The sequence below is a fragment of the Streptomyces sp. NPDC091682 genome (assembly GCF_044756625.1).
In the GTDB taxonomy this organism is placed as follows: domain Bacteria; phylum Actinomycetota; class Actinomycetes; order Streptomycetales; family Streptomycetaceae; genus Streptomyces.
The window spans coordinates 42034-93881 of the sequence record NZ_JBIVTH010000028.1; the positions used below are offsets into that span (position 1 = coordinate 42034).

Consider the following 51848-nt stretch of genomic DNA (forward strand, 5'->3'; position numbering starts at 1 on the left):
CGGCCCGCGGCGGGGTGGGGGGGGGGGGGGGGGGGGGGGGGGGGGGGGCGCGGCGGCCCCCCCCCCCCCCCCCCCCCCCCCCCCCCCCCGCTCCGGCCTTGGTGTTGGACACCGTGGTCAGCAGCCGCCGGAGGAGGCGGGGGCGCCAATGATGAGGGTGGCCGGGGCGGCGCAGCAGCCGCCGCCGGTCTCTTCGGCGGCCTCGGGCTGGTCGAACAGGCCCGCGCCGCCGCACACTCCGGTCTCGGGAAGGGTGAGTTCGACGCGCTCGGCGGCCTCGCGGTCGCCGGCAAGGGCTGCGGCGACGGAGCGGACCTGTTCGTAGCCGGTCATGGCCAGGAACGTCGGGGCCCGACCGTAGGACTTCATGCCCACCAGGTAGACGTCCTTCTCCGGGTGAGAGAGCTCGCCCGCCCCGTGCGGGTAGACGGTGCCGCAGGAGTGCTGGTTGGGGTCGATCAGCGGCGCGAGCTCGACCGGGGCCTGGAGGCGCTCGTCGAGACCGAGACGGAGCTCGTCGAGGAACGTGAGGTCGGGGCGGAAGCCGGTGAGGACGATGACCTCGTCGACCGGGTCCAGGCGGCGGCCATCCTCACCGACCAGGACCAGGCGGCCCTCCCCGGTCTTCTCGATGGCGTCGGTGCGGAAACCGGTGACCGCGTCGGCGTAGCCGCCGTCGACGGCGGCCTTGGCGGCGAGGCCGAGGGCGCCGCGGGCGGGCAGTTGGTCGGCGGTGCCGCCGCCGAAGGTGGAGCCGCTGATCCCACGTCGGAGGATCCAGGTGGCGTGCGTCCCGGCGCCGTCCTCCGCCTTGGCGAGGTCGGCGAGGTAGGCCAGGGCAGTGAAGGCGGAGGCGCCCGAGCCGATGACGGCGGTGCGCTTGCCGGCGTAGCGGGTGCGGACGGCGGGGTCCTTCAGGTCGGGGACGCGGTACGTGACGTGGTCGACCGCGCTCTTCTCGCCGAGTGCGTGCAGGCCGCTACCGCCGGCCGGGCTGGGCGTGGACCAGGTGCCGGAGGCGTCGATGACGGCGCGGGCGAAGATCCGCTCCTCACGGCCCTCGGCGCTGGTGATGTGAACGGCGAATGGCTGATTCTCTCGGTCGGCGTCGACGATGCGGTCACGGCCGGTGCGCGAGACACCGGTGACGGTGGCGTTGTAGCGGACGCGGTCGCCGAGGACGTCGGCCAGGGGCTGAAGGTAGAGCTCGGCCCAGTCGCCACCGGAGGGGTACGTGGCACCGTCCGGCTTCACCCAGCCAGTGGGGGCTAGGAGCTTCTCGGCCTCGGGGTCGACGACCTCGGACCAGGTGGAGAAGAGGCGTACGTGAGACCAGTCGCGCACGGCGGACGCGGCGACCGGACCGGCCTCCAGGACCAGGGGCTCGATGTCCCGCTCGATGAGGCGGGCGGCCGCGGCGAGTCCGATCGGGCCGGCGCCGATCACGACGACAGGCAGGGCTTCGGTGGTTGCGTTCACGGCAGGCTCCCCGGTTGATTTGACGTTTGTCGATGTCCTGACGCCTCTAGAGTGGACCTTGAATCGACGTTCGTCAACATAGACATCTATCGAAATTTCTCGGATGATGGAGGCATGACTACGAAGGTGTTGCCGCTGCTGGAGCCGGAGGCCGTGGCAGCGTGCTGCCCGCCCCTGTCGGAGCGCCCGCTGACGGCCGAAGAGGCCGAGCGGACCGCCGTCATGTTCAAGGCCCTGGGCGACCCGGTCCGCCTGAGGCTGTTCTCGCTGGTCGCCTCCCACGAGGGCGGCGAGGCCTGCGTGTGCGACATCTCTGATGTCGGCGTCTCCCAGCCGACGGTCTCCCACCACCTGAAGAAGCTCCGGGAAGCCGGGCTGCTGTCCTCCGAGCGGCGCGGCACGTGGGTGTACTACCGGGTAGAGCCTGCGGTGCTCGCCGCCATGGGGCAGCTCCTGACCCGCGCGGCCGCCGCATGAGCATCACCATCGCCCCGCTGGCCGAAGCGCACGCGGATGAGGTCCTGGCGATCTACCAGGCGGGGATCGACGAGGGCAACGCCACCTTCGAGACCACCGCCCCGCCGTGGGAGGCGTTCGCGGCGGGCAAGCTGCCGGAGCACCGCTTCGCCGCTGTCGGCGAGGACGGCAAGGTACTGGGCTGGGTCGCGGCGAGCGCGGTCTCGGACCGGTGCGCGTACGCGGGTGTGGTCGAGCACTCCGTCTACGTCCACCCGGCCGCCCGTGGCCGAGGCGTCGCCATGCAGCTCCTTACCGCACTGATCGGCTCGACGGAGACCGCGGGGATCTGGACGATCCAGTCGGGCATCTTCCCCGAGAACCGCGCGAGCCTCGCCCTCCACCAGCGGGCCGGCTTCCGGGTCATCGGCACCCGCGAGCGCATCGGCCGCCAACACGGCGTGTGGCGTGACGTGGTGCTGTTGGAGCGCCGCAGCCCGCGGATCAGCTGACCTCAGGCTTCCCGCTGCGCCCGTCGCTGCTGTTCAGCGTGAGCTGGCGGTGGTGGAAGTCGAAGTGCTGCGTCGGGTAGCGGTAGACGTCCGCGAGTGTCATGAAGTCCTTGAAGAACGGGTCCCACCGCACGGGGTAGTGCATACCGCGGGCCAGGTCGGCATCGGACTCGGCGGCCAGCCGACGCTGGAGGGAGTCGAGGACACGGTCGAAGGCGGTGCCCATCCGGCGCGGTCCGTAGACCTTCACCGCCCCTCGTGGACCCTCGTAGTTGACCCAGTCGAACGGCACGGTTCCCGCGTCCAGAAGGCGAGCGAACGCCTTGCCGGCGCCGCGTGGAAGCCGCCCGAAGACATGGACCAGCACCAGCAGAGCCCGGACGACCATGTAGCCGATGAGCATGTGCCACAACAGCTGCTCGTTGGTCCACTTGGTACCGCGGCTGGGTCGTGCAAGGTCCGCCTCGGAGGCGGATTCCAGCAGCTGATGGAAGCCGCGGCGGGCCCGTTCGTAGTCCTCGTACACAGCCTGCCGGTCCATCGCGATCGCCTCCATCATGGCCTGCCAACTCTGGGTCGGTACTCGGGGACCGGCCGGAGGTTGCGATGATTCCCGCTCCTGAGCGGGAGTAACAGAAGCAGCGAGCTGTCAGTCCTCCTCGAGGAGCGGGCCGAAGGTCTGGTGCCCGATCTCAATGGCGCGGGCCTGGCTGACGATCTCCCCACGCACTTCGGGGTTCGCCGACTTCCATTGCTCGGCCGGGGTGAGGCCGGAGAAGAAGCTCAGGGCGTCGCAGCACACCGCGGCAGCTGGGCCCTCGCTCTCACGGCGCCCGACAAAGACGACCGCACCGGCAGGCTCCCATCGCGCCGCACCGTTGACGAAAGAGACGGTCACCGGCTGTCCGTCGATGGGGTCGCTGGAGGAGACCGTCACGTCCTGGCCGAGCATTGCGGAAATGCCGAGCGCGTCGATCGCACACATCGACCAGACCCGCACCTCGTTGGCCAGCTGTACCTGGTGCCGCGTCTCCACTGCCGAGAACGGGTACGCGGCCGCGATCCGTCCAGATGTGGCGAGGGTCAGAAAATCCTCGCGGTCCAGCTCGGCCAGAACCTCTCCGGCTGTCCGTCCGGCTTCGGCCGCCACGGGTTCGAGCAGGGTGGCCTCCGGCGCGCGCCCCGTAGTGGCGAAGTGCCGCAGGATCGCGTGCTGGACCAGCCGCAGGCCGCGCTCCGCAGGCGCCCGCCTCCCCCGCCCTGCCCGGCCGATCGGATCCAGGGGGTCGGTCTCGCAGCAGTCCTGCTCTTCGGCCGCCTGGGGCCTGCGTACTCCCGAAAACGCCTCCCGGAGAGCCTGGACGCTCGGTGCACCGTCGGTGCGGCCGCCAGCGTCACGGTAGAGGCGGCACGACACCGACGGCGGAGCACCAGGGATGGGGAACGGGTCGGTGCCGTTGAGGAGCACCGTGGGCGAACCAGTCATGCCCCACCGGGCCGCCTCGCCCTCTTCGAACACCTCGACCAGGTCGATCACGGCAGCACGGCCGTCGAGTGCCTCCGTGACCGCTCCTGCACGACCGGCACGTTCGGGCACTCCGGCACCGTGAGGATCGTGATCCGCATCCCGCTGTCCTTCCCGGTCGGTGAGCTTGCGAACCGAACATAGACCTTCCAGTGCACTGGAAGGTCAAGGCCGTAGCGTGGAGGCATGCGTATCGGTGACCTCGCGGCGGCCGGCCAGGTGACGGCCAAGACCATCCGCTTCTACGAGCAGGCCGGACTGCTGCCCGCCCCGCCGCGCACGGCAGGTGGGTACCGCGACTACGCACCGGAGTTCGTGAACCGGCTGGCGTTCATCCGAGACGCTCAAGCGGCCGGCCTGAGCCTCGCCGAGATCCGGTCGGTCCTGGACCTGCGTGACAGCGGGCAGGCTCCGTGCGGCCAAGTCACCACACTGATCGGCGAGCACCTCGCTGAGATCGAACGCATCCTGGTCGAACTCAGGCAGACCCGTACACTGCGCGACCTCGCCCGACGGGCCGCCTCGATGGATCCCGACACCTGCTCGGAAGGCGACATCTGCACCATCCTCACGCAGCCGCGATCGACACACTGAGGACGCGTTCTCACCCGCCGAGGAGTACGGCGATTTCGCGGGCGGCGTCCCTGGCGGGGCGGCCGACACCGATGAGGGTGGCGGAGGCCGGGCCCGTCCAGTCCCCGTAGCCGAGCAGGTGCAGGCGCGGCTCGTCCACGGCGCGGGTGCCTTCGGTGGCGATGTGGCCGCGGGTGCCGCGCAGGCGCAGGGACGCGAAGTGGGCGAGGGCGGGGCGGAAGCCGGTGCACCAGATGATCGCGTCGACCTCGGCCTGGGTGCCGTCGGCCCATTCGACACCCTTGGTGGTGAGGCGTGTGAACATCGGCTTCGCGGTGAGGAGTCCGGCGTCCCGGGCGGCGCGTACAGGCGGGACGGCGACGATGTCGCCGAGGGAGGCCACGCCCCCGGTGTCGGTGCGTCCGGCGTCCAGCGCTTGGCGGCGGGCGGTGGCGGCGTCGAAGAGGGCCCTGCCGTCGATGTCGTCGGCCAGGTAGCGGGGCGGACGCTGGGTGACCCAGGTCAGCTCGGCCACAGACACGAGGTCGGCGGCGATCTGCGCACCGGAGTTGCCACCGCCAACCACGATCATCCGCTGACCGGCGAACTCGGCCGGGCTCTTGTACTGCACCGTGTGGAGCTGGCGACCGGAGAACTCCCGGCGACCGGGGACGGTGGGGATGAACGGGCGGGTCCAGGTGCCGGTCGCGCTGATGACCGCGTGGGCCCGCCAGTCGCCCGAGTCGCTCTCCACCCGCAGACAGACGCCGTCGCGATGGACCGCATCGACCCATACGCCGCGCTGGACCGGCAGCTCGTATCGCTTCTCGTAGTCGGCGAGGTACTCCACGACATGCTGCGCGTCCGGGTACGTCTGGCCGGGCTGGGCGGGCATCAGCCGCCCGGGCAGCGAGGAGTACTGGGCCGGGGAGAACAGATGGAGGGAATCCCAGGTGTGCTGCCACGCCCCGCCGGGCGCGGCCTGGGCATCGAGGATGACGTGCTCGATGCCCAGGCGGCGCAGGTGGTAGCCGGCGGCGAGCCCTGCTTGGCCGCCGCCGATCACCACCACATCCGTGCTGCGCGTCATGCTGCGGGCTGCTCCGTGTCGCTCTTGCCGCGCATGAAGATGACCGCCACGAGTGCCAGACCCACGACCGCGCCGACCACCTGCATGGCGATGAAGCCGGGCACCGAGGCGGGGGCGATGCCCGCGAAGGTATCGGTGAAGGCGCGGCCGATGGTGACGGCCGGGTTGGCGAAAGAGGTGGAGGAGGTGAACCAGTACGCGGCGCCGATGTACGAGGCGACCGCGACAGGAGCGAAGCGGAGGCGGTCGGTGCGGGCGAGGCCAAAGATCAGCAGGATCAGGCCCGCGGTCGCCACGACCTCGCCGAGGAGGAGGTTCCCGGCGGAGCGGTCGTGCGTGGACCACTTCACCAGCGGTTCGCCGAACATCGCGTCCGCCAGGACCGCGCCCGCGATCGCACCTGCGATCTGCGAGGGAACGTAGACGGCGAGCTCGCGGGCGGTGACTCCGGCGCCGCCACGGCGGGCGGTCCACCACTCGGCGAGAGTGACGGCCGGGTTGAAGTGGGCGCCGGAGACCGGCCCGAGGAGGGCGATCAACACGCCGAGGCCGAAGACGGTGGCGGTGGAGTTGGCCAGCAGCTGAAGAGCCACGTCGTCGGTGAGCTTGGTGGCCTGGATGCCGGAGCCGACGACGATCGCCACCAGGGCGGCCGTGCCGACGATCTCGGCGGCGGCGCGGGCGATCAGCGGGGTGCGGGGCGGAGTCGCGCCGGGTGCGGGCTGCGGCGACGTGTCGGCGGCTATGTCGCTCTCCACAGCGGGGGCGGCGACGGGCTCGGTGGCGGTCAAGACGGGTTCTCCTCGGGCAGGTGAGGCAGAGCGGGCTATGGGCAGGACCGCTTGAGGTTCGCTTCGGCGGTGGCACGCGCGGTCGTGGCGAGGTCGGCGAACTGACCGGCGAGAGCTTCGATGACCTCCGGGCGCAGGCGGTAGTAGATGTACCGTCCGCATGGCTCCGTATCCACGACCCCGGCCTCGCGCAGCACCTTCAGGTGGTTGGAGAGGTTCGTCTGCTTGGCACCCGTCTCCTCCACGAGGTGGGTGGTGCAGAGCGTCTCGCGTGCGAGCAGGGTCACGATCTGGAGCCTGAGCGGGTCGGCCAGAACCCGGATCAGATCAGTGTCGACTGACGTCATCATGTGCTGATACTGTCACATCAGCTGGGGCTGACACCAGTCCGGGCTGACCTTATAGCCGACGCCTACGCCATGCCGCTGACCGAACAGGTTGCCCAGGCGCCGCCGACATCGTGATCACGATCGCAGTAGCCTCACCCCAAGGAAGAACAGATGTCCTCCGCTCCTGCCGCCTCCGTCCTGTTCGTCTGCATCCACAACGCGGGCCGCTCCCAGATGGCGGCCGGGTTCCTGCGCCACCTCGCCGGCGACCGCGTCGAGGTCCGCTCCGCCGGCTCCGTGCCCGGCGAGCAGATCAACCCCTCGGCCGTCGCCGCGATGGCCGAGCTGGGCATCGACATCTCCGACCAGAAGCCGAAGGCCCTCACCCCCGAGGCCGCCCAGGCGTCCGACTACATCATCACCATGGGTTGTGGCGACGCCTGCCCGTACTTCCCCGGCAAGACCTACCTTGACTGGCAGCTCGAGGACCCCGCCGGCCAGGGCGTCGAGGCCGTCCGCCCCATCCGCGACGAGATCAAGGGCCTCATCGAGGGCCTGATCGCCGAGATCGACGCCAAGAAGCAGGGCTGATCCCGTGGGCGAAGCAACCACCGCCGACGACGGCATACGCAACGTCATCGTCATCGGCTCCGGTCCCGCCGGATACACCGCCGCTCTCTACACCGCCCGCGCTCAGCTGAAGCCTCTGCTCTTCGGCAGCTCCATCTTCGTCGGTGGGTCGCTGACCACCACGACCGAGGTGGAGAACTTCCCCGGCTTCCCCGACGGGGTCGACGGCCCGGACCTCATGGCGAACATGCGGGCCCAGGCAGAGAAGTTCGGCGCCGAGATGATCGACGACGACATCGTCTCCGTGAACCTCACGGGGGAGATCAAGGAAGTCACCGACTCCGAGGGCACCGTCCACCGCGCCCGCGCGGTGATCATCGCCACCGGCTCGGGCTACCGGAAGCTCGGCATGCCCAGAGAAGAGGAACTGTCCGGGCGCGGCGTGTCCTGGTGCGCCACCTGTGACGGGTTCTTCTTCCGCGACCGCGACATCGTCGTGGTCGGCGGCGGCGACACCGCCATGGAGGAAGCCACCTTCCTCACCCGCTTCGCGAGGTCCGTGACCGTCGTCCACCGCCGCTCCACCCTGCGTGCCTCCAAGGTCATGCAGAACCGGGCCTTCACCGACGACAAGATCTCCTTCGCCTTCGACAGCGAGATCGCCGAGATCAAGGAAGCGAACGGCATGCTGTCCGGTGTCGTCCTGCGTGACACTTTCACCGGCAAGCTCCGCGACCTCGACGTCACCGGCCTCTTCATCGCGATCGGGCACGACCCGCGCACCGAGCTGTTCACAGGACAGCTCGACCTGGACGACGAGGGCTACATCCAGACCGCCTCGCCATCGACCCGTACGAACATCCCCGGCGTCTTCGCCGCCGGCGACGTGGTCGACCACACGTACCGCCAGGCGATCACCGCAGCGGGCACCGGCTGCGCCGCGGCCCTCGACGCCGAGCGCTACCTCACCGCGCTCAATGACGGAAACAGCGCAGAAGCTGAACTCGAGCCTGCCAAGGCCTAATTGGGTGGCCCCCGCCTCGCACGGGGGCCGCCCTTCAACATGTGCGCGCGTACGCCCTTCATGCGCCCCTGCTCCCCCACGTAGCTTGCGACGTTGGCCTGTAACACCCGTACGAACGTAGGGGGAAGCAGCTTGAAGCGTGCAGACGTACTGAGGGATCTCGCGCAGCCGTGGCACATATCCGTCCAGTCGACAGCGGAACTGGCGGGCAGCGTCGCGAAAGCGGCTGCCGCGGACGACAAGGCCAAACAGGAGAAGAACCAGGCGCCCCTGCGCCGCAAGCCGGAACTCCGCCCCTTACCGGTGAAGCCGCTCGGCCTGTCGCTCCAGCTCACCCCTTGGGACGTCCTCCACACCTTGGGCCGGGCCAACGTCCTCGCCCGGCAAGGCGCAGGACGAGGCCTCGCCGAGCACTGGGCAAGCCTGAAGTACTGCCAGGCCCTGACCGGTAACGACGGCCACTACATGGCTCTTTCATCAGAGGGCCGCAACCCTCGGCGCCACTACGCTGCCACCCAGTCGGGCGAGCTGAGCATCGGCTTCGCCCTCGCGCTCGCCCACCGCGTGCTCTCCGCGCAGTATCCGGCTCACTCGATATCCGTCATCGACGCCGAGATAGCCATGCGGGCCGGCTGGGAGCTGACCGGCAAGGAAGCCGGGCGCAGCAGCGCCCCAAGGCGACCAAACTTCTTCCTGGAGGTCTGGAAACCCGGTGAGCCGTCCCGGGTCATTCCGGTCACCTGCAAGGGGACCCACGGCAATGTGTCCCAGGCACACAAACAGCTCGCCACCGCCTCCGCCGACGTCGAGGGCATCCACATCGGCCCGTACAACGGAACTCCGTCCCTGGTCTTCGGCACGACGCTCCCCAAGAAGAGCGAGAACATCACCGTCTACCTGCTCCAAGCCCCCGGGGACGGCACCCTGCAGCTGCCGACGACAGTGACCCTCGACCCTCCCGTCGAGGACCGCGCCATCGTCCCCGGCATCCACGTTCCCACCGAGCCGGACGAGAAGCCGGTCATCCTGCCCGGATACCACCTCCAGCCGGAGGAGCACGGCTGGTTCGGCCGCGTTCTCGCCCAGGCCGATGCGGCAGGTCTGATGGCGTTCACCGGCGGTGGTGAGCCCACAGCGCGCTACCTCACCGAGCGTCAGGGCAAGCGGCACTTCGAGACCTTCACCCACGCCGGCACCGGCATCGTCCAAGACGTCACCCACACTATCCACGGCAAGAACTTCGTGGGCACCGATCACGTCTTCCGCCTCAACGGGATCCGCGTCGAGGCCTTCTCCGGCCTCGCCGAGGACCTGTTCGAGCACCTACGAGAAGGCAGGGTCGAGCAGTACCGCCAAGAGGCACACGCCCTCCGCGACTCCTGGGACGCCGACCCCTGGGACGCAAAGTGGCGCGGCCCCGTCTCCTTGCACCCCGACGGCACCGTGATGGCGCTGCGCCGCCTCCGTCTGCGCTGACGCCGCGCAGGCCTTCTGGGAGCCGGTCGACTCCCAGAAGGCCGCTGCGCTATATCAGTCGGCGAGCCGGGCCTTGTAGTCGCCCGCCCCTTCCACCGCGGCTACGAGAGTCGCACTTTCGACGTGCGCACCCTCCTCCAGGTGGACGATGCTGCGTCCCGTTCGTGTGTCCGTGTTGGCCGAGCGGACTCCGGGGAGGTCTTCCAGCTCGTCGTCGATGAGGAGGCCGCAGCTGGTGCAGTACATGCCCTCGATGAGGAGCTCGACCTGAGAGCCGGTGTCGGCTTCGGTCTTGTTCTTGCGGCCGAAGAGCTTCATGACAGGTCCTTCTTGAACTCGATAGCGCCGGTCTGCATGCCCATGGCGCACGTGAAACGGAGGGTTCCCGCCTTGCGGGTACCCAGGTCGACGTTGGTGTCCCCGTCCCGTTTGACGATCTCCTGCACCCCGAGTTCGGGGATGGTGAACGCCCTGGCGCAGCCGCCCGAGTCCTTGCCGTGCAGCATGAGCGTGGTGGGCACGCCGGCCTTCACGGTGAACTGGGTCGGGGCGTAGAAGTCCGTCACGGTCAGCGTGATGATCTGCCGCCCCGACGCGTCCGTACGTACGGGGTTCTCGGGCGGCTCCTGCGAGTCGCCACCGCCCCCGGAACCGCTGCCGTCGCCGCCCTCGACGATGAACGGGCCGCTCGCCGAGGTCTGCTGGCCCGCTGAGGGGGAGTCGAAGGAGACCCAGCCGCCTGCCTGAAGCGCGGAGATCATGGTCCAGGCGGCAACGGCCAGCACCACGACACCGGTGAGTCCGGCCAGCTTGCCCGAGAGCGCCTGGCTGCTACGCCGGAACAGATAGCCGAGCAGAGCGAACAGCGGCGCGGTGCCCACCACGAATCCGGCCATGACCGCGGCCCCGGCCACCGCCGATCCGGAGGTGATGGCGAGCAGCTCCATCGAGAGGGTCACCCCGCAGGGCACCAGGACAGTGGCGAAGCCGACCAGGGCGGGGGTGGCGACCGTGTCAGTCTTCGCGCTGCGCCGCATCAGGCGTCCGAACGACGCCGGGGGCCTAGGCAGCAGCCGGCCCACGGCTTTGACCCCGATCAGGTCCAGGGCGAAGAGCACCATGATCGCCCCGGCCACGAGCAGCAGCACCGCTTGGGTGCGGGGGCTGGGCTGCAGGGCATTGCCGAAGACGCCCAGCAGGGCGCCGAGCACGGTGTGGGAGGCGAGCTTGCCGGCAAGGAAGGCTCCGACCGGCGCCAGCGGCGTAGCGGCCTCCGGCTGGGAGGCATGGGGCTTAGCGGTCGGCTTGGCGGTCGATTTCGAGGCGGGGGCCGGGGTACGGCGGCGGGTCACGGCGCCGGCCAGCAAACCCCCCTGTACGGCGGCACACGAGGCGCCACCGGCGAGCAGACCGGTGCTCGCACCGGTGATCAGCAAAGCGATGGACGACGGCATGCGTCGTTACTCCTGTTCTGCGACGACGGCACGCGCACACGGAAAATCCGGGCGTGCCGAGGCGGACGTGAGAAGACACGGCGTCCCGCGAGGCATTCGCCTCACGGGTGGCCGGACATCACGTCCGTGACACGCACAACCGGTGCAGATCAGGAGGAGCCGCCGCCGGCGGCGGGGCATTGGGCTGCCTCATCAGGAGGTCGGAGGAGCAAGGCGTCGCGTCCGACACGGTCGCGAGCACAGGAACGGCCGGGCCGTCCTGGGCGATGATGCCCTTCGGTGACACGCACTGCTCGGCGGCCATCGGGCAGCTCGGACCGTGATCCGGCGACTCGGCGGCAGCCGGAGCCGCGGCATGCCCACTCATCACGATGTGCGAGGACATCTCCATCGAGCCCGGCATCGCCATCGCAGGACGTGCCAGTCACGTAAGGCAGGCGAAGAGCGCGCACACCAGCAGCACTCCGGACCACGTCCGGAGCGGCAGGGGCAGGCGTCGCGACATGCGCGCCATGCTAGGCCAAGCCGCGTCGGCAGCCTCTCAGCACCCCCGGGCCCGTCGCTCAGGGCGCGGGTCAGGATCCTGCGGGGACACCTTCGATGATCTGGCAGACCACGGCGTTCTCCCCCCGCTCCGCCGCCTGGCCCGCCGTAGCGCGCGCGGTCCGGAGGGTGGTGCGCAGGGCCTGGAGGTCGGCGATGCGGCGGTCGATGTCAGCCAGGTGCTGATCGAGGAGGCTGGTGACGAGGCCGCAGGGCTGCTCGCCGCGGCGCTGGAGGTCGAGGATGTCCTTGATCTCCTTGAGGCTGAGGCCGAGGGCCTGCGCCTGGCGGATGAAGCCGAGCACGGGAACCGCGTCCTCGGTGTAGGTGCGGTAGCCGGCCGCGGTGCGCTCGGGCGGATCGATGAGGCCGTTCGCCTCGTACAGGCGGACGGCCTTGGGACTCAGCCCGGTCTGCGCGGCGATACGGCCGACGGTGAGCGTCAACGGATCCTTTCGTGCGAGTCCCGCCAGTGTGCGCTTGACCTTGCCCTAAGGGCAAGGTTTTAGCGTCCGGGCATGAGGACGGGCGCAGATCAGGACGACGGCTGTACGGCGGGGCTGGCGGTGACACCGCTGAGCAGCCAGTGCGCCGAAGCGGTCAAGCGGGCCGAGCACGCCTGCTTCGGGATCAGCCCCTTCAACAGCCACTTCTCCACCGGCCGGATCCAGAAGCTGGCCGCGTGGGGGCTGGAGCGGTTCGAGCGAGTGGACTTCTTCGTACCCGATGCACCGAGCGCCTTCATGTTCGAGGCGCTGGGGTACGCACCGGAGAAGGCCGCGTGGAAGGCCCGCAGGCAGGGCCAGTACACCCGCAACAAGATCGTCACCGCGCTGGGTGCCCTGGGGGTGCCCGATGCCGAGAAGCGTGTGCTCGGGTGGGCCGAGCTGGAGGACAACGCGGCATTCGGACGGCTCCACGCGAGCGGGCTGCGACGGTACGACGAGGACGCGGGCTTCCGGGACGCGTGCCGGGAGGCCACCGGCTGGGTGCTGGCCGGGAAGCTGCCCGCCGGACAGCCGCCGGACGAGCAGCAGATCGAGCACGCGGTCCGATACTTCCTGGCCGAGCTGCCGCTGTTCACCGACACCCCGTCCATCGTCGGCGCCGCCTCGTCGGTCTTCTGCTACCACCAGCCGCCCGACGTACTGCGCCGCCTGTACCGGCGCGAGCTGTCCTGGCAGCCGGCCGCCGGCCAGAGCTTCGCCGTGGTCGCACCGGCTGGCCAACCCGCTGCGCCCGATCCCGTACGAGACTGAAAGCAACAAGAGGAACTGCCATGGCTACCACCACACCGTCCGAAGCCGATCACTCCATAGAACTGGCCATCACTGGCATGACCTGCGCTTCATGCGTGGCGCGGGTCGAGCGGAAGCTGGCCAAGCTTCCCGGAGTGAGCGCGACGGTGAACCTCGCGACCGCGACCGCTCACATCACACGGGACAACCCGGAGATCTCGCCTGAGCAGCTGATCGCCGACGCGAGGCCATCGGCTACGGCGCCGCCCCGATCCGCAGCCAGCTCTCGAACGGCACGGCGGAGGAGACGGGGGCGGACGAGGCCGAGGGATCCCACGTTGCCAGTCTGCGCCGGCGTCTGATCGCCTCGGCGCTGCTGGGCACCCGTCCCGCCGGTGAGCTGCTCGCCAAGATGTCCGCCGCTACTGGCCCTGCGGGAGCCGCCAAGGCGATCAACTTCGTGGTTGCGTGGGCGAACGAGGCCCGATCCGTGCCCCTGCGGGAGATCGCCTCGGTCGAACCTCTCAAGAAGCGATCGCTCCGGATCGCCGGCCGGGACGGGAAGCACCGGGACTTCGGCATCGCCGCCTCCCTTCAGTCGCCGATCTGGTCGTCGGAGAACGCTCTTCACAGGGATGAGATGCTCACGGCGATCCGTGACGCGCTGGCCGCCGCCTAACTCGACACCGGGAAAGCAGAAACGGATCCTCCCCACTCATACCCCTGAGCCTGCCCGAGATCCGACGCCTGATCAGCCGACTTACCCAGCCCGCGCGAGCATCGACCACGTCCTGCACTGGTCACACTGGCGACGGCGACGACAACACCAAACCCGCACCAGCCACTACAAACGACGCGGCCACACACCACCAGAAACCAACAAACCATCACAACAAAGACCGTTGCAGTACTAGGTCACGCGGATCAAATGACGAGGGGCAAGGGAAGGCACGCCACAGAGCCGCGGACACTCTCACGGCAGCGACCTTCATCGCCCCGCCTCCCGGAAGCCCACTTCGCCGAGACTGCAGGACGCCGCTGCAACGACCGCTGCAGGGGTTGTCCGCTTCCTACAAGCGGTAGCACCCAGGCGATCAGACTCGCGGTCCGGCCCTTGCGGAGCGCAGCGGGCACCCCGACCGGCACGTAGCCGGGAACAACTTCCAGACAAGCGCGGATCGCCGACGAAGCCGCTTCGACGTCTGTACCTGCACGAAGCCTCACCTGACGCAGCGTCAGGAAAGTCAGCATTGGGTCAGCATTCGTAGACACACACCCACCCACGGACGCCCACAGAGGGGGAAGGCCCCGCACCATCGAAGGGCAAGCGCGGGGCGCGATCGGAAGCGCCGAGGCTTCAGTAACCGGAAGGCGCCTGACCCGCGCCCCGCGGGTCCTCCTCACTCCAGATATCGCAGGTCAGCGCACTCGGCCGCGTGGTTTGAGGTGGGCCGGGGGCAGGTCAGGAGCCGGAAGCGGAGGGCCGTCATACCCCTTCACCTCGCCGAATCTGGTCCCATTCATCCAGTCCTCGCGGGCCTGTGCGATATCCTCATGGGAGCGGCCAATCCAGTTCCAGAACATTTCGGTCCAGCAACGCGTTTCCGCAGGTCAACAGGGTCTCGGATCGCTGACGGTCAGCAAACTGTCAGCATCGGAATCCTGGGAGTCCGCGCCAATGGCCGCCAAGACGCTCGCGCGAGGAATGGGCAGCTACTTCAAGGAGTGCGAGCACTCCCCCTCCCGGTGGGCGAAGTGCCCTCACCCCTACAAGATCCGCTACCGGGACAGCGGCGGGAGGCAAGCCGAGGAGTCGGGGTTCGCCACGCAGGACGAGGCCATCAACCGTTTGACCACTGTCTACAAGGCCAGGAAGGCGACGCCGAGGCGAGACGCGAAGGCCGAGCGCATCGCGAAGTACGGCCCCATGCAGCTCCGGGAGTACACGACGGAGTGGAAGGACGGCCAGCGACACCTGGCGCCGGCGTCCCTCAGTCACCTGGACTCGCTCCTGCAGCACCACATCTTCCCGGCCCTCGGCAGCCGCAGGATGAGCAGCTTCGACCACAAGGTCGTCGACGGGTTCATCCGCACCATGGAGCGGAACGGTGTCGGCCTGGCAGCCCAGTCCAATGCCTACGACAAGTTGAAGGCGATCCTCCTCGACGCCCATCGCCTGGGACTCTTTGACGACAACCCGCTCTCGGGAGTCAAGCCTCCCCAGTACGACCCCAAGCGCGCCGTGATCCCCTCCCCGGAGCAACTCCAGGCCGTTCGCGTCGCTGGCGACGACACCCTGACGCTCCTGGTGGACCTGATGAGCGGCTGCGGCCTCCGCAACGGCGAAGCGGCCGCAGTCAATCTCCGGAACCTCGTGGCCGACGACGTCTACCGCGTGACGGAGCAGGTCAACCAGACCACGAAGACCTACGACCGCCTGAAGCACCGGAAGGCCGGCAAGTACCGCGACGTCCCGCTGCCGGCAAGGACGAGGAACACCATCGAGTGGTACGCCGATACGTACGGCAACGTCGACGGGTACCTGCTTCGCCACCCCCGTGACCCCACACGGCCTTTCCAGCCCTACCTGCTGCAGAACCAATGGCAGCGATTGAAACGACGGGGCGATCTCGACATACCCGACGGCATGGTCATCTACAGCATGCGCCACTTCTTCGCCTCGAACTGCCTGCGGCACAACATCCCCATCACCGACGTTGCCGAATGGATGGGGCACAACAGCATCGAGATCACGTTCAAGATCTACCGCCACCTCATGCCCGGCTCCATCGGTAGCGCAGCCAAGCTCCTGGACCTGGGGCTCACCGCATGAGGCTGTGCGTATCGCTGGCACGGCAACCGACACGGTCACGACCGCTCCGTACACCGCTCACGGTCGAAGACTGGCTCCATCGAGCACAGGTACCCGCCGCACAGGATGCCCTCCCTATATAGCCGACGATCCCCGGTTTCCGAAACCGGGGAATCTGCGGACCATGGCAACGGAAGAACGCCCAGTCCGTAGCGAAGGGAGCAGCATGCCAGCGCAGTTCATGACAGCAAGGGAACTGGCACAACATCTGAACATGTCGGTTCCATGGGTGTACCGGGAGGCAGCCCGAGTCGGCCTTACTGCATACAAGTTTGGCACCGGGCGCAACGCCAAGATGCAGTTCCGCGTATCCGAGGTCCAAAGATGGATCGAACAACAGAGCGTCTCACTCAATTGAGAGACGCAAGACGTTCACGAACGACTGCACACAGGACCGAATAGAAGAAGCTGTGACAGTAAGAAGCCTACCCCGGGGAATGGGAACCTTTTTCAAAGTCTGCGACCACCCGATGAATAGATGGTCGAAGTGTTCCCACGATTACAAAATCCGGTACCGAAACCCCTCGGGACGCCAAACCCAGGAGTCCGGATTCGCCACCCAAGACGCAGCCATAAGGAGGCTCACCGAGGCGTATCGGGCAAGAAGAGGCACGGGAAGCCCGTCAAAGGCGGAACGCGCCACAAGGTACGGACGGATGACGTTCTCCGAGTACGCCACCGAATGGCGCGGTGGCCAACGACACTTGGCAGAGTCCTCTGTCAGGCAGCTCGACTCGCTTCTTGGGTGTCATCTGCTGCCGTTCTTCGGCAGCAGACGAATGGATTCATTCGATCACAAAGTTGTGGACGAATTCGTGCGACACATGGAAGCGCACGACGTAGGCTCAGCCGCTCAGTCAAACGCCTTCGACAAGCTCGCCACCATCCTTCTGGACGCTCACCGCCTCGGCGTCTACGAAGAAAGCCCGATCATCGGGGTCCAGCATCCCCAATACTCCCCCGCGCGCGCAGTGATCCCTACGGCACCCCAGCTCGCAGCGCTACGCAGTCAGGGCGATGACTCTTTCCGCCTGCTCGTAGACCTCATGAGCGGCTGCGGCCTGCGCAACGGCGAAGCCGCCGCGGTCAACCTGAACAACATCGTGGCGGATGACGTCTACCGAGTCGCTGAGCAAGTTAACCAAACCACACGGAAGTACGGCCCGATCAAGCATCGAAAGAAGGGCGAATATCGCGACGTCCCGTTGCCGATGCGGGTCAGAGAGACAATCGAATGGCATGCCGAGAAGCACGGCACAACCGACGGCTATCTACTTCGGCACCCCAAAGACCAAGCCCAAGCGTTCCAGCCGTATTTCTTTCAGAACCAGTGGCAGCGCCTTCGTAGGGCAGAGGCTCTCAGTATCCCCGACGGCATGGTCATCTACAGCATGCGCCACTTCTTCGCCTCGAACTGCCTAAATCACGGAATTGCGATCACGGATGTAGCCGAGTGGATGGGGCACAAAAGCATTGAGATCACGTTCAAGACCTACCGACACCTCATGCCTGGCACCCTCGGACAAGCCGCCAAGCTCCTCGACCTTGGCCTGGCAGCTTGAACTCACCAACCGGGCTGGCCTGCGGACAGACCAGCAGACCGGCGCTCCGGCCACAGGAGAGCCCTGGTGACGTCGCCTGCTGCCGCTGCACTCGTTCTGCGGCGGAAGCCGAACCGGGTGACCAGGTGCTCCACTTCCTAATGGCTGGGGGCCAGACGCCGGCGAGCAGGACGGCATGGTGGGCGCGCTCAGGTCAGGATGTGACCGGGTCAGCGCCTACCGCTCCGAGCGCGCCGGGATCTCGCTTCCGCGACACGGTCGTGCCGAACTACCTGGCCGACAGGTCGTACACATTCGGCCGGTAAACGCTCCTTGAACGACCTTGGCGATGGACAACATCCTCGTGGCGCTCAGCGCCGTTCCCGTCCGTTGATTCCAGGGGGTTGTCGGTGGCCAAGCGCGCGGCGAAGAAGGGCAGCAGCAGGCCCGTACGACTGACTGCTGGTCGGCTACTGGATGGCTGGCCTGCCCCCAGGAGCACCCGCGTACGACTGGCAACGGCGGCGGACACGGACGCCGTGGACGCGCTGCTGGAAACGGCCGGGGTCCGGCTCATGCCGGCCCTTCGGTCGTCCATCGAGGAAGGCACAGCGGGGGCGGCTCTCCTCAACGGCCTGGACGGCACCACCAAAACGTTCTTCGAGGACTTCGCACGTCGTACCGCTGGACACGCTATGGCCGATTCGATGGCCAGCGTCAGCCTCACCCTGGTGGCCGCCGACCAACAGGACCGGACGATCGGCGTCCTGTCTGTCACTGCTCCCGGAACCATCATCGAACGAGCCTTGGACCACGGGTACAGCAACGTGGAGGCGTTGACGCTGAGCGTGGCCATCGGCAAGGTGCACGGGTTGGCAGTGGCCGATGAAGCCCGTGGCCAGGGTATTGCCCGCGCCCTGATGAAACGGGCCTGGCAGGTCTACGAGCAGCTCGACTACTTCCTTCTGTACGGGTCTTTCGAGACCGAACGGGGCCTGGGCAGCTTCTACACCGGCTGCGGGTACGGTGTGCACGCCGCCGGCCAGGGATTCCTCCTCGACCGCATCGGGCTGCCCTTCGGAATCAACGCCGGCCCCGACCAGTGCGTGTTCACTCGCTGGCGGCTGCGGCGCTGAGCCCCCCACCACGCCAGGGGCATAGAGGCTCAGCAGGCACCGTCCTCCGCCCCGTCCCAGGGTCAGGGTCGCTCGGCAGCAGGGTCCCAGTAGTGCTCCAGCATCACCGACGGCCAGGCCGGGGCGGTGATGGGGCCGCGGGGTCCCATCTGCTCGAAGTAGGGGCCGAGATCGTAGATCGGGGTGCCGTTGACGGCGTCAAGGTCGGTGACGTGCAGATCCCGTCCTTCGACCTTGAGCAGCCGGGGAAAGCTGGTCGCCATACGGTTGGGGCGCCGGTGGTTTCGGTGCACGAAGGTGCCAGTGGGCTCCCACTCCGGGTTGTTCCGGGGGCTGCGGGCTCCGAGGTGGAGGTCGGCATCGGATCCCAGGTGGAAGCGCCAGGTGACGATCAGGTGGGAGAACTCCTCAAGGCCTTGCAAGGTATCCAGCGGGAAGTCGGGGCGAAGGCGGATGATCGATTCGACTCCGCCCTGGTAGTCGTCGGCCGGCTTCTCGTGGCCGCCGACGACATGGGCGACGGCCTCCAACGTGATCGAGTCGTACACGAAATCCTCCCCTACGACTACCAGCACGGCCTGGGTGTTCCCCGGTCCGAGCCGGTGCTGTGATGGCGCGGTCAGCGTACCCGGCTGATCACCGTGCGGGCGCGATCGTCGAGTTGGGCCAACGACGTTCCTCCGCGGCCTCGATAAGGAGACAGGGATCGGCGCATCTGGACCACGGTGTCCAGGGCCCGGCCGGACTGGACTCCCTGCATGGTGTCCAGGGCCTGGGACCAGGTGGCACAGGCCGCATCGACAGCTCCGCGCTGTATCTGCACCGCGCCCATGAGGCCGAGGGTGACCGCGTGGGTGCGGGCGAAAGGCTGGGCGCGGCGGGTGCGGACGCTGCGCTGGAACTCACGTTCAGCCCCGCGGAGATCTCCGAGGCTCTGCAGGGTGCGGGCCGTTTCGTGCGCGAGACTTGCCTCGGAGAAGAAGAAGACTCGGGCAGGCTCGTGATCTCCGCCTTCAGCATGGCGCAGGTCGTCTTCGGCGCGCAGCAGAGCGGCAATGGCCTGCTGCATGTGGCCGGCTGCCGCCAGGCTGCGTGCATGAACGACCCCCAGGAGGGAGCGTTCGCGCGGGCTCGCATTCGTGTAGCGGCGGTGGGCGACGGAGGCTTCGGCCAGGCGGAGGGCTTGGGTGGGATGGCCGAGGTCTAGGGTCTGGTGCGCCTGGGCCCGGAGGATATGTCCGGCCAGGGGAGCGTCGTCGGCTTCGGCAGACAGCCTAAGGGCAATATCGAGCCACTTTTGGGCGAGGGCGTGCTCGGAGGAGTCGAAGGCGGTCCAGCCTGCCAGGTATGCCAGTTCGCCGGCAGCAGTGAACATCTCCTGCCGCGTGTGGTGATCCGGGAATCGGCCGCCGAGATATCCGGCGACGTCGGTCCGGAGGTAGGCCACAAGGGCGGAACGGCCGTCTTGGCCGCCGCGGCGCTGTTCACGCTGGGAAAGCAGCTGCGTCATTTCCCGTACGGCGGCCACGTCATCCGGGCCGACCTGCCATGCGTCCGACGGCTTCCGCGACTGAGCTGCAGTGACGGTGTCCTGCCACCATCGGTCGGACGGCAGGAACATCCCCGCGAGAGAGAAGGCTGCACCCTTCAGGGTGCGGCGGCGCTCCAGGTCCAAGTCGGTCCCCCCGAGATCGACGAGCTGTGCGATCGAGTCGCTGTCCCGGGTTGCGGAACCTGCCTTCTCATCAGGTTCCTTAAGCCCGATGTCGGCTGCCGTAACAACCCGATGGGTCCCTCGGCTGCTCAGCCCTCGCGACAACGCTTCGCACAAGATACGGGTCGCCGGCGGCTCAGGGTGCGATCCGCGAACCCATTGGTTGACATGCGAAGCCGACACCGCTTTCAAGTCGTCGGCACCGACTTCGGCTGCCACACGCTGCAGATGCCGGGCGGTCGTGGCCTGCGACCAGCCAAGCTGCCGCAGCACGCCCTCCAGCAAGATGTTGCGCTCACGCGGCACCGGAAGCTCCCGTCCACGAAACGATCTTTACGCGCCTTACGCGGTACCGCACCCTCCACGGGATACCCACGCCGAGTGAATCACGGTTCGCTGAGCGTAACGGTAACCGCAAGGGCCACTTCGTTGGCTGCAGTTCGGCCATCCCCGGCGTCCGCCCGAACGCTCTGCAAGACCGTCCACGACCGCGGAAGAGGAACGAGGTGAAGCGATGAACTCCCACCAGATCACGCGCGACAACATGCTCAAGGCACTGGCCTCACCCGCCGCCTTCTGGGCCTGTACGAATCTGCCAAGCCGCCCTGAATCCGTGAAAGCCGCACGGGACTTCGTCGCGGACCAGTTGGCCTGGTGGGGCCATCCGGACCTGGAATACGTTGCCACGCTGGTCTGCAGTGAGCTGGTCACCAATGCCGTCACGCACGGCAATCCGGACCCTTCAACGAGCGAATGCATGGTCGCGCTCACCCTGGTCCCCGGAGAAGCTCTGATCACTCAGGTAGCGGACCCCCATCCCGCGCCCCCGATTCCAAAGGCCACCTTCTCGGGCACCCTGGCGGAGCACGGCCGCGGGCTGTCCATCGTCACGCAGTTGACCGCCCACTGGAGTGCCTCCCCCAGACCCGACGGGAAGGGGAAGGTCATCAGCGCCTACCTACTGATCGCCGAACAGCCTGCCTGCGCAGCTCGCACCGGAAGCACTCGCCCGATCGCACGCGCCAGGACCGATCGCTCGTGACGCTGCCCGACTTTGACGTTCAGGTCCACTGGACCGGGCTCGAAGACTCTGAGGCGGAACTGGTCCGCGACTCCTTGTTCAGTCGCACGGTACGCAATGCGCCGCCGGGTGACGTCCCGGACCCTCCACGGCCATGCCCCGTGGGGGCGGTCGAGACCGGGCACGAGACCGTGCGGCACGGCGGGGCCTCACACCGCGCCCCGCACCTGGTGACCGCCGGCTCCCCCGCCCATTGCTGGCACCCGACATCCATTTCTGCCCGAGGAGTTTCCGTGGGTCTGTCGCTCCCGATCCCCGCACCGCAAGCCTGCTTACCCTCTCCGCCTTCACGGCCGGGCATTGGGGCGCATGCCGGGACCCTTCACACAGCGCCTGAGGCGGAAGCTGTGGCCTGGCGTCTACTGCGCACCCTCGCAGTCTCTCGATACGAGGACATCACCGGCGAGGACAGCCAGCTGTGGGACACCCTCAATCGGGTCCTCGACGATGCCCTCGACCCGCGCGACGTCCGGCCGCTGACCGCCAGCGTGGCGGTGTCCCTCGGCTCGCTGACGGACCGCGCCTCCCGCCAGATCCGGACGGGGCTCACCGAACAGACTCGGTCGCGAGCACGCTTCCTCCTTCGCGAGGTCCACGACCGGCTGCGCCTCGACACCGAGGACCTTGGCCTCCTGCGCCGACTGGCCTGGATGACGGGAGAGGTCGTTGACGAGGTCCTGGACCCGGCTCCCTCCGACACGACCTCGGCGCCGACCGCCGACGAGACGTCAGCGGGCTCCGCTCCAACCAGGTGGGCCGGGCAATGGTCCAGAGGGCCCGCCGCTGTCACACCTCCGGCGGCCTCGGTATGAACACCGCTCCACCCGCTGCGCCGAGGCCGGAGAGCATGCGGGTCCTGGACCGCGCCTGCATCATCGTGCACCGGCACGTCACCACCACGTGCCCGCCAGGTGCGTCTCTCCCAAGCACCAAGCAATTGGCCAGGGCCCTGGGGCTGCCGGAGAAGCATGTGCTCCAAGGGCTCCTGCGCCTGGACGCCCGGGGCGAGATCGCCCTGCACACCGGGACTCTGCCGGTACGACTGCGCCCGCGGGAACCGCACCCCCGCGACCGGGCCCTACACGGTGCCGTCCGCGACCGGATCCGCGCCGGCCACTACGTGCCGGAGCAGGCTCTGCCTACTGGTCTGCTCGGCGCAGAGTTCGGACTTCTTCCGCACCACGTACAGCGCGCGCTGAGGTTCCTCACGGCCGAGGGGACCCTCCGCTTCGACGCACATGGACCCTACGGTCCGGGCTACTACGTCCCGGCGGCTATTGCGGGGGACGAGCCGGCCCCAGACCCGACCCCACCTGCGAGAGGACGACGGCGTGAGCCTCGCCGATGAACGTCTACCCACGGTGAAACCGGTACCCCTGCAGACCAGCTCCTCCAGACTGTCCGCTGTCTGGCTCGGGACACGAAGCCCCCACGAAGGCGATCAAGACGTCGCACGCGCCGTCAGGAACGTCTTCCCTCGCCAACCCGCGGCAGCCAGGATCAACCGTGAGCACCACCTGCTCATCACCGACACCATCGCCCAGCGAGGGATCACTCAGATCCTGGACCTCGGGTGTGGGTATCCGGCGAATGGCCAGCACGGCGCCGCCGATCCGCTCCTGTCCCAAAACACCCACGAGGTCGTGCAACGGCGCTGGCATGCCGCGTCCGTCACCTACGTCGACAACGACCCCGACGTCGTCAACGCCCGGCGCACCGAGATCGCGGCCACCGCCAGTCAGACCCGCACTCGAACGCTCCTCGCAGACATCACGAACACGGTCGACCTCCTCGAGCAGCTCACGCGGGCCGTCGCGGTGACCCGAGACCGCCCGATCGCCGTCCTTGCCCACGACGTCTTCCCGTGGATCCCGGACGACGACGCCATACGCCGCTGCGTCGCCTCCCTACGTGAGTGGCTGCCGCCCGGCAGCGCCCTGTCCGTCACGCATGCAACCGCTGACATGACCCCGACCTGGATCCAGCGGCTCACGGGCGTGTACGCCGAGGCCGGCCTCTCCTTCCGCCCCCGCGACCGCGGCTTCATCACAGACCTGTTCGGGGACTGGGAGGACCTCTACGGCGGTCCCGTGCGTGTCATCCCCACTGCGCGGCACCAGCCCGGCCACCACGAATCGAAGGCCCCCGACTTCCACTCCGCCGGCTACGCCGGAGTCGCCATCAAGCCCTCCACCTAGAGGAAGACCACCATGTACCTGATGCAGCAGTTGACCAACGAGGACCGGGAGCCCGTCTCCCGCCTCATCCGTGACCGCCAGGATCACGACGAGAGAGAAGGCAGGCCCACCTGGGACGACGGCAACGTCCTTCTCCGCCTCCTGTCCGCCCCCGACCCGGCTACCCAGCTCGTCGGTATGTGGGAGGACGAGCAGCTCGTTGCCGCCCTCGCTCTGCAGCACGGTGACCCGGGCGGTGCCTGGAGCGATGACGAGCGCGCCGAGCCCAGCTGGGGGCTCCGGCTGGTCCACACGCACCCGGAACACCGGCGCCTTGGGCGGCTGATCACGCTCTGGTCCGGCGACTACGCCGCCCGCCAGGACCAGCCGCCCGCGTGGATCAGGTGCTCGGTCCGCGACATGAATGTCGCGTGGTACCTCGAAAGGACATGTGGCTGGGCGGCCGTACGACGGCGCCAGGATCCGAGCGGAGTGCTCACCTGTCTTCAGCGCGCACCGGAGCACATCGACCACTTCGACCTGATGGTCGCCACGGGAACGGAGCTGTGGGCCGAAGGCACGCTGCGGCAGGTGAATTCTGCCGTCGGCGAGTGAGCGCCCGGATGACTGCATCGGGTGGGATTTGTGGTTTTCACGGCGGCGCACGTGGCGCCGTCTCTAGGCTCCAACAACACGACGGTGGGCTCGCCGCCCGCCACAGGCGAACTGGTGCGGGAGAGAACGTGCTGCTCGAAGGCAAGCTGGTTCGGGACCGAATTCCGGAGATCATCCGCGAGGACGGACTCGAGCCCCAGGTCTACGTGGCGGAGCCGGCGGAATACCGCGCCCGCCTCCACGCGAAGCTGACCGAGGAAGTCCTCGAGGTCCAGGAGGCGGACGCGACCACAGCGCCGGACGAACTCGCCGACGTCCTGGAGGTCGTCTACGCCCTTGCAGCCGACTACGGCATCGACCACCAGCAGCTGGAGAAGATCCGCCAGGACAAGGCCGATCAGCGCGGAGGCTTCGCCGACCGCATTGTCTGGACCGGCAACCACTGATCGAGCGGCCGTCGGCCCAAACCGGCATCTAGCCCGCCCACGTGCCTAGCAGCACATGGCTCACCCCGGACAGCGAGAGCCTTGGTGCCGAATTCCCCGCGGGCGCAAGCCCTGCGTGCCGGCCGAGCAGCGCCGCCTCCTCGGCGCTGATGCCGCGCTGGAAGGTCCCCTTGCCCTCGCTGGACCAGAAGCCGTCATGGTGTCGGGCCCAGCCCCCGGCGGCCGCCGCCCTCGTGATCTCCTCGGGTGAGCGAGTCACCACCAGCACGTGCCCTCCAGGCCGTACGAACGATGCGGCGTCCTGGAGGGCACGAACGCGTTCCCAGGGGTTGGGCAGCACGTTCAGGACGAATGCCTGGGTCACCAGGTCGTACCCGCCGCGCTCGGGCCGCGGCCACCCGAAGTCCGCATGAGGGTCGTAGCCGTCCGCTTCCAGCCCGGCGGACCGGTAGTGCGCCACGTCCGCTCCCCGTCCGCACCCGTGGTCCAGCAGCGTCGATACGCCGAGCGGGCCGGCCAACGTGGCTGTCACGGCCCGGGCAGCAGGGGACGGGCCCGGGCGGCTCATGGCTGTCTTGTGCGGCTGGTACGCCCGGTGCACGCCGGGAGCCGGATCGGCACCGGTCAGCTCACCGATCGAGAACAGGACGTCCTCCGGTGGGTCCGCCGCTTCGGGCGTGACCGGAAGATCGAGGAGCAGGGCGGAGTGATCCGTGAACGCCTGCTCTCCCACCCGCACCGTGCCGTCCGCGGTCACCAGGGTCTCGGGCGCCAGGTGGTCGCTGAGCAAGGCCAGATCGCACCGAAAGCGGCTGAGCTGGCCGGAGAACATGCGCTCGAAGGTGAACGTGGGCTCGCCCTCGCACCTGGTGGTGTCCACCAGACCAGCAGAGTCGAGCAGCTGCTCCAGGGCCTTGCGCTCGGCGTCGGCCGTGAAACCGCTGACTTTGTCGCCGTAGACGCCGTCCTCCGGCCGGGGAGCTAGGTTGAAGTCCCCGCAGATCAGCAACGGCCGCCCCTTCTCGCCCGCGGCCATCGACGCGAGCTCGACGAGCTGGGACGAGCGCGCGGAGCTCGTGTATGCGTCGAGATGGACCTGCACAACGGTGAGCCAGCCCAGCTCCAGGCGCTGGGCCCAATCCGTCGGCGCCGACACGACCGGCACGCGGACGTCCTCGCGCACCCAGGCGGCCAGGTGGCCGTCGCCGCCGGCGAAGACGTAGCCCGGCAGAACCGGCGGCCGCCGGTCGGCCGGTTTGTACGGCTCCTGGGCGACGAGGAGCACGACGTCGCGGGACCGCAGCCAGGCCGCGAGACGGGCTCGGGCGCCGTCCGCGCCCATGCGCTTGTTCAGGTTGATCGAGGCGAGCATCATGAAGCGCTCCTTCGGGTCACAGGGGCAGCGGACGGCCGGAGGCGGCCTCTTCGCGGAAGGCCTCCCACAAGATGTTCAGCGGGTGGGAGGGACCGTAGGAGTCCCTCTCGCCCTTGCGTGCGAACACCCCGCTCACCAGCTCCAGCACGGGGTCGAAGTCGTCGGCGAAGTCGACCAGGCGGAAGTCCTCGCCGCCGGGCAGCCTGCCTTGAACGGCGGCTTCGCCTATCGACCGGGCGCAGAGCATGCAGCCGTAGGTCATGCCGGACCGCAGCAGGGCCAGGCCGTAGTAGATGTCGTCGATCTCGGCGACGATCTGCAGGTGAGCGCGGAAGTCCGGGCCGTACCAGTGCTCGACGAAGTCCGCGATCACCCCGCGGGAGGGGATGACCAGCGGGAGGTTGCGCAGCCGTTCGACGCCGACCTTTCGGGCCGGCAGTTCGCGCATGGGCAGGTTGGTCAGTAGGGCGAGGCCCTCGCGGTGCCACTCCAGGAAGTCGTACTCCGGGGCGACGAGCCCGCCGTCGGCCGGCGCCGCCATCCCTCCGCAGAGCAGGTCCACCTGGTTGGAGTCCAGCCGCTGGCGGAAGTCGCGGGTGCGCACGTGGACCACCTTGAGCTCCACCTCGCGCTCCATGAACTCCGGCTCGATCCGCTCCCACACCCGCCCGAGGAACCCCAGGGTGAACTCCGTCGTGCCCACGGTCAGCTGGCTACCGAGCCGCCGGCGGGACGCCGCGATGCCCTGGAGCCAGTCGGAGAACGTCGCGCGGATGCGGTCAACGACCTCGAGCCCGGTCGGGGTGAACAGCAGCTCGCGGCCGCGGCCCTGCTTGATCACGAGCAACTCGCCTGTGAGCGCTTGGAAGTTGCGGTTGAGGATGTCCAGCTGCTTCTGGACGCTGGACTGCTCCCGCCCCAGGATCCGGGCCGCGGCCAGCGCGGTGCCCTCCTCGTGGACGACAACCAGCGTGCGCATCTGGTCCCAGGTCAGATCCAGCAAGTGCGGTGAGCAGCCCAGCAGATCGCCTCTGGACCCCTCGGGTCCGGGCACGGTCAGCGGTCCGGACGGTAACGAGCTCATGCTTCCCTCCCCTGTGCGACGGCGGCGGCGCCGGGCACCCATAGCTTGCACTGTCCGAGCGGACATCAGTAGTGGACTTCACCGCATTTCACGCCGAGAAAACCTCTAAATGTTCGGTCGGACATGGAGACATGACGAGCTAACCAATGGAACATTTTCTCAGGCGCCTTCGATCCGATGGCAGCCTTCCACTCCACTGCCTCACGCCCAGGGGTTACCCATGCTCTCAGCCGAGTCGATCAAGCACCTCACCGAGACGGGAGGGGTGACCTGGCCCGGGGAACTCCGAGGCGACGGACTGCTGCTGACGCTGGGCAACGTGATCCAGCCCCTGCACGAACCCCGCTACGGCATCGTCGACCTGGCCGACCAGGCCAGCATCGACGCCCTCTACGGCGTGCAGATCGACAACTGGACCACCTACAACCTCCGCCCCCAGCAAATGGTCATCGTCCCCGTCGCGCAGCCACTCACCCTCGGCCCCGACGTGTTCGGGGTGATCGGAGGCCTCAGCCACCTGGCCCGCGTCGGCCTCGCCGTCCACATCACCAGCCCGTACGTCCTGCCCGGCTGGTCCGGCCACCTGGCCCTGGAGCTCGTCAACCACGGCCCGGCCACCCTCCGCCTGCGCGTCGAGATGCCGGTCGCCCGCCTTCTCCTCCTCCCCCGTGGCGGCGGCCCCGTCCCCTCCGCGCACCCCTTCTACGGCGACCCCACCCACCTGAAAAGCCGTTACGCCGACGAGTTCTTCGCCGGCCCGTCCGAGAGGTGAGACCCATGGACGACTGCCAGTTCTGCACCGAGTTCAACGAGCGCGCGCCCAAGACCCGCATCATCACCGAGTCCAACGGCTGGGTGCTGCTGCCCACCATCGGCTGCCTCACCCCGGGCTACACCCTCTTCATGCCGCTGGAGCACCTCGACGCGGCCGCCGACTTCCCCGCCAGCGACCTCCACAAGGTCGAGGCCAGCCTGGAGACGATGCGCGCCCTGGTCCAGAGCCACTTCGGGCCGGCCATCGTCGCCGAGCACGGCCCGCGGGACTGCGAGCGCGGCGCGTCGTGCTGCAGCCACGTCCACCTCCACATCATCCCCGTCAAGGACGCCGACGCCATCCTCACCGCGTACGAGGAGGTCGGCGGCCCGGGCCAGCGGCTGGACTCCCTCACCGACCTCCCAGCCGCCGCGGAGAGCTCCTACCTCTACCTCTCGCCCCGCTCTGGCGAACACCACTACTGGCCGGCCGACAACCGCTTCCAGCGCCAGTTCGTCCGCCGCGTGGTCGCCGACCAGCTCGGCATCCCCGAGCAGTACGACTGGCGCGACCACCCCTTCAACGACCACCGGCAGCTCACGTTCGACACCCTGACCGCAGCCCTCGCCACCGGCGCCTGACGACGCAGAGGGGGGAACACCCTGTGACCACCACCCTGCCCCGCCCGCTCCACAGCCTCGGCCACCAGGAACTCGACCGCGCCGCGCGCGACCTCCGGTGGCCGAAGTGGGCCACCATGGCCGTCCTGCACAGTGTCGGCCTGCCCACCCTCAACGCAACCCTCTTACGCCCCGGCCAGACCCCCACCGAGATCCGTACCGCTGCCCGCGTCCTCGCGGCCGCCCTCGACACCGACCGCCTGATGATCCGCTCCGACGGCGGCGTCGAACGCAAGCAGTACTACCGCGGCGGCAACACCTTCCCCGTCCCGGACATCGCCCAGCGCGCCTCACCGCTCCTGGACTCCGGGCGCGCGGTCATCCTCGCCGGCCCCACCAACCGCTTCACCAACAAGCTCACCGTGATGGTCCGCATGGACCGCCCGGGCCCGGGCCGGCCGGGCACCTTCACCCTCGAAGGACTCGGCCCCGGCTACGACGTCGCCGACCTCACCCGCGGCGAGCTCCCCCCGCAGGTCACCGCACAGCTCAACGACGTCGACTGGGACACCTACAGCACCCCCCGCTGGAACGAGTGGACCATCACCGGCGACCGGTGCCCCGGCGGCGAAGACGCCCGCCGACGGCGCCGCCTGGAGCGCCTCGCCTCCCAGACCCTCAGCGACGGCGGCCAGCTCTCCGGAACGCCCAGCGCCGAGAACGCCGAAGCCTGGCTCCGCGGCCGCGGCTTCCTCCACCTCTTCGGCCCCCAGAGCCCCCAGCCGGCCATGATGCGCCGTGCGGGCAGGCTGTTCGAGGACTCATTCGTCCTGACTCGCGCCCAGCCCAACCGCAACTGGCGCTGCCTGGGCACCGCCTTCAGCGTCTTCGCCGACGCACGCACCGTCTACTGGGACCTCGTCGACGGCGAGCGCAAATACGCCGCGGCCGCGGCCCCCACCCGCCGAGCGAAGGGAGCGGCCGCATGACCGACCGGCCGATCTACCTCGACCACCAGGCCACCACCCCGCTCGACCCTCGCGTGCTCGACGCGATGATGCCCTTCCTCACCGTCCAGTTCGGCAACCCCGGAAGCGCCCACGCCTACGGCCAGGCCGCATCCCGGGCGGTCAGCGCCGCCCGCCGACACGTCGCCCACCTCATCGGTGCGAAGAACCCCGTCGAGATCGTGTTCACCTCCGGCGCCACCGAGGCCAACCACCTCGCGATCGTCGGCGGTTCCCTGGCCGTCCGGCCCCACGGCGGGCACGTCGTCACCACCACCATCGAGCACAAGGCAGTCCTCGCCGCCTGCCAGTACCTCGTCGACCACCACGGCTACACCTGTACCCGCGTCGACGTGGACAGCCACGGCAGCGTCCGGCCCGACGACGTCATCGCCGCACTCAAGCCGGACACCGTCCTGGTGTCGGTCATGCACGCCAACAACGAGATCGGCACCATCCAGCGGATCGAAGCCATCGCCGAGGTCGTCCACAACCGCCGGATCCTGATGCACACCGACGCCGCGCAGAGCGCCGGCTACGGCCTCATCGACGCCTCCGGGCTCGACGCCGACTTCGTCTCGCTGTCCGCCCACAAGCTCTACGGGCCGAAGGGCATCGGAGCACTGTTCGTCCGCGGCCGCACCCGCCTCACCGCCCTCCAGACCGGCGGAGGGCAGGAGCGGGGCCTACGCGCCGGCACCCTCAACGTTCCCGCCATCGTCGGCTTCGGCGCCGCCGCAGCGCTGATCACGACCGACACCGTCACCCCCAATGGAGAGATCCGGGCGCTGCGTGACCGCCTCGCACAGCGGCTCTGCGACGCGATCCCGGGCGCCACGGTCAACGGCCACCCTCGGCGCCGGCTGCCGGGCAACCTGAGCATCACCCTCCCGGCCGTGGAGGCCGCCGACCTCCTGGACCACATGCCGACCCTCGCCGCCTCTACGGGGTCCGCCTGCAACACCGGCTCCGCCGAACCGTCCCACGTCCTCACCGCGATCGGCCTGTCCCGGGCCGCAGCCCGCCGGACCCTCCGCCTCGGCCTCGGCCGCACAACCACCGACTCCGACATCGACCTGGCACTCAAGATGATCGTCGGCGCCGCCACGCACCCGCTGATGGCCTACACGTCGGTCGGTGGAATGGACCAGTTTCTGTAGCCCCGCCTCCAGGCCGACGCCCCACCACTCCCCCTGGACCGTTTGGGGGCAGCGCTGCCCCCTTCGGCCGGGGATGTCAGAGATCGCAGCCCTCGCCCGAGCGCGCCGGCCTCCGATCGGCAAGCTAGTCTGCGGGCCCCCCGACGAGGCAGGGAATGAGCCGTAAGCCAGCCCGAAGTGGATCAGTTGCCCGCGTCCTGCGTGCTGTCGGCGTAGCTGTTGAACACGTCAAGCTCGTCCTGCTCGAAACGGCGGATGCCACCTCGGGTGGAGTCGTAGCCAGCCACGACGGAGGTTGCGGTGGCGTAGACGCGCTCGTCATCTTTCACCTCGAAGTGGAAGGTGAGGGAGACCCGCTTGACGTCGGTCACCCAGGCTTCGATGCGGACCGGGGTCTCCCAGGTCTCGAGCGGGTGCTTGTAGCGGATGGTCTGCTCGCGCAGGAGGAAGTTGCGGGCCAAGCGCTCGGCGGGGTCCTTGGGGACCAGCATGCTGAACATGCGCATGCGGGTCTCTTCCAAGAGGACGCCGTAACGGGAGCTGTTGAGATGTCCGTTCGCGTCGAGGTCCGACCAGCGAACGGGGCAGTGGTAGATGTGTCGAGACACAGCGGCTCCTGAGGATTGTGGGATCTGCCGCCCCATCGAGGCGCCCGGTTGATCCGAGGACGGGCTGGCGCACCCTCCGTTGCCGAAGGCCCAGGGGCTGCGGGATCGGTCGTCCGGACGTTCCCTGTCGTCCGGACGACCACGCCCCGACCTCCCAGCCCCCAGACGGAGACAGCACCAGTCGTGACAGTAAGTGGCTAGCTCTGGTCAACGAGCTAGCCACACCAGTTAGCGGGGCAGGTCCTCGCCCTCTTGGAGGTCGTTGAAGATCTCGCGAAGGAGGGCGGCCCGGAGGTCAACTTGGGGCAGCTGCCCTTGGAGTCGGCTGATCGCCGCCTGGTCGGAGTCCGGCAGCGAGGCGCGCAGGAGTAGCTTCAGCTCCGCTCGGGCCTGGGGGTCGACGATCGGCTGGTGGATGCGGTCGACGACGGCTCCGGCTCCCAGCTGCGTGATACCCCACTCCCCAGGGACTTCCTGGATGGCCCACACCACGGAGTGGTTCTCCGGCGACAGGGTGAGTCGGCACTCCGGACCGGCCAGCGCGCTAAGTGCTGGGAGCGGGACGCCGTCCGGGCCGGCGAGCGCTGCGGCTTCGTCGGCACTGTCGACGACCAGGCGGGCGGTGAGCGCACGGGCCGCGCGGCGGCGGGCGGCATCGGCTTCGGCCTGGGCAGTGGGCTGCGGAGTGGGCGCGCTGGGCTCAGCATGGGCCCAGGCGTTGCGCTTGCCACCCAGGGCGTCGGTCTCGTCATCGGAGGACTCGGCCTCGACCCAGGTGATCACCACGAACCGGCAGTGCGGCATCGACGCCGGGTACAGGACGTGGGAAACGACTTCGACGGTCTCCCAGCCCAGAGCAGGGATGATCATCCGGAAGACATGGCCATCCCTGTCGGCCTCCAGGTCGGCCTCAGTGCGCCATATCCGTTCGACGTCTGGGTTCTGGCGAACCTCGGTGATCAAGTCGACGAGCTCGACGTTGTCCTTGTGAGTGGCCTGGGCGAACTTCAACAAACGGATGTAGGCCGCGGCATGCATTTCCCAGTCGTGGTACTGAGTGCGAGCCTCGGGGTTCGTCAGAGCCCAGCGCATGAGGTTGGCGCGCGGCTCCATGACCCAGGGCCACCACTCGGCCATCGCCGCGTTGTACGCGAGGATGTTCCAGTTGCGGTCGGTCAGGTAGGTAGGCGAGGGCATCTGCCGGTCGATCAGAAGGCGAAGCGCCCGGCGCAGCTCCGGGCTGGCGTCGATCTGCGGGTCACCATCGAGCGTGGTACCGATGTTGTAGAGCAGCAGGGCGTGGCGCTCACTCTTGTCGAGCCCGAGCAGATCCGCCAGCGCCTCGCACTGGGGCTTGGTGAACCGGGGCGGAACGGCCCCCTTCTCCACGTTGCGGTAGGTGCGTACCCCCATACCGAGGGCCTTGGCCACCGGGGCCTGGGTAATCCCCGCTGCCTGGCGCCATCTCTTCAGCCAGCCACCGAACCCCATGAACTGGCCGGCGATTTCGCCGCCGTGTGCGCCCTTGTTCTCGGCGTGGTCAGCGCCGAAGGGGACTATCCCCTGAGCAACCATGAGGCTCTTCCTTGTCTCCGTGTTCTACACGGGAGGCACCTGCCTGAGGGCATGAAAAACGAGGGGCAGCGTGAATGCTGGCCCCCCGGCCTGGTGTCTCCCACAAAGACAATACGCCTAAGTAGTACCGACCAGTAATTTGTGGCCTCGACCACAGGACGGTTAATTAAACGTGCAACCATGCCCGTCGGCAGCCAGCCGTCCCCCATGGCGAATCTGGACATTCCGTCACCCGCAGCTCCCATGATCGGGAAAGCGGCAAATCCTTGCCGGTTTTTGTTGCAGGGAGGCGAATGATCATTCATGCCACCGCCGATCAGCGTCAGGAAGTCGGCCCCAACCAACCAACCCCCTTGTAAATGAGGGGCGTTAATCGAACCCTCCACACGACCTCCACGCATCCCACACATCCATCTACGCGCGTGGATTCCCCGTGGGATGCCGTTGACGAGGGCTTTGCCTGCGGGCTTAAATCCACCTGACCAGCCGGTACAGAGCGACAGTCTGCCGGTTCATGAACGTGGGGGCCCTTTTGAAGATCCTTTTTGGCGCGTCCGCCATGCGGCTGGGCGGCACGACCGCGCAGCAACTCACGTATGCACGCCCTGACGCATCGGCGAAATGCTTGGCGTATACAACTTTTCACGGTCTGTAGAGCCAGGTCTGGATCTTGTGCGGGCGTCTGCGTATGTTCGTCGTCCCCCACCGGGAGGCAACCCGGTGACCGGCGATAGGAACGCATGCAGGACGCACCAAACGGCTAGTCCGTAAAAGCAATCGGCGCCCAGGAGAGGCAACTCCCGGGCGCCGGACGCGAAGAGTCCTATCTCCAGCCGAGGCAACGGCCGGAGAGACCCGTCATCACCGCGCCGGCCCTTCCAACGTGGGCACACCGGCTGCGGCATCACTCAGGGAGAGTTTTGCATGGGCACGCCCCTGCGCGAAAGGCCGGACTTCCGGACCGTCGCCGCGGAACGCGCCGCGAACACCGCCCACCCGCCCATTTCGGGCCGCTGGTACGGGGGTGAGCGCTGATGGCACGCATTCGCACCATCAAGCCCGAGGCGTTCGAATCCGAGGACCTCGCCGCCGTCGATGTCACCGCGATGGTCACATTCTTCGGGCTGCTGACCCAGGCAGACGACTCCGGCCGATTCCGCGACCACCCGGCCGTCATCGCCGGGCGGCTGTGGGCGCTGCGCCCAGAACACACCCCCGCCCACGTCGCCGGCGACCTGGAACAGCTGGCCGAGGCCGGCCTGGTGTGCCGGTACACCGGCTGCGACGGCAAGTCCTGGCTTCACATCGTGACCTGGGACCGGCACCAGAAAATCAACCGCGCATCGGAGTCGCGGCTGCCCCGCTGCCCGACCCACGAGGCAGCGAAGGCGTGCGGCGAGTGCGACCGCCCCCAGTGCCACACCCAGATCCGAGCGCCTGCCAGCCCCCGACAGTCCCCCGAAGCCCACGAGGCGCCCGCTGGCACCGTCGGCGGAGGCGACTCCGCGACCGCTCATGGAGTGCTCACGCGAACCTTCCCGTCCGATTCGCCCGCATCCACCCTCACCGTGACGCGCGACACTCTCGCCCAGGAGGCTGAGATCGAGGCCACATCGGTCCCGTGCGCGCCCCCTGCGAGCCCTGCAAGAGAATCCGCAGGTCAGGCCAGTGCGACCCCGACAGAGCAGGTGGCGGGCGCCACATTCACTGAGGGCTCACGGTCTGGATCTAGGATCTTGGATCCTGGATCTTCCCGTAGGGGGCGCGATGCGCCCGCGCTCGGATCCTCCCAGGAAACGGTGCTGGAAGCGGCCGACGCGAGCGAGTGGTCGGCGAAGGTCTTGATGGCCGAGTATCTGCGCGGCTGCCCCGGAGGACGTCCGCCGAAGAAGGTGCTCGGGCACCTGGGCAAGGAGATCCGCTCGCTGCTGGACGAGGGCTACGGCCCCGACGTCCTGAGGCCGGCGCTGGAGCGGCTGCGCGCCAAGGGGCTGAACCCCAGCGTCCTGCCGAGCCTGGTCAACGAGCTCCTCAACGCCGGGCCAGCGCCGTCGTCGAGCTCGAGCCCGTCCTCCGCCTCCGGCGCGGGGCTCTGGGCCAGCGCCTCCCCCGCCTACACGCCGTACCTCAACCCCACTGAGCCGACCGGCACCTTCGGAGTCGCCCTGTGAACCGCACCAGCCTCGCCGACCCTGAGACCACCGCGGACAACGCTTCGATGGCCTGGATGCGGCGCAAGCTCGCCGAGCGCGGCATCGACCCCACCGCCCCCGTCGCGGACACCCCGGAAGCGATCCCCGCTCTTGAGGCCGCTCAGCTGCGAATCCCGCGCGACTACCGCGAGGCCCAGGTCGAGCACCCCGCCGTAGCCGAGTGGGTCCGCAGCATCGCCGGCAGCGCCGTCGGCCACGCGGCGAGCCCGCTGATCCCGCACTGGGGGACGCCCGGGCAGCGGGAGATCACCCACGGCCGCAGCCTGCTGCTGTGGGGCTCGACTGGCGCCGGCAAGACGCACCAGGCGTACGCCGCGATCCGCGCCCTGACCGCCGCCGGGTGCGGGGTGCGCTGGCACGCCACTACCGCCGCCGACCTGTACGGCGAGATGCGGGCCCGAAGCGGTAGCGATCCCGAGTACCTCCTGCGGCGGATCGTGCGGATGCCTCTGCTGCTCCTGGACGACCTCGGCGCCGCCAAGAGCAGCGAGTGGACCGAGGAGATCACCTACCGCCTGCTCAACTGGCGGGCGCAGAACCACCTGCCGACGATCGTCACCTCGAACCTGCCGCCGGTCCGCATGCCGGGTACGGGCTCCGGCACACCGGTGCTGCGGGACAAGGTCGGTGACCGCGTGCTGAGCCGCCTGTCCGGCATGTGCACCCCGGTCCACCTCGACGGCCCCGACCGCCGCTTCCGCGCCGCCTGACCCGCCGCGCCCACCACCTTCCAACGCCCGGCCCGCGAGCCGGTCCGCCGACAGTCGCCGCTGCGTGCCGCACCCGCTCGCCGCCGCCCGGCATGCCCTGGAGACCCTTCCCATGCGCCACATCACCACCAACACCCAGCCCGTCCCGGAACTGCGCGGCATCGCCGACATCTCTTGGCACGCCCGCGGGAGATGCCACGACCTCGCCCCCGACGAGGCCGACCGCCTGTTCTTCTCCGCACCGCGCGCCCACGCCGCCATCGCCGAGGCCAAGACGCTCTGCGGCGCCTGCCCCGTACGCCAGGACTGCTTCACGCACGCCCTGGACAACGACATCCGCTGGGGCATGTGGGGCGGCCTGACCGAGGCGGAGCGCAAGCCGTGGCACGCCAAGGTCGCCAAGCGCCTCGACTACGCCCGGGTCCGCGCCGCGCTCATGGGCCGTGACGTCCACCTCACCGCGTCCGAGCGCGACGCCGTCACCCGCGCCGCCTACATCCGCGGCTGGAGCGCCCCACGCCTGGCTCATGCCCTCCGCGTCGACCTCAACCACGCCCGCGACCTCGTCCGCGAGGCCCGCCACGCGGTGGCCGACCGCGACCGGTACTGGAAGGTCCCGGCCGCGGACAGTGAAGAAGCCGGCACCCCGGCCCAGGGCGAGGAAGTCAGCAGAGAGACCGCCCCCGATGAGACGTTCTGCCAGGTGCCCCGCCAGGCCCAGACGCACGAACTGATCAACGCCCTGAAGAAGGCGGCCTGAACTGCCCGGCGCTACCTCCCGCCCGCCCCACCAGTGGACGCACACCACATCCCCCAGCGAGCCCAGAGAAAGGGAGCCCTTGACCGAGGAGACCGCCGACCGATACGCCCTGATCGCTGCCGGGACAGTGATCATCGTCCTGACCGGCGCCGGATTCTGGCTCTCCTACGCCCACCTCGCCGAAGTCGCCGGGCGACACGGCTTGGACCGCTCGCCCATCCGGCAGTGGGCCTGGCCCGCCACACTGGACATGTTCATCGTCGCCGGGGAACTGCTCATGCTGCGGGCCGGACTTCGCAGGGTGACGGACTGGTGGGCGGTCGGGCTGACGGCTGTCGGGTCACTCGGATCGATCGCCCTGAACGTGGCCGGCGTGAACGGCACCACCGCCGGACCTGTTCCGCTCCTGGACTACCTCGTCGCGGCGGTCCCACCGACCGGCGCGATGCTGGCCTTCGGAGTCCTGATGAGGCAGATCCAGCAGCGCGTCGCCAGGCCCGTCCGGAACAGCCGGACCGATGCCCGGACCGGACCCGGACCGGGCGGGACCGCCGGACCTCAGGACCGCACGGAGACCCGGACCGGACCCAACCCGGACCAGACCGACACCCCCACCGGACCACGCCGCCCCGGACCGAAACCCGGACCGCGTCAAACTCGGACCGGCCCGGATCGCCCCCGGACCGTCCGGGCGAAGGTGCATGCCGGACGGTCGGACCGCCGGACCGGACCGCGTCGCCTGTCCGAGGCCGAGGTCGTCAAGCTGGTCCTCCCGGACGTCCCCGCAGTCCTGGCGGCCGAGGGGAATGTGCAGATCACCAGGACGCAGCTGCGGGGCATCATGCGCGCCCGCGGAATCCCCCTCGGCAACGAACATATCGGTCCCGTCCTGACAGCGCTTCGGGCCGCCACCGCCCCCACCACATCCTCCGAAGGAGCCACCCGCCGATGAAGACGTGCGACCGATTCACCGACCTGAAGGCCGGATACGAACGCGACATCACGTACCTGCGCAACCACGCCACCCGTCACGCGGGCAGCACCGCCTCGAAGTCGAGCACGCGGCACGCCCTGGCGGTGAAGCAGAACATGGCCAAGGCCCTCTCCCGCCATTACACGCGCTGCCCCCTGTGCGGGTGAGCAGCACCCCAGCCCGTACGGCGGCCCGGATCAGCACCCGGGCCGCCGCCCCGTTCCCGCACCTCGCCTCCCGGAAGGAGCCGAAAACGCCGATGACCTCAGCCGAGAACCCGCGCGAAGCGGAGCAGGACCAGCCCATCAGACCGGCCGAGTCCCCCGAACGTGACCACCGTTCGCCCGGCACCAACTCGCTCCCAGGAGGAGCAAGTTATCGGCCAAGACACTCTTCCCCGTCGGGGAAGCGCGTCTTGGCCAAACCCGCCCCAGGAGTGGCGGGAGCGGACCGGAGCCAGGGGGCACCGGTCCACGAGGCAGCGACCGAGGGCGGATCGCAGCCGGAGGAGAAGCCCGCACCGCGACGCAAACCCCGCGCCACGAAGAACGCCTCCCGCAAGCGCTCGCCGAAGACCGCCGCCGACAAGCGCAGCTACGTGTGCAGCGTCCGCCTCAACGACGACGAGAAGCACCACCTCACCACAGCTGCCGCAGCAGCCCGCACGAGCCTGCCCGCGTTCCTCGCCCGCAGCGCCCTCGCCGCCGCCCGCGACCCCGAGCATGCCGCCGGCGCCATCGCCGGCGAACGTGAGCTGATCTCCGAGATGTTCGCCGCCCGCCGACACCTCGGCCACGTCGGCAACAACCTCAACCAGGTGGCCAGGGCCATCAACTCCGGCGACCGACCGGCGGACGCCCACCTCGACGCGGTGCTGACCGCCGTACGCAGGGCCACCGACCGGGTCCAGGCCGCCACCGACCGACTCCTCGAACACCGCTAGGAACACCCACCCGTCATGGTCCCCAAGATCCACAAGCGCGGGACGCGCACCATCGGCCTGCTGTACTACCTGTATGGACCCGGCAAGGCCGAAGAACACGTCGACCCGCACCTGGTGGCGTCCTGGGACCACGCCGCCCCCGACCCCGGCCGGGACCCCGAGGCCACGTACAAGCAGCTGCAGCAGCTCCTCGACCAGCCCCTGGCCCTGCTCGACGAGAACGAGCGCCCGAAGAAGCACGTGTGGCACCTGTCCGTACGCAACGGCCCCACCGACCGGATCCTGTCCGACCAGGAGTGGGGCGACGTTGCCCGCCGTATGGTCGCCGCCGCCGGCATCGACGACCCCGAGCAAGGCGCGGGCTGCCGCTGGGTCGCCGTCCGGCACGCCGATGACCACATCCACATCCTGGCCACCCTGGTCCGTGAGGACGGCTACCGGCCGGACCTCGACTTCGACGCCGTCCGCGTCCAGGCCGAAGCCCGCCGCCTGGAGCAGGAACTGGGGCTGCGCCGCCTCAACCCCGGTGACGGCACCGCCGCCAAGCGGCCCACCAGCGCCGAACGCCACAAGGCCGCCCGCCAGGGCCGTGAGCGCACCACACGTGAGGAACTGCGCGAGACCGTCCGGCGGGCCGTGGCCGGCGCCGAGAACGAGAAGGAGTTCTTCGACCGCCTCGGCGCCGCCGGCGTTCTGGTGCGCACACGCGTCGCACCGTCCGGTGACCTCCTCGGGTACACGGTCGCGCTGCCCGGAGACGTCAACGCCCAAGGGAAGCCGGTCTTCTACCCCGGCTCGAAGTTGGGCCCGGACCTGTCCCTGCCGCGGATCCGGGAGCGCTGGTCCGGCCGCCGGACCAGCCGGGTCGCTGAGCACACAGTGCCGTCCGGGCCCGCATCGGCGCGGCGCCGGGCGAGCACAGCGCTGTGGCAGGGGATGCTGGTCATGGAGGGGGCGGACGACGGGGTGGCCGCTGCGTACATCGCGGCTGCGGGTGAGGTCCTGGACGCGCTCGCGAAGACGTCCGCCGCCCACACCCGGCGCGAACTACGAGAAGCGGCCTTCGTGTTCGAGCGGGCCTCCCGCTCCCACATGCGGGCCGAACGTGGGCACGACCGGGCCCTTCGTCAGGCTGCCCGTGACCTCGTCTACAGCGGCCCTGCGCTCGGGCGGGGGGAGGACGGGGCGACCACCGCGATGGTGATCGACGCCGTGTTCTTCCTGGTGACCGTGGCCGCGCACTGGCACGGGAAGAAGGCACACGCCCAGCAGGCCGCTGCCGCCCAGCTGGCCGCCGAGCACCTGCGGACGGCCTACCGGGCCGCCGCCGCGCAGCCGATGGGCGTGCTGGCCGTACGGGGCCGGTCGCTGGCTCTTCCGGTGCTGCGCCGCCAGGTCCTCCGGGTCCGGGAAGCACTGCCGTCGTCGTTGGCGGAGCAGGTCCTGGCGGAAGCCGGGTGGGCGGCGCTGGCGGCGACCCTGTCCGATGCCGAGGCGGCCGGGTACGACGCCACCGCCCTGCTGGCCGATGCGGCTGCCCGCCGGGAGCTGGCGAGCGCCGAGTCGGCGTCCGACGTGCTGGTGTGGCGGCTGCGCCGCGCTGCGGACCTGCCGGCCGACGCCCAAGCGACGCCCCTGCCCGACGGCAGCTCCGTCCCGTCGGACCCCGCCGGGCGGAAGGCCGGGAACCCGGCTGCGAAGGGCCCGCAGCGCCGCAGGAGGTGACCGGGCTTTCAGGAATTCGTGAGTTGCCGCAGCTGGGGGCGGTGGGGCACGCTTCATGACCCGCCGCCGTGTGCGGGGAGCCAACTCTGGGAGGGGAGCCCAAGTGTTCGGTCGCAGGAAGCCGAAGCAGGAGCGTGGGGAGCTGGGGCCGGCGGGTGTCCCGTGGCTGGCGTACCCGGAGCCGCAGTGGCCCGAGCCTGCCCAGCAGGCGCCCGAACCCGCCCCGTCCGCTCCGGTAGTGGACGACTTCCTGCCGCCGGACTTCCGGATGGACACCGACGAAGAGCTGGCCGGCCGGTTCATGCCGTGGCGCCGCCCCCTGGTTGTCGACGGTGAGGTCCGCGCCTGCCCGCAGTGCGAGGCGTACCGGGACTGGGTCATCCTGTGCACCCAGGGCCGGATCTGGCTGCGCTGCCGCGCCGGCCACGAGACCTCGGAGCCGCGCCTGGACGTGGCCTGGTACAACCGCAACAGCGGCCCGAGCAACGGCAAGTTCGGCACGCTCGAGGAGGGCCTGCGCTCCCTCGACCACTGATCCGGCACCGCGCCCCTGGACCCCCTGTACTCCCGCCCTGCCGCTCCGAGGAGGCGGCCACGGTCAGCCCACTCGCATCCGACCCAGGGAACCCGTATGCGCCTGCGCCCTTCCGCCATCCTCACCATCACCTGCCTCGCCCTCTGGGCCCTGGCCAGCTGTTCCGCCCCGCCCTCCGACAGCGCGCCCGCTGCGGCGCAGGCGGGGACGCCCGTACCCACCGCCGGCGACCACAAAGTGCTGCCCTCGGAGCGGCTGGCGGACCGGCTGCTCACCGCCGACGATCTCGGCCCCGGCTACGCCGCCCACCCCGCCGCAACCGCACCTTCGCCTGAGGCGTCCGTCGAGGGCTGCCCCCAGCTGGAACAGCTGGGCAACACCGCGGACAACCCGTACGCGATGTTCCCGAACCAGGGGAAGCGGGTCTTCACCGGTCCCGGCGGCACCCAGCTGACCGAGGAGCTGTACTCCGCCCCGCCCAAGGACCTCTCCGCGGGTGTCGGACGGATCACGGCCGCGATGGGCGCGTGCCCGTCGTACCAGCTGGTCACCGCCACCACCGTGGCGGAGGTCCGCACCCAGACGGTGCCGGTGCCCCGTTTCGGTGACGAGCAGTGGGGGCAGGTCCTCACCGTCACCGCTGGGGGGCGGCGCACCATCGTCCAGCAGACTGTGATTCGCGACGGGGCCGTGCTCTTGGTCGTCTCCGGCAGCCCGGCGGAGGTCGCGGTTCACTGGCAGAGCGCTCTGACCAAGGCAACGGCCCGCTGATCTCCCTGTCCTTCTCCTTTCTTCTGTACGGAGGTCCCGTGACCGAGTTCGTGTCCGCCGAGGCTCTCGCCCGGCTCGCCGCCGCCGGCGATCCGCAGGTGCGGCTGATGCTGGCTCTCGCTGCCCTCGGAGCAGACCGGACGCAGATCGTTGGCGCCAGGTCCACTGGGCGCCGCGGTGAAATCGCGCTTCCGGAGAGCGAGCGCGCTACGGCGGCGTTTGCCGAGCTGCAGTCCCTGCTCGGCGCCGCCAACGCCAAGGCGGTACGCCGCTCCGGCATCCGTGCCCGTGCTGCCCATCTCACGGAAAGCCTGGCCGCAGACAGGGCTCTCCCTGCTCCGCGCTGGCACAGGCTCGGCGACCAGCCGCCCGGGCGTACCTCGGGGCACGGCCGCTGACCCTGGCCAAAGACGACCATCTTCGACCGACGCCCCGCCCGACTCACGCACAGACGCTGAGGCCGGATGGGGTGTCGGTCGCCGGCAAGCACCGCGACCAGCTCCTGGAGCCGCACATCGATTCATGCCGTACTACTGATTCCGCACCAGTGGACCCTCATCTTCGTCAATTGCGGCCGACTCAACGCCTTTGCGGACTCGTCGAGAAACGAGCTAGGTGTACCGATATGGGACGAGCTTGCTAGATACTTCTTCGATCACGGCCTCGTCGATCCCACTTGAGCGCAGCAGATCCACAACAGGACCCTTTGGCAGACCGTACTCTTGCACCACGAGACGCGCCATCTTTACCTTGTAAAGGTACTCTTCGTCGCCGACGATTTCACTGAGTTGCTGCAGCTTGTCTTCGGGCCATTCATCACGAGTTGCCATACTAGCCTTTCTTGAGCGGAGCGGAGAACAAGAGAGCCTGCGCCTGCTGATCTAGATAGCAGCCAGGCAACCCATCACCTCCTCCATATTCGGGCGATCGGCCGGATCCGGCTTGATTAGATTATCTCTCAGGGATTCGATCGCTTGGGACGCCACGCTCGCCAATTGATCTCGGATTCTCGCAGCGGGAGCGGCACCGAACCGCCACTGCACGAAGGGCTGATCGAAGCACAAAGTGTGAATCAGCACGCCGAATCCGTAGACGTCCACTGCAGTAGTGTAGAAGGTGTCCACGGGCTGAAACTCGGTGAAGTGCGGAGGGAATCGAGGCTCCAGTTCATCATCCCCAAGCTGGCGCGACGACCCGAAGTCCGCAAGGACTACATCGCCCAATTCGGACATTAGGATATTGTCGGGCTTAAGGTCCCCATGAATGATTCCTTCAACATGCAGGGAGTTGAGGGCGTCAGCGACGCTGAGAAGCGTCGCTCTTACAGCCGACCAGTCCTGCAATTTACCGCACCTCAACGCGGACTCGAGGTCGGTATCCAGGCGTTGAAGTACGATGAATGGGCAGCCCACTTGTCCGCCGCCGATCAGGGGAAGCGTGACCTCTCCATCATCGATGGCTCGAACAATACCAATTGTGCGCCTGCCGGCCAGGATATCGATCTCCCGGCGAAGGTCAACAACGTGTTCGACACGGACAGGGTTTGCAACCTTGAGAATTGCACGGATCCCGCCAACCTCTGTTGCTCCAAAAAATGCCCTTCCGGTCATCACGCCATCGCGACCCGGAGGCCGCCAGGGAACGACCTCGTGCCCTCCTACGCGGTCGAAACGCTGGCGAATCGTCTGCGCGATATACATAATCCTCATTTCCTCAATGCAGCAGATCTGCGAGAGCGGCATCTGGAGTGATTGCAGGAAGAACTTGGTTCTCGATAATCCCAATTAGCGTGGGATCCTGAAAGGGAAGTCCGCCACTCCCGAATAGACAGGAGAGACGTCGCGAGAACTCCCCGACTGCTGCCTCAGTGCGATCGCCCCATGATCGACTTGCCCACTCGCCAACCTTTACAGCCAAGGCCATGAATTCGTTGCGCCTCAGGGCCCGGGCGCGATCTTCTTCACAGGGAGGGCGGGAGTCTACGGGAATGCGATCAGTGCCACTCCAATTCTCAAATGCTGCGGAATCGAGGCGCAAACTCTGACCATCCAGAGAGGGAATCGCATCAACCGCGGCCCTAAACGCCGGCGAGTGATTCCGCTCAGCAGTGGCCCGTGACCATTGGGCGTGGCTAGCGATGGCCTTGCTGGCCACCCAATCTTGCAAGCGCGCATGGATGGTTGGGCATGGCAACCCCCCTGACTGAACGCTATCGACCGCCGCCCTCTTGAGTGCGATCTCTAGCCGCTCGCTCTCGGCTGGATCGGGAGCGATCTCAGCGAACACGCTGTGATACCCATCGGGGCGCCATCCACTCTCGGTCGCCTCGATCTCGCCGAGATGGTGAAGGCGTACTCCATAGCGCGCAAGCTCCCGATAGATCCGGAGGTCTAGCGCGATTGACGCCTCTTCGGCCAAGACGAGCCGACGGGCTGTAGCGCGGCAGCCTTCCGACGATGCACGGACGTAGCAATCGCCAAATAGGACGACATGCATCATGTCATGGTTGACGTTGTATTGCTGAACTCGCCGTGGATTCAAGTCTGGGGTGTATCTTCTGGCGACCACAAGTCGCCCAGACTCTGGATGGAAGGCAGGCCAGCCATCCGCAGCGTAACGGATGGTTACTCCTGAATTGTATGCATTGAATCGGAACAGACGATAACTCCGGCTGAGCACCATCAAAAGGGAGTCGTTGACGATCTCCAGGTCATCAGTCAGAGGCGCCGCATGAACACTCCTCGCAACACAGAGCGCATGGGCGAGACTGTGCATGAACCCGGGCTTGCCTAGGGTCTCGGTACAAGCGACCACGTGGGCCTGGAGAGCCTCGAAGAGATCGACCATTCCGCCTTTGAAAGCGTCGTGGGAGCGGAGCCGATCAACGAGAATTTCGAATGAGTGAATATAATACTGCAACATCTCTACCGGTGTTCTGAGCAGCGCGTCCTGACCGTCAACCCAGAGATCCGCCCCTTCGGCGGATGCGAGCCAGGCCGAGTTGGAATCTGCGAGGCGGTAGAGACGGGCAGCCGTGGCCCGGACATCGTCTTGAGACGGGAGCGACTGGACAGTCATGGAGCGGCATTAAACCATCGATTGCGCTCGCTTCGGCGGTGCCACGCGCAGCGCCGGATCCGCAGCGGTAAATCCACACCAGCGGCAAACTCCTGCCCCGTTTCATTGAACTGTTCAGGGATTGTGCTACCTGGACGTTCCTGTGCCCGAGAGCCTGCGCCCGAGGCGAACGAGAGGATGAGCAGAGCAGTGCGATCTTCGTCCAATTCGCCCGCCCAAAGAGATGTCGCCGGCGTCGTGACAGCGGACCCACCGGTCTTGGTGCCGCTTGTGCTGGAGCTCCCCGGCCATCTGCACTGCCAGCTCCGTGTCCCGGTCGGCGATGATCACCGATGGGAGAAGGCTGCGCGACAGCCCTCGCGTTCTTCACGCGGAGGTGCCGGAACCCCGGCGGACGCGGGCAGAGGTCAGCCGACGGGGCTCGGTGGGCCCAGTGGCGGCAGAGGTCCTCGGCGCCCATCTACCTCAGGGCGATCGAATTTGCGATTCGCATGGCAACGAAGGTGTCTGCGAGGTAACCGTCAATGCCGTGACGGTTCTTTTCCGGGTTGCGGACGTCGCTCAGGTTCTCGACCTGCACGCCAGGGAAGTGATCACGTTCCAACCGAGGAAAGAGCGCGACTGGATCGCGGACATCAGCGGCGTTCAGCCAGTGCACCACGCCACTTGGCTTGGTCAGCGGGCGCGGCAAGTTATCCCTAATCGACGGGAAACCTAGCGGGGAGCCCAATGTGACCATTAGGGGAATGTCAATCTCTCCCTGGAGTTCGGTGAGCGTCCAGTAAACCACGACAGAACCAAGTGAATGTCCCACCACAACAGTTGGCCCAGGCCTCAGGGCCTGAGAGACAACTTCGTTCACCTGTTCGCGTACGTCTCGCCACAGCATGTAGGCATGGACGTCGGGGAAGAAAATCCGAATAAACTCATCGCTCATGACGCGAGAGCGCTTGAAGAGGGCCCTGCTCGTAGCCTGAACAACTTTCGCGTCTCGGATCCCTCGCTGTACCGCTTCCTGTTGGTTTGCTGGAAGCTCGGCGGCAATGTCCGCGTCAGTAATATCGGCGCGATCGGCTATCTCCATGAGTAGCGTTGCTTCGAAGGAATCGAATGGGTCTTCAGATCCCCGACTGCGTGCAGTCCCGGGAGAGTTCGCGATTGCCTCATCAAGGATACGCCCATAGAAGGCGACCTTGATGTCGAGGCCTTCTGGTAGCTCGACAAGCGCGTTTGCGCACCCTTCCTTTAGCGCTCCTGTCCAGGTCTGTTTCAGATCCTCCTCAGTCGATTGCCCTTGACCGATTCCATGAACGAACACGAGCTTCATCGCTGCCCCTAACGTTGGCTGTAGGGAGAGATAAAACGAGCTCGAGACTTCTTAAATGTTATGGGTCGCCAAGCAGCAGCTTATAGCGTAGATCAGAGGAAGGCTGGAAGAGCGTGGTCCAATACGCTGGGGCAAGGTGAGGGGCCGCCATATGCGCCAATGCCTTTGCCCCACCGTTGGAGTAGCGAAGCACGGTCCAACCACGTGTCGCCAGCGGGAACCCAGGTACAACGTCGGCCTGGTTTGGCAGGGTGTGATTGGCCAGTAGCGCCACGTCGAAGGGTATTGGCAGGCTCCGTTCCCTTAGGCTCCCAAGCAACATTCCCACCCTCTCTATCTCTCCAGTACGGTGAAGTGAGTGCGCCAGGAGGACAGCCATTGTTGGGTCGAAGTGTTTTTCAAGGGATAGCCGCATGCCTTCGTTGTCAGCACGGGACAACACGCCAAGCCGTGCTCGTGCTGTCATTCGCGCCACCAGTTCAATGTCGGTGGTTCCGCGAGAGTCCAGATATGCCAAGTACTGCACGCCGCAGTCGTCCACACGCATCGCGGTTGCGTATCCAGGGAATACTGCAGCCGCCGACCACAATGGGCGGTTCTTCCAAAAACTGTCCAGATGGATCAGCGCTGCCCCTTGCGACCGCTCATCAAAAGTAGGCCCAGACCAACTGCCGTTAGCATCGCGCGCCAGGCGACTACGGACCGTGCGTGGTGTCCCGACTTCCATGAAGAGGTTACGCTTGCGACGCCCATTGCGATGGACGCTATCAGGGGTGGTCTCAAACACAGAGATCGCCGCGTCCTGCGCGACGTTAGAAGCCATCAGGTTATCCCTGGTCTCCCTGGCAAGAGGGCGGTCCTCCTCGGAAGGCGCGTTTGGCGATCCCGTGGGAGAGCCCTGTCGCGAATCGCTTCCTGCCCCGGGGCTGTCTGCCAGCGGATCGGGATCGGGACCATCCTGTGGAGGAGGGAATGCGTCGGGGTCCACCCACGACATCACGTGAGGCTGCCAACGTGTGACCGGGTGCGAGCACGGCCATTGTTCGACACCGAGCACCTGTCGGGCACGAATGGGCACAGCGTCCTCAAGGTAACGCTCGAGTGACTCTGAGACGACGGCACGCTCTGCAAGAGCGGGTGGCCGCACCGTGGTGACGCAGGCTTCAGGCGCTCTTCCTTCCAGAGCCTGCAGCAGGCAATATGTCCAGATACCCACACAGTTGGGATCGTCAGCACCCTCAAACGATCCCTTCTCCGGGTAGGCAGCATAAAATTGATCAGCTCGAATGGCACGCGCTCTGTAGTTCCTCGGGCGGGGCGGGAAAATGGCGTCGTCCGATACATCGCGATCTGGGCGGGTCCGACAAGTGTCACCAAAGAAAGCTACGTGAGGAATGCGGGAGTAGTAAAGAGCCAAGTCCCAACTCAGTGCCACGTCGACGGCCTCCCCCTGCCGCCGGCCGGCATGGCTGAGGAGCCAGACACTGTCAGCGACGCCCTTGACCACTCCATGGCCAGCGAAGTAGATGAACAAGCAGTCAACAGAGCCGCCCTCACTCCGCGCGAGGTTGACCACTCTCTCTACGTAGGCTTCGATTTTCCGCCTCTCGACAGGTTCGTTGTCGTCGATGAAAGGCACGACGGGGTCGAAACCTTGTGAAGTTGCCCAGCGGCAGAAGCGCCGTGCTCCGCGACGAGCAGCCGGAAGCGGTGCCATGTCTGGCACGTCACCAACGCCGATCGCAAGCGCAACCTTCCGGCCCATCCCTGCCCCCTTGCCGCTCCTTACTCCTACAATCGTCAGCGCTGTCGACAGCCCTCGCAAACGGAACAAATTCACCTTGAAGGACTTGATGTTCAGTTCATCAGATTCCTTGCACGTGCCGCATGGGCCACTCCTTCACCCTAATAAAGATGGTCTCGCAACTTAGTTAAGGCTGATGGGAATTGGATGGTCGTGCAGATGGTCTCCGCACAACGCCCCTCACTCGTAGAGGTGTTCACCTGATCGCGCCCGGTTCAGTTCCGGCTGTTGGCCCTAGCGAGACCTCGATGCCCGATCAGCAGTGAGCGTTTTCAGTGGGGCCACTGATCGGGTGACGGAGCTGGGACGCGGAGGGGGCCGCAATGCACAGGGCTCTCAGCGCCGTTGAGGGAGGTGTTCGAAGTCTCAACCCACCGGCACAGGAGCCCTGTTGGTTCCCTATCCTGCCGCACTCGACCTCTCGCACGCCCTGGTCGAGTGGGTCACGATGCTCATCGTCACCCGTGAGGGTGACCGGCGGTGCAAACTCCCGCCGCACCAGCGTGCTCGTCGCTCTCGTGTACCTACGCCGCCACGACACCCTCGCCCGGATCGCGGCCGGATTCGGCATATCCGTCGGCACCGCCCACGCCCAGGTCACCGCCACGACCAGCCTGCTCGCCGACCGGTCCCCGGGCCTGCTCAAGACGCTGCGCGAGGACGATCCGGACTTCGTCCTCCTGGACGGGACTCTCGCCGAGTGCGACCGGGTCGCTGACAGCCGCAGCGACTACTCGGCCAAGCACCGCCGGCACGGCGTGAACGTCCAGCTCGTCACCGACCCCGCCGGCGAGCTGCTGTGGATCTCGCCCGCCGTGCCGGGCCGCACCCATGACCTGACCGCCGCCCGCACCCACCGCATCATCCAGATCTGCGAACGACAGGGCGTACCCGTCCTCGCGGACCGCGCCTACACGGACGCCGGTCCCTGGGTCACCACCGGCCTCAAACGGCCGCCCGGCGGTGAACTCACTCCGACCCAACGCACCGTCAACCGCGCACTCACCCAGGCCCGGGCCCCTGTCGAACGCGCCATGGCACGACTGAAATCGTGGCAGATCTTCCGCAGATCCCGCCCCAACCGCATGACCGTCATCACCAAGGCCATCCTCACCCTGGAGAGGCGACGCTGAAAACGCTCTTCGACGCAAAAGGCCGACGGCCGGACCGAAGGGGGGCCGGCCGTCGGCATATCAGACAGTCGGTTGGACACTGAGCTGGCCCTCGCTGCTCTCCGGCAAGGTGTGGCGCAGCACCGGTACGGGCGAGGCCACAGAGGTGGCGAAGGCCGCGACGAGATCATGTGGCGTGCTGGCGGAGAACATGGCGGCCCACAGGAGCCCGCCGCCCATCCGCGGCTCGCACCATGCCTGCCATCCCGCCGCTTCCGCCTCGGGATCGAGGACGAGCGGGTCGCCGTCCTGGATTCCCTCGTCCGGCAAGGTAGTCAAGACCATGCTGGTGGCCAGCCGCGGATCGGAGAAGGCGGTGGGGGTGTCGATGTCGCGAACCCAGCCGGCGCCCGCCAGCGCGTCGAGAACCACCTGCGGTCCGGCGTAGCCATGGGCGGGATCCGGACGGCCCTCCAGCGCGAGCAGGAAGTCGGTGACCGCCTCTGGCGGGGTGCCGGCGGAGAAGTACGCATTCCACCGGGGAAGGCTGGCGGGGGTGGCTCGGGCGGAGACCGTCCATGCCACCGGCTGGTCGCCCAGGAGGATGGGCTCGTCGGCCAGCACCCACTGCGCCCAGCTCAGTGCGTCCGGAGCGACGTACAGGACGGTGCTGCGAAGAACCTGCCGGGCGACGTCGGACTCGTCGGGCTCACGCCGACCTCGGACGAGGGTGAGGCTGGTCCAGCCCGCGGCAGTGAGGTGGGAGCCGACCTGGTCGGCCAGGAGGCCATCGTCGCCGGCGAGATGGCGCGGGGTGACCCAGAACGCGGGAAGGGAAGAGGAATCAGGGGACGGGGGCAGAGGTGCTCCTTGTCGTCAGGGTGTGTCGCGGCTCGTATCGTCGTCAGAGACGGCGCGCAGCCGCCGTCCACGGGCCGGCGGCTCGATCGGAGGCATCCAGGTAAGGGCTTCGGCGACCGGCCTGGGCAGGTTCCCGTATTGCACCGCCGCCGCGTCCTCGGCGAGATAGACGACCGGTCGCCCGTCCAGGTCCGCGCCCACGATCACGGTGCCCATCTTGTGGGCCATGGGGAAGAAGGGGTTGATCGCGAGCCGTACACGGGCGGATGGATCCGCCGCGGACAGGTGCTTCATCAGGTCGGCGACGGTCATCTCGGTGCCGGGCTTGGGCTGAGGGGCCACGGTTCTCCTCACGGGTGGAAAGCGCTCTGGGTGTGCGGATGGGAGCCACGCGACCTCCGGGAACAGATCACGGAGAGACGGGCGAGCCGCTGGAGGACGGGAGGCGAGGGTCCCGTCCTCCAAGCGGCATGGTCACTGCTGCCGTCGCGCGGTGGCGAGCACCTCGGAAACGGTAGCGGCCACGAGCCGTGCCGGGGTTTGCGGATCGAATACGACACGGTAGCCGGGAACCTTGCCGGTGCCGGTGACGGCCAGGACCCAGCCCTCCTCCTCGGCCCCTGGCCTCCCGCCGGGAAACCAACCGAGATACAGCCGGCCGTCAGCCGACGAGATATGGGTGTCGGCCCGGTCGTCGACGATGAGGGTGAAATCGCCGTTCGCCTCGGGGAAGCAGTCGATAACCTCGGTCGGCTGGCCAGGCCCCAGAAGCCAGCCATGCAGTCGCAACTTCTCGATCGTGGTGCGGAACCCAGCGCTCGATAGCTCCACCGTCACAAGCATCACCTCTCTGACCTGGGAATATTCGAGATCCCGGGGAAGGTCGTCTAGGTTGACATGCACCGCAGCGCTACACCAGTCCTTGCGGGTTCTTTCCTGTCTGCCACCGGCGAACTCGACCTTAGGACGGTGGACTCGTCCGCTCTCGGGCACGGAACACCTCGTCCGTCGCGCCCTGAGCGATGCCCCGGCCCAGTCGAAGGAGTGAGGGCCGCTGACAAGCAGGGAGATCTGAGGGAGGATCGGGCGATGTGATGCAGGTACAGGCAACAGTCCTGAAAATGTTGGACAGCGTGACCAACCCATTCACCTCCTACCAAGAGATGGTCACCGCTCTGGCGACTGCCGTCGGAGAGGAGGGGCGCACCGAGGCTGAGGTGGACCACCTGCATGCGCTGTGCGCGGCGATGCTCTTCTTTCACCAGCCCGACGGTGCGCTGAAGGGCTCTTACCGGGGCCCGGGGCCCGAGCCTTGGCCGACTGCGGCGAACCAGCTTCCTCCCGAGGTCCGCGCTGTCTGGGCCGCGTACGCGGACGCGGCTGGCCATCCAATGGTGCGCGCCCGCCTGCACCACCTGCTGTGGGAGGCCCGGCACGGAGGCCGTCCCATTGACCACGTGTCGGCGGCCATCGCCGGCTACCGCGAGGCCGCCCCCGTGCTCCTGGCCGATACAGGGGACCGCGCCGTCAGTGCCCGGTGCAAGGCCGTCGATGCCCTACTGGCCGCGCACGATCTGGCCGCCAGGCTCCGCCAACCGCAGCTGGCGGACATCACCACGGAGATGGTCAGACTCGCCGAGACCGCCCTCGACTGGCGGGAGCCCTCCCCAGGGATCGTCCACGCTGCGATCGAGCCCCTCGTGGCGGACAAGAATCTTCACCAGCTGATCCGCCCCGTGTTGGAGCGTGCTGTCGACTGCTTCCGCGCGGACTCGCACAACCACATCGGATTCCTCCAGATGCTGCGCCGCATCGAGCCCGACCCTGCTGGCCAGCAGCAGATCAACGAGCGGATCCTCGCTGTTTACATCGGCCATGCCGAGCAGCTCAGCGGACTCGCCAAGCTGATGAGGCTCGAAGAGGCCGCCGCGTTCACGCAGGCCTCCGGGCAGAGCGATTCCTTGGACGCCATTCGCCGAGCCCAGCAGAAGCTCCGCCCGGAAGACCTGGGCCTTACCCGGATGGCCACTCCGTTCCCGTTCCCGACGGCGCTGGTCGATGCCGCCCGCGCGGCCATCGACTCCGCTGCCGACCTCCCCGACGCTCTGCGGATCATTGAGCTTCTTCGATGTGGCCACCGATCGGGTGACGGTCCGTGAAGCGAAACGAGCGAGGCCCCCGGGCTGTTGATCGAGATGTCTGACGTCTCAA

Annotated in this window: 57 protein-coding genes and 2 pseudogenes; 34 read left to right on the plus strand and 25 right to left on the minus strand. The window is 67.9% G+C overall.

The features are described from left to right. Positions 1-117 precede the first annotated feature (117 nt). Positions 118-1479, minus strand: coding sequence for an NAD(P)-binding domain-containing protein (locus ACIQK6_RS37980; protein ID WP_402697003.1), 1362 nt, complete (start codon positions 1477-1479; stop codon positions 118-120). Positions 1480-1593: 114 nt separating this feature from the next. On the opposite strand from ACIQK6_RS37980, the gene ACIQK6_RS37985 reads away from it, so the two are divergent. Continuing rightward, positions 1594-1956: a helix-turn-helix transcriptional regulator gene (locus ACIQK6_RS37985; protein ID WP_053790345.1), complete on the plus strand. Its 363-nt coding sequence runs from the start codon at positions 1594-1596 to the stop codon at positions 1954-1956. After that, on the plus strand, positions 1953-2447 hold the full coding sequence (locus tag ACIQK6_RS37990) for an N-acetyltransferase family protein (RefSeq protein WP_329107191.1): 495 nt from the start codon (positions 1953-1955) through the stop codon (positions 2445-2447). Before ACIQK6_RS37985 ends, ACIQK6_RS37990 begins: the two co-directional genes overlap by 4 nt. On the opposite strand, the gene ACIQK6_RS37995 is transcribed toward ACIQK6_RS37990, so the two are convergent. Together ACIQK6_RS37995 and ACIQK6_RS38000 are read right to left on the minus strand one after the other, a co-directional pair. Continuing rightward, positions 2440-3006 (minus strand): DinB family protein, encoded by a 567-nt coding sequence (locus tag ACIQK6_RS37995; RefSeq protein WP_402697006.1) that lies wholly within the window; start codon positions 3004-3006, stop codon positions 2440-2442. The genes ACIQK6_RS37990 and ACIQK6_RS37995 overlap by 8 nt on opposite strands. Positions 3007-3096: 90 nt before the next feature. Beyond that, on the minus strand, positions 3097-3984 hold the full coding sequence (locus ACIQK6_RS38000) for an alkylmercury lyase family protein (protein WP_402697007.1): 888 nt from the start codon (positions 3982-3984) through the stop codon (positions 3097-3099). 174 nt (positions 3985-4158) lie between these two features. On the opposite strand from ACIQK6_RS38000, the gene ACIQK6_RS38005 reads away from it, so the two are divergent. Further along, positions 4159-4566 carry a heavy metal-responsive transcriptional regulator gene (locus ACIQK6_RS38005; RefSeq protein WP_402697009.1) on the plus strand — a complete coding sequence of 136 codons (408 nt, stop codon included), beginning with the start codon at positions 4159-4161 and terminating at the stop codon, positions 4564-4566. Between the two features lie 10 nt (positions 4567-4576). Here the strand turns inward: ACIQK6_RS38005 and ACIQK6_RS38010 are convergent, their stop codons facing one another. The 3 genes from ACIQK6_RS38010 to ACIQK6_RS38020 are packed head-to-tail and all read right to left on the minus strand — an operon-like array spanning position 4577 to position 6776. Further along, complete coding sequence (locus ACIQK6_RS38010) at positions 4577-5635, minus strand: ArsO family NAD(P)H-dependent flavin-containing monooxygenase (protein WP_402697011.1); 1059 nt, start codon at positions 5633-5635, stop codon at positions 4577-4579. Then, a complete protein-coding gene (locus ACIQK6_RS38015; protein WP_329107182.1) occupies positions 5632-6426 on the minus strand; it encodes an MIP/aquaporin family protein in 795 nt (264 codons plus the stop codon). Before ACIQK6_RS38015 ends, ACIQK6_RS38010 begins: the two co-directional genes overlap by 4 nt. 35 nt (positions 6427-6461) lie before the next feature. Further along, entirely contained in the window at positions 6462-6776 is a 315-nt protein-coding gene (locus ACIQK6_RS38020; protein WP_266635074.1) for a helix-turn-helix transcriptional regulator, read from the minus strand. Between the two features lie 150 nt (positions 6777-6926). Between ACIQK6_RS38020 and ACIQK6_RS38025 the strand changes: the two genes are divergently transcribed. From ACIQK6_RS38025 to ACIQK6_RS38035, 3 genes are all read left to right on the plus strand, one after another. Next, entirely contained in the window at positions 6927-7346 is a 420-nt protein-coding gene (locus ACIQK6_RS38025; protein WP_329107179.1) for an arsenate reductase ArsC, read from the plus strand. A gap of 4 nt (positions 7347-7350) precedes the next feature. Continuing rightward, the gene (gene trxB / locus ACIQK6_RS38030; RefSeq protein WP_329107177.1) at positions 7351-8349 is read left to right on the plus strand and encodes a thioredoxin-disulfide reductase; all 999 of its coding nucleotides are present in this window, start codon (positions 7351-7353) and stop codon (positions 8347-8349) included. Between the two features lie 132 nt (positions 8350-8481). Beyond that, positions 8482-9825 (plus strand): hypothetical protein, encoded by a 1344-nt coding sequence (locus ACIQK6_RS38035; RefSeq protein WP_329107175.1) that lies wholly within the window; start codon positions 8482-8484, stop codon positions 9823-9825. A 54-nt stretch (positions 9826-9879) separates the two neighbouring features. Here the strand turns inward: ACIQK6_RS38035 and ACIQK6_RS38040 are convergent, their stop codons facing one another. The 3 genes from ACIQK6_RS38040 to ACIQK6_RS38050 form a co-directional block, all read right to left on the minus strand. Next, on the minus strand, positions 9880-10143 hold the full coding sequence (locus ACIQK6_RS38040) for a cation transporter (RefSeq protein ID WP_329107173.1): 264 nt from the start codon (positions 10141-10143) through the stop codon (positions 9880-9882). Then, the gene (locus tag ACIQK6_RS38045; RefSeq protein ID WP_329107171.1) at positions 10140-11279 is read right to left on the minus strand and encodes a sulfite exporter TauE/SafE family protein; all 1140 of its coding nucleotides are present in this window, start codon (positions 11277-11279) and stop codon (positions 10140-10142) included. The genes ACIQK6_RS38040 and ACIQK6_RS38045 overlap by 4 nt, the downstream gene beginning before the upstream one ends. Positions 11280-11854: 575 nt before the next feature. Further along, positions 11855-12268: a heavy metal-responsive transcriptional regulator gene (locus tag ACIQK6_RS38050; protein WP_402697015.1), complete on the minus strand. Its 414-nt coding sequence runs from the start codon at positions 12266-12268 to the stop codon at positions 11855-11857. 72 nt (positions 12269-12340) lie between these two features. Here ACIQK6_RS38050 and ACIQK6_RS38055 point away from each other — a divergent pair, with 72 nt between their 5' ends. Genes ACIQK6_RS38055 through ACIQK6_RS38065 form a run of 3 tightly spaced genes read left to right on the plus strand, consistent with a single transcriptional unit; the run spans position 12341 to position 13739 of the window. Then, positions 12341-13081 carry a tRNA-dependent cyclodipeptide synthase gene (locus tag ACIQK6_RS38055; RefSeq protein WP_329107166.1) on the plus strand — a complete coding sequence of 247 codons (741 nt, stop codon included), beginning with the start codon at positions 12341-12343 and terminating at the stop codon, positions 13079-13081. 20 nt (positions 13082-13101) lie between these two features. Beyond that, the gene (locus ACIQK6_RS38060) at positions 13102-13422 is read left to right on the plus strand and encodes a cation transporter (RefSeq protein WP_402697017.1); all 321 of its coding nucleotides are present in this window, start codon (positions 13102-13104) and stop codon (positions 13420-13422) included. 50 nt (positions 13423-13472) lie between these two features. Further along, entirely contained in the window at positions 13473-13739 is a 267-nt protein-coding gene (locus ACIQK6_RS38065; RefSeq protein WP_402697018.1) for a hypothetical protein, read from the plus strand. A 740-nt stretch (positions 13740-14479) separates the two neighbouring features. Here ACIQK6_RS38065 and ACIQK6_RS38070 read toward each other — a convergent pair. Next, positions 14480-14644 (minus strand): annotated as a pseudogene (locus tag ACIQK6_RS38070) (pirin family protein); the annotation flags it as partial. Positions 14645-14738: 94 nt separating this feature from the next. Between ACIQK6_RS38070 and ACIQK6_RS38075 the strand changes: the two are divergent. The 4 genes from ACIQK6_RS38075 (at position 14739) to ACIQK6_RS38090 (ending at position 18609) form a co-directional block, all read left to right on the plus strand. After that, entirely contained in the window at positions 14739-15893 is a 1155-nt protein-coding gene (locus ACIQK6_RS38075; RefSeq protein ID WP_402697020.1) for a tyrosine-type recombinase/integrase, read from the plus strand. A 220-nt stretch (positions 15894-16113) separates the two neighbouring features. Then, positions 16114-16290, plus strand: a complete 177-nt coding sequence (locus tag ACIQK6_RS38080; protein WP_402697077.1) for a helix-turn-helix domain-containing protein — start codon at positions 16114-16116, stop codon at positions 16288-16290. Between the two features lie 298 nt (positions 16291-16588). Beyond that, the gene (locus tag ACIQK6_RS38085) at positions 16589-17494 is read left to right on the plus strand and encodes a tyrosine-type recombinase/integrase (protein WP_400957396.1); all 906 of its coding nucleotides are present in this window, start codon (positions 16589-16591) and stop codon (positions 17492-17494) included. A 518-nt stretch (positions 17495-18012) separates the two neighbouring features. Further along, positions 18013-18609, plus strand: a complete 597-nt coding sequence (locus ACIQK6_RS38090; RefSeq protein WP_402697022.1) for a GNAT family N-acetyltransferase — start codon at positions 18013-18015, stop codon at positions 18607-18609. Between the two features lie 62 nt (positions 18610-18671). On the opposite strand, the gene ACIQK6_RS38095 is transcribed toward ACIQK6_RS38090, so the two are convergent. Continuing rightward, the gene (locus ACIQK6_RS38095; RefSeq protein ID WP_402697024.1) at positions 18672-19157 is read right to left on the minus strand and encodes an SAM-dependent methyltransferase; all 486 of its coding nucleotides are present in this window, start codon (positions 19155-19157) and stop codon (positions 18672-18674) included. 71 nt (positions 19158-19228) lie between these two features. Further along, the gene (locus tag ACIQK6_RS38100; RefSeq protein ID WP_402697026.1) at positions 19229-20629 is read right to left on the minus strand and encodes a Tat pathway signal protein; all 1401 of its coding nucleotides are present in this window, start codon (positions 20627-20629) and stop codon (positions 19229-19231) included. Between the two features lie 208 nt (positions 20630-20837). On the opposite strand from ACIQK6_RS38100, the gene ACIQK6_RS38105 reads away from it, so the two are divergent. Further along, positions 20838-21365, plus strand: a complete 528-nt coding sequence (locus tag ACIQK6_RS38105) for an ATP-binding protein (RefSeq protein WP_402697028.1) — start codon at positions 20838-20840, stop codon at positions 21363-21365. 386 nt (positions 21366-21751) lie between these two features. Beyond that, complete coding sequence (locus ACIQK6_RS38110) at positions 21752-22216, plus strand: hypothetical protein (RefSeq protein WP_402697029.1); 465 nt, start codon at positions 21752-21754, stop codon at positions 22214-22216. A 266-nt stretch (positions 22217-22482) separates the two neighbouring features. On the opposite strand, the gene ACIQK6_RS38115 is transcribed toward ACIQK6_RS38110, so the two are convergent. Then, positions 22483-22644 carry a hypothetical protein gene (locus ACIQK6_RS38115; RefSeq protein WP_190620787.1) on the minus strand — a complete coding sequence of 54 codons (162 nt, stop codon included), beginning with the start codon at positions 22642-22644 and terminating at the stop codon, positions 22483-22485. Between the two features lie 91 nt (positions 22645-22735). Here ACIQK6_RS38115 and ACIQK6_RS38120 point away from each other — a divergent pair, with 91 nt between their 5' ends. From ACIQK6_RS38120 to ACIQK6_RS38130, 3 genes are all read left to right on the plus strand, one after another. Continuing rightward, complete coding sequence (locus ACIQK6_RS38120; RefSeq protein ID WP_402697031.1) at positions 22736-23602, plus strand: SAM-dependent methyltransferase; 867 nt, start codon at positions 22736-22738, stop codon at positions 23600-23602. Between the two features lie 12 nt (positions 23603-23614). Further along, positions 23615-24196 carry a hypothetical protein gene (locus tag ACIQK6_RS38125; RefSeq protein WP_402697033.1) on the plus strand — a complete coding sequence of 194 codons (582 nt, stop codon included), beginning with the start codon at positions 23615-23617 and terminating at the stop codon, positions 24194-24196. 128 nt (positions 24197-24324) lie between these two features. Beyond that, positions 24325-24642 (plus strand): nucleoside triphosphate pyrophosphohydrolase, encoded by a 318-nt coding sequence (locus ACIQK6_RS38130; protein WP_223836048.1) that lies wholly within the window; start codon positions 24325-24327, stop codon positions 24640-24642. 28 nt (positions 24643-24670) lie between these two features. Here ACIQK6_RS38130 and ACIQK6_RS38135 read toward each other — a convergent pair whose 3' ends face one another. After that, complete coding sequence (locus ACIQK6_RS38135; protein ID WP_402697036.1) at positions 24671-26017, minus strand: methyltransferase domain-containing protein; 1347 nt, start codon at positions 26015-26017, stop codon at positions 24671-24673. A gap of 16 nt (positions 26018-26033) precedes the next feature. Next, entirely contained in the window at positions 26034-27101 is a 1068-nt protein-coding gene (locus ACIQK6_RS38140) for a LysR family transcriptional regulator (protein WP_402697038.1), read from the minus strand. A gap of 220 nt (positions 27102-27321) precedes the next feature. Between ACIQK6_RS38140 and ACIQK6_RS38145 the strand changes: the two genes are divergently transcribed. The 4 genes from ACIQK6_RS38145 to ACIQK6_RS38160 are packed head-to-tail and all read left to right on the plus strand — an operon-like array spanning position 27322 to position 30642. Beyond that, on the plus strand, positions 27322-27873 hold the full coding sequence (locus ACIQK6_RS38145; RefSeq protein ID WP_376499372.1) for a dCTP deaminase domain-containing protein: 552 nt from the start codon (positions 27322-27324) through the stop codon (positions 27871-27873). Positions 27874-27878: 5 nt separating this feature from the next. Then, positions 27879-28496 carry a hypothetical protein gene (locus ACIQK6_RS38150; protein WP_400957366.1) on the plus strand — a complete coding sequence of 206 codons (618 nt, stop codon included), beginning with the start codon at positions 27879-27881 and terminating at the stop codon, positions 28494-28496. 23 nt (positions 28497-28519) lie between these two features. Then, entirely contained in the window at positions 28520-29464 is a 945-nt protein-coding gene (locus ACIQK6_RS38155; RefSeq protein ID WP_402697041.1) for a hypothetical protein, read from the plus strand. Beyond that, complete coding sequence (locus ACIQK6_RS38160; RefSeq protein WP_402697043.1) at positions 29461-30642, plus strand: cysteine desulfurase family protein; 1182 nt, start codon at positions 29461-29463, stop codon at positions 30640-30642. Before ACIQK6_RS38155 ends, ACIQK6_RS38160 begins: the two co-directional genes overlap by 4 nt. 182 nt (positions 30643-30824) lie before the next feature. Here the strand turns inward: ACIQK6_RS38160 and ACIQK6_RS38165 are convergent, their stop codons facing one another. Together ACIQK6_RS38165 and ACIQK6_RS38170 are read right to left on the minus strand one after the other, a co-directional pair. After that, a complete protein-coding gene (locus ACIQK6_RS38165; protein WP_400957357.1) occupies positions 30825-31250 on the minus strand; it encodes an acyl-CoA thioesterase in 426 nt (141 codons plus the stop codon). A 228-nt stretch (positions 31251-31478) separates the two neighbouring features. Next, complete coding sequence (locus ACIQK6_RS38170; RefSeq protein WP_400957354.1) at positions 31479-32825, minus strand: helix-turn-helix transcriptional regulator; 1347 nt, start codon at positions 32823-32825, stop codon at positions 31479-31481. Positions 32826-33859: 1034 nt separating this feature from the next. Between ACIQK6_RS38170 and ACIQK6_RS38175 the strand changes: the two genes are divergently transcribed. From ACIQK6_RS38175 to ACIQK6_RS38220, 10 genes are all read left to right on the plus strand, one after another. Further along, positions 33860-34996, plus strand: a complete 1137-nt coding sequence (locus ACIQK6_RS38175) for a hypothetical protein (RefSeq protein WP_402697045.1) — start codon at positions 33860-33862, stop codon at positions 34994-34996. Then, the gene (locus ACIQK6_RS38180; RefSeq protein WP_402697047.1) at positions 34993-35748 is read left to right on the plus strand and encodes an ATP-binding protein; all 756 of its coding nucleotides are present in this window, start codon (positions 34993-34995) and stop codon (positions 35746-35748) included. Before ACIQK6_RS38175 ends, ACIQK6_RS38180 begins: the two co-directional genes overlap by 4 nt. A 64-nt stretch (positions 35749-35812) precedes the next feature. Further along, positions 35813-36508 carry a WhiB family transcriptional regulator gene (locus ACIQK6_RS38185; RefSeq protein ID WP_402697049.1) on the plus strand — a complete coding sequence of 232 codons (696 nt, stop codon included), beginning with the start codon at positions 35813-35815 and terminating at the stop codon, positions 36506-36508. Between the two features lie 79 nt (positions 36509-36587). Beyond that, entirely contained in the window at positions 36588-37460 is an 873-nt protein-coding gene (locus ACIQK6_RS38190; protein WP_402697051.1) for a DUF2637 domain-containing protein, read from the plus strand. Next, a complete protein-coding gene (locus ACIQK6_RS38195; protein ID WP_402697053.1) occupies positions 37457-37648 on the plus strand; it encodes a hypothetical protein in 192 nt (63 codons plus the stop codon). The genes ACIQK6_RS38190 and ACIQK6_RS38195 overlap by 4 nt, the downstream gene beginning before the upstream one ends. A 248-nt stretch (positions 37649-37896) precedes the next feature. Beyond that, a complete protein-coding gene (locus ACIQK6_RS38200; RefSeq protein WP_402697055.1) occupies positions 37897-38424 on the plus strand; it encodes a plasmid mobilization protein in 528 nt (175 codons plus the stop codon). A gap of 15 nt (positions 38425-38439) precedes the next feature. Next, positions 38440-40149: a relaxase/mobilization nuclease domain-containing protein gene (locus tag ACIQK6_RS38205; protein WP_402697057.1), complete on the plus strand. Its 1710-nt coding sequence runs from the start codon at positions 38440-38442 to the stop codon at positions 40147-40149. Between the two features lie 103 nt (positions 40150-40252). Further along, positions 40253-40684 carry a hypothetical protein gene (locus ACIQK6_RS38210; RefSeq protein ID WP_402697058.1) on the plus strand — a complete coding sequence of 144 codons (432 nt, stop codon included), beginning with the start codon at positions 40253-40255 and terminating at the stop codon, positions 40682-40684. Between the two features lie 96 nt (positions 40685-40780). Further along, positions 40781-41455 carry a hypothetical protein gene (locus tag ACIQK6_RS38215; protein ID WP_402697060.1) on the plus strand — a complete coding sequence of 225 codons (675 nt, stop codon included), beginning with the start codon at positions 40781-40783 and terminating at the stop codon, positions 41453-41455. Between the two features lie 38 nt (positions 41456-41493). After that, positions 41494-41853: a hypothetical protein gene (locus tag ACIQK6_RS38220; protein ID WP_402697062.1), complete on the plus strand. Its 360-nt coding sequence runs from the start codon at positions 41494-41496 to the stop codon at positions 41851-41853. A gap of 213 nt (positions 41854-42066) precedes the next feature. On the opposite strand, the gene ACIQK6_RS38225 is transcribed toward ACIQK6_RS38220, so the two are convergent. The 5 genes from ACIQK6_RS38225 to ACIQK6_RS38245 all read right to left on the minus strand — a co-directional run bounded on the left by ACIQK6_RS38225 (position 42067) and on the right by ACIQK6_RS38245 (position 47625). Next, positions 42067-42285, minus strand: coding sequence for a hypothetical protein (locus ACIQK6_RS38225; RefSeq protein WP_402697063.1), 219 nt, complete (start codon positions 42283-42285; stop codon positions 42067-42069). A 51-nt stretch (positions 42286-42336) separates the two neighbouring features. Beyond that, positions 42337-43155 carry a protein kinase family protein gene (locus ACIQK6_RS38230; protein ID WP_402697065.1) on the minus strand — a complete coding sequence of 273 codons (819 nt, stop codon included), beginning with the start codon at positions 43153-43155 and terminating at the stop codon, positions 42337-42339. 13 nt (positions 43156-43168) lie between these two features. Beyond that, on the minus strand, positions 43169-44533 hold the full coding sequence (locus tag ACIQK6_RS38235) for a hypothetical protein (RefSeq protein WP_402697067.1): 1365 nt from the start codon (positions 44531-44533) through the stop codon (positions 43169-43171). Between the two features lie 460 nt (positions 44534-44993). Further along, positions 44994-45860, minus strand: coding sequence for a hypothetical protein (locus tag ACIQK6_RS38240; RefSeq protein ID WP_402697069.1), 867 nt, complete (start codon positions 45858-45860; stop codon positions 44994-44996). A 58-nt stretch (positions 45861-45918) separates the two neighbouring features. Beyond that, complete coding sequence (locus ACIQK6_RS38245; RefSeq protein WP_402697071.1) at positions 45919-47625, minus strand: caspase family protein; 1707 nt, start codon at positions 47623-47625, stop codon at positions 45919-45921. 430 nt (positions 47626-48055) lie between these two features. On the opposite strand from ACIQK6_RS38245, the pseudogene ACIQK6_RS38250 reads away from it, so the two are divergent. Beyond that, positions 48056-48797, plus strand: a pseudogene (locus tag ACIQK6_RS38250) (transposase family protein). A 60-nt stretch (positions 48798-48857) separates the two neighbouring features. Here ACIQK6_RS38250 and ACIQK6_RS38255 read toward each other — a convergent pair. From ACIQK6_RS38255 to ACIQK6_RS38265, 3 genes are all read right to left on the minus strand, one after another. Next, positions 48858-49637, minus strand: coding sequence for a DUF317 domain-containing protein (locus tag ACIQK6_RS38255; RefSeq protein WP_402697078.1), 780 nt, complete (start codon positions 49635-49637; stop codon positions 48858-48860). Between the two features lie 15 nt (positions 49638-49652). Next, positions 49653-49979, minus strand: a complete 327-nt coding sequence (locus tag ACIQK6_RS38260; protein WP_402697073.1) for a hypothetical protein — start codon at positions 49977-49979, stop codon at positions 49653-49655. Between the two features lie 132 nt (positions 49980-50111). Further along, on the minus strand, positions 50112-50480 hold the full coding sequence (locus ACIQK6_RS38265; protein ID WP_402697080.1) for a DUF317 domain-containing protein: 369 nt from the start codon (positions 50478-50480) through the stop codon (positions 50112-50114). A 290-nt stretch (positions 50481-50770) separates the two neighbouring features. Between ACIQK6_RS38265 and ACIQK6_RS38270 the strand changes: the two genes are divergently transcribed. After that, entirely contained in the window at positions 50771-51796 is a 1026-nt protein-coding gene (locus tag ACIQK6_RS38270; protein WP_402697074.1) for a hypothetical protein, read from the plus strand. The last annotated feature ends 52 nt before the right edge of the window (positions 51797-51848 follow it).

What these genes read in the sequence shown, in the direction of transcription:
- ACIQK6_RS38215 (WP_402697060.1), top strand. Translation starts at nt 40,781, where the DNA reads ATGCGCCTGCGCCCTTCCGCCATCCTCACCATCACCTGCCTCGCCCTC.
- ACIQK6_RS38170 (WP_400957354.1), bottom strand. Translation starts at nt 32,825, where the DNA reads ATGGTTGCTCAGGGGATAGTCCCCTTCGGCGCTGACCACGCCGAGAAC.
- ACIQK6_RS38225 (WP_402697063.1), bottom strand. Translation starts at nt 42,285, where the DNA reads ATGGCAACTCGTGATGAATGGCCCGAAGACAAGCTGCAGCAACTCAGT.
- ACIQK6_RS38160 (WP_402697043.1), top strand. Translation starts at nt 29,461, where the DNA reads ATGACCGACCGGCCGATCTACCTCGACCACCAGGCCACCACCCCGCTC.
- ACIQK6_RS38115 (WP_190620787.1), bottom strand. Translation starts at nt 22,644, where the DNA reads ATGTGCGTCGAAGCGGAGGGTCCCCTCGGCCGTGAGGAACCTCAGCGC.
- ACIQK6_RS38005 (WP_402697009.1), top strand. Translation starts at nt 4,159, where the DNA reads ATGCGTATCGGTGACCTCGCGGCGGCCGGCCAGGTGACGGCCAAGACC.
- ACIQK6_RS37985 (WP_053790345.1), top strand. Translation starts at nt 1,594, where the DNA reads ATGACTACGAAGGTGTTGCCGCTGCTGGAGCCGGAGGCCGTGGCAGCG.
- ACIQK6_RS38135 (WP_402697036.1), bottom strand. Translation starts at nt 26,017, where the DNA reads ATGATGCTCGCCTCGATCAACCTGAACAAGCGCATGGGCGCGGACGGC.
- ACIQK6_RS38140 (WP_402697038.1), bottom strand. Translation starts at nt 27,101, where the DNA reads ATGAGCTCGTTACCGTCCGGACCGCTGACCGTGCCCGGACCCGAGGGG.
- ACIQK6_RS38245 (WP_402697071.1), bottom strand. Translation starts at nt 47,625, where the DNA reads ATGGGCCGGAAGGTTGCGCTTGCGATCGGCGTTGGTGACGTGCCAGAC.
- ACIQK6_RS38240 (WP_402697069.1), bottom strand. Translation starts at nt 45,860, where the DNA reads ATGAAGCTCGTGTTCGTTCATGGAATCGGTCAAGGGCAATCGACTGAG.
- ACIQK6_RS38105 (WP_402697028.1), top strand. Translation starts at nt 20,838, where the DNA reads ATGAACTCCCACCAGATCACGCGCGACAACATGCTCAAGGCACTGGCC.
- ACIQK6_RS38150 (WP_400957366.1), top strand. Translation starts at nt 27,879, where the DNA reads ATGGACGACTGCCAGTTCTGCACCGAGTTCAACGAGCGCGCGCCCAAG.
- ACIQK6_RS38205 (WP_402697057.1), top strand. Translation starts at nt 38,440, where the DNA reads ATGGTCCCCAAGATCCACAAGCGCGGGACGCGCACCATCGGCCTGCTG.
- ACIQK6_RS38065 (WP_402697018.1), top strand. Translation starts at nt 13,473, where the DNA reads ATGTCCGCCGCTACTGGCCCTGCGGGAGCCGCCAAGGCGATCAACTTC.
- ACIQK6_RS37990 (WP_329107191.1), top strand. Translation starts at nt 1,953, where the DNA reads ATGAGCATCACCATCGCCCCGCTGGCCGAAGCGCACGCGGATGAGGTC.
- ACIQK6_RS38230 (WP_402697065.1), bottom strand. Translation starts at nt 43,155, where the DNA reads ATGTATATCGCGCAGACGATTCGCCAGCGTTTCGACCGCGTAGGAGGG.
- ACIQK6_RS38075 (WP_402697020.1), top strand. Translation starts at nt 14,739, where the DNA reads ATGGCCGCCAAGACGCTCGCGCGAGGAATGGGCAGCTACTTCAAGGAG.
- ACIQK6_RS38040 (WP_329107173.1), bottom strand. Translation starts at nt 10,143, where the DNA reads ATGAAGCTCTTCGGCCGCAAGAACAAGACCGAAGCCGACACCGGCTCT.
- ACIQK6_RS38265 (WP_402697080.1), bottom strand. Translation starts at nt 50,480, where the DNA reads ATGCTTGTGACGGTGGAGCTATCGAGCGCTGGGTTCCGCACCACGATC.
- ACIQK6_RS38025 (WP_329107179.1), top strand. Translation starts at nt 6,927, where the DNA reads ATGTCCTCCGCTCCTGCCGCCTCCGTCCTGTTCGTCTGCATCCACAAC.
- ACIQK6_RS38060 (WP_402697017.1), top strand. Translation starts at nt 13,102, where the DNA reads ATGGCTACCACCACACCGTCCGAAGCCGATCACTCCATAGAACTGGCC.
- ACIQK6_RS38125 (WP_402697033.1), top strand. Translation starts at nt 23,615, where the DNA reads ATGTACCTGATGCAGCAGTTGACCAACGAGGACCGGGAGCCCGTCTCC.
- ACIQK6_RS38085 (WP_400957396.1), top strand. Translation starts at nt 16,589, where the DNA reads ATGACGTTCTCCGAGTACGCCACCGAATGGCGCGGTGGCCAACGACAC.
- ACIQK6_RS38195 (WP_402697053.1), top strand. Translation starts at nt 37,457, where the DNA reads ATGAAGACGTGCGACCGATTCACCGACCTGAAGGCCGGATACGAACGC.
- ACIQK6_RS38010 (WP_402697011.1), bottom strand. Translation starts at nt 5,635, where the DNA reads ATGACGCGCAGCACGGATGTGGTGGTGATCGGCGGCGGCCAAGCAGGG.
- ACIQK6_RS38235 (WP_402697067.1), bottom strand. Translation starts at nt 44,533, where the DNA reads ATGACTGTCCAGTCGCTCCCGTCTCAAGACGATGTCCGGGCCACGGCT.
- ACIQK6_RS38020 (WP_266635074.1), bottom strand. Translation starts at nt 6,776, where the DNA reads ATGATGACGTCAGTCGACACTGATCTGATCCGGGTTCTGGCCGACCCG.
- ACIQK6_RS37995 (WP_402697006.1), bottom strand. Translation starts at nt 3,006, where the DNA reads ATGATGGAGGCGATCGCGATGGACCGGCAGGCTGTGTACGAGGACTAC.
- ACIQK6_RS38055 (WP_329107166.1), top strand. Translation starts at nt 12,341, where the DNA reads ATGAGGACGGGCGCAGATCAGGACGACGGCTGTACGGCGGGGCTGGCG.
- ACIQK6_RS38080 (WP_402697077.1), top strand. Translation starts at nt 16,114, where the DNA reads ATGACAGCAAGGGAACTGGCACAACATCTGAACATGTCGGTTCCATGG.
- ACIQK6_RS38175 (WP_402697045.1), top strand. Translation starts at nt 33,860, where the DNA reads ATGGCACGCATTCGCACCATCAAGCCCGAGGCGTTCGAATCCGAGGAC.
- ACIQK6_RS38145 (WP_376499372.1), top strand. Translation starts at nt 27,322, where the DNA reads ATGCTCTCAGCCGAGTCGATCAAGCACCTCACCGAGACGGGAGGGGTG.
- ACIQK6_RS38045 (WP_329107171.1), bottom strand. Translation starts at nt 11,279, where the DNA reads ATGCCGTCGTCCATCGCTTTGCTGATCACCGGTGCGAGCACCGGTCTG.